Annotated in this window: 42 protein-coding genes and 1 tRNA gene (1 of these 43 running past the window's edge); 23 read left to right on the plus strand and 20 right to left on the minus strand. The window is 64.4% G+C overall.

Annotated elements, in window-relative coordinates:
- Positions 1–417: 417 nt before the first annotated feature.
- A complete protein-coding gene (locus tag IGW04_RS09200) occupies positions 418–1,815 on the minus strand; it encodes a sensor histidine kinase (protein WP_194712779.1) in 1,398 nt (465 codons plus the stop codon).
- Position 1,816: 1 nt separating this feature from the next.
- Entirely contained in the window at positions 1,817–2,482 is a 666-nt protein-coding gene (locus IGW04_RS09205; RefSeq protein WP_194712780.1) for a response regulator transcription factor, read from the minus strand.
- 333 nt (positions 2,483–2,815) lie between these two features.
- Here IGW04_RS09205 and IGW04_RS09210 point away from each other — a divergent pair, with 333 nt between their 5' ends.
- From IGW04_RS09210 to IGW04_RS09245, 8 genes are all read left to right on the plus strand, one after another.
- Positions 2,816–4,354, plus strand: a complete 1,539-nt coding sequence (locus IGW04_RS09210) for a glycosyltransferase family 39 protein (protein WP_228526964.1) — start codon at positions 2,816–2,818, stop codon at positions 4,352–4,354.
- Positions 4,355–4,616: 262 nt separating this feature from the next.
- Complete coding sequence (locus IGW04_RS09215) at positions 4,617–5,909, plus strand: TolC family protein (RefSeq protein WP_194712782.1); 1,293 nt, start codon at positions 4,617–4,619, stop codon at positions 5,907–5,909.
- The gene (locus IGW04_RS09220) at positions 5,906–7,078 is read left to right on the plus strand and encodes an efflux RND transporter periplasmic adaptor subunit (RefSeq protein ID WP_194712783.1); all 1,173 of its coding nucleotides are present in this window, start codon (positions 5,906–5,908) and stop codon (positions 7,076–7,078) included. Before IGW04_RS09215 ends, IGW04_RS09220 begins: the two co-directional genes overlap by 4 nt.
- Positions 7,068–10,151, plus strand: coding sequence for an efflux RND transporter permease subunit (locus tag IGW04_RS09225; RefSeq protein WP_194712784.1), 3,084 nt, complete (start codon positions 7,068–7,070; stop codon positions 10,149–10,151). The genes IGW04_RS09220 and IGW04_RS09225 overlap by 11 nt, the downstream gene beginning before the upstream one ends.
- 76 nt (positions 10,152–10,227) lie before the next feature.
- Positions 10,228–11,265 carry a VirK/YbjX family protein gene (locus tag IGW04_RS09230; RefSeq protein ID WP_194712785.1) on the plus strand — a complete coding sequence of 346 codons (1,038 nt, stop codon included), beginning with the start codon at positions 10,228–10,230 and terminating at the stop codon, positions 11,263–11,265.
- Between the two features lie 204 nt (positions 11,266–11,469).
- Positions 11,470–15,441 carry a Pls/PosA family non-ribosomal peptide synthetase gene (locus IGW04_RS09235; protein WP_228526965.1) on the plus strand — a complete coding sequence of 1,324 codons (3,972 nt, stop codon included), beginning with the start codon at positions 11,470–11,472 and terminating at the stop codon, positions 15,439–15,441.
- Between the two features lie 56 nt (positions 15,442–15,497).
- On the plus strand, positions 15,498–16,058 hold the full coding sequence (locus IGW04_RS09240; protein ID WP_194712787.1) for a 4'-phosphopantetheinyl transferase family protein: 561 nt from the start codon (positions 15,498–15,500) through the stop codon (positions 16,056–16,058).
- Positions 16,059–16,261: 203 nt separating this feature from the next.
- The gene (locus IGW04_RS09245) at positions 16,262–16,702 is read left to right on the plus strand and encodes a hypothetical protein (protein WP_194712788.1); all 441 of its coding nucleotides are present in this window, start codon (positions 16,262–16,264) and stop codon (positions 16,700–16,702) included.
- Positions 16,703–16,711: 9 nt separating this feature from the next.
- On the opposite strand, the gene IGW04_RS09250 is transcribed toward IGW04_RS09245, so the two are convergent.
- Together IGW04_RS09250 and IGW04_RS09255 are read right to left on the minus strand one after the other, a co-directional pair.
- A complete protein-coding gene (locus tag IGW04_RS09250; protein ID WP_194712789.1) occupies positions 16,712–17,584 on the minus strand; it encodes an S-methyl-5'-thioadenosine phosphorylase in 873 nt (290 codons plus the stop codon).
- A 23-nt stretch (positions 17,585–17,607) separates the two neighbouring features.
- Positions 17,608–18,594 (minus strand): serine/threonine protein kinase, encoded by a 987-nt coding sequence (locus tag IGW04_RS09255; protein WP_194712790.1) that lies wholly within the window; start codon positions 18,592–18,594, stop codon positions 17,608–17,610.
- 71 nt (positions 18,595–18,665) lie between these two features.
- On the opposite strand from IGW04_RS09255, the gene IGW04_RS09260 reads away from it, so the two are divergent.
- From IGW04_RS09260 to IGW04_RS09270, 3 genes are all read left to right on the plus strand, one after another.
- A complete protein-coding gene (locus IGW04_RS09260) occupies positions 18,666–19,388 on the plus strand; it encodes a UPF0149 family protein (protein WP_194712791.1) in 723 nt (240 codons plus the stop codon).
- 126 nt (positions 19,389–19,514) lie between these two features.
- Positions 19,515–21,008, plus strand: a complete 1,494-nt coding sequence (locus tag IGW04_RS09265) for a DUF4331 domain-containing protein (protein ID WP_194712792.1) — start codon at positions 19,515–19,517, stop codon at positions 21,006–21,008.
- 10 nt (positions 21,009–21,018) lie between these two features.
- Positions 21,019–21,255 (plus strand): hypothetical protein, encoded by a 237-nt coding sequence (locus IGW04_RS09270; RefSeq protein WP_194712793.1) that lies wholly within the window; start codon positions 21,019–21,021, stop codon positions 21,253–21,255.
- A 95-nt stretch (positions 21,256–21,350) separates the two neighbouring features.
- Here the strand turns inward: IGW04_RS09270 and pcaF are convergent, their stop codons facing one another.
- Positions 21,351–22,556, minus strand: coding sequence for a 3-oxoadipyl-CoA thiolase (pcaF, locus tag IGW04_RS09275; RefSeq protein WP_194712794.1), 1,206 nt, complete (start codon positions 22,554–22,556; stop codon positions 21,351–21,353).
- A 102-nt stretch (positions 22,557–22,658) separates the two neighbouring features.
- Positions 22,659–23,246, minus strand: a complete 588-nt coding sequence (orn, locus tag IGW04_RS09280; protein ID WP_194712795.1) for an oligoribonuclease — start codon at positions 23,244–23,246, stop codon at positions 22,659–22,661.
- 46 nt (positions 23,247–23,292) lie between these two features.
- On the opposite strand from orn, the gene IGW04_RS09285 reads away from it, so the two are divergent.
- From IGW04_RS09285 to ppnP, 5 genes are all read left to right on the plus strand, one after another.
- On the plus strand, positions 23,293–24,561 hold the full coding sequence (locus tag IGW04_RS09285; protein WP_194712796.1) for a M48 family metallopeptidase: 1,269 nt from the start codon (positions 23,293–23,295) through the stop codon (positions 24,559–24,561).
- Positions 24,558–25,451, plus strand: coding sequence for a ribosome small subunit-dependent GTPase A (gene rsgA, locus IGW04_RS09290; RefSeq protein WP_194712797.1), 894 nt, complete (start codon positions 24,558–24,560; stop codon positions 25,449–25,451). The genes IGW04_RS09285 and rsgA overlap by 4 nt, the downstream gene beginning before the upstream one ends.
- A 119-nt stretch (positions 25,452–25,570) precedes the next feature.
- The gene (argF, locus tag IGW04_RS09295) at positions 25,571–26,491 is read left to right on the plus strand and encodes an ornithine carbamoyltransferase (protein ID WP_194712798.1); all 921 of its coding nucleotides are present in this window, start codon (positions 25,571–25,573) and stop codon (positions 26,489–26,491) included.
- Between the two features lie 35 nt (positions 26,492–26,526).
- Positions 26,527–27,759 carry an argininosuccinate synthase gene (locus IGW04_RS09300; RefSeq protein WP_194712799.1) on the plus strand — a complete coding sequence of 411 codons (1,233 nt, stop codon included), beginning with the start codon at positions 26,527–26,529 and terminating at the stop codon, positions 27,757–27,759.
- A 63-nt stretch (positions 27,760–27,822) separates the two neighbouring features.
- Positions 27,823–28,137: a pyrimidine/purine nucleoside phosphorylase gene (gene ppnP, locus IGW04_RS09305; RefSeq protein ID WP_194712800.1), complete on the plus strand. Its 315-nt coding sequence runs from the start codon at positions 27,823–27,825 to the stop codon at positions 28,135–28,137.
- Positions 28,138–28,215: 78 nt separating this feature from the next.
- Here ppnP and murB read toward each other — a convergent pair whose 3' ends face one another.
- Complete coding sequence (murB, locus tag IGW04_RS09310) at positions 28,216–29,244, minus strand: UDP-N-acetylmuramate dehydrogenase (RefSeq protein ID WP_194712801.1); 1,029 nt, start codon at positions 29,242–29,244, stop codon at positions 28,216–28,218.
- A 122-nt stretch (positions 29,245–29,366) separates the two neighbouring features.
- Between murB and IGW04_RS09315 the strand changes: the two genes are divergently transcribed.
- Positions 29,367–29,852 carry a YajQ family cyclic di-GMP-binding protein gene (locus IGW04_RS09315; RefSeq protein WP_194712802.1) on the plus strand — a complete coding sequence of 162 codons (486 nt, stop codon included), beginning with the start codon at positions 29,367–29,369 and terminating at the stop codon, positions 29,850–29,852.
- On the plus strand, positions 29,845–30,495 hold the full coding sequence (locus tag IGW04_RS09320) for a TIGR02281 family clan AA aspartic protease (protein WP_323744838.1): 651 nt from the start codon (positions 29,845–29,847) through the stop codon (positions 30,493–30,495). Before IGW04_RS09315 ends, IGW04_RS09320 begins: the two co-directional genes overlap by 8 nt.
- Positions 30,496–30,742: 247 nt before the next feature.
- Here the strand turns inward: IGW04_RS09320 and aroG are convergent, their stop codons facing one another.
- The 4 genes from aroG to IGW04_RS09340 form a co-directional block, all read right to left on the minus strand.
- The gene (gene aroG / locus IGW04_RS09325; protein ID WP_194712803.1) at positions 30,743–31,807 is read right to left on the minus strand and encodes a 3-deoxy-7-phosphoheptulonate synthase AroG; all 1,065 of its coding nucleotides are present in this window, start codon (positions 31,805–31,807) and stop codon (positions 30,743–30,745) included.
- A gap of 252 nt (positions 31,808–32,059) precedes the next feature.
- Positions 32,060–33,520, minus strand: coding sequence for a metalloprotease TldD (tldD, locus tag IGW04_RS09330; RefSeq protein WP_194712804.1), 1,461 nt, complete (start codon positions 33,518–33,520; stop codon positions 32,060–32,062).
- A 123-nt stretch (positions 33,521–33,643) separates the two neighbouring features.
- Positions 33,644–34,441 (minus strand): carbon-nitrogen hydrolase family protein, encoded by a 798-nt coding sequence (locus IGW04_RS09335; protein WP_194712805.1) that lies wholly within the window; start codon positions 34,439–34,441, stop codon positions 33,644–33,646.
- Entirely contained in the window at positions 34,438–38,592 is a 4,155-nt protein-coding gene (locus IGW04_RS09340) for a YhdP family protein (RefSeq protein WP_194712806.1), read from the minus strand. The genes IGW04_RS09335 and IGW04_RS09340 overlap by 4 nt, the downstream gene beginning before the upstream one ends.
- A 128-nt stretch (positions 38,593–38,720) precedes the next feature.
- Here IGW04_RS09340 and glnE point away from each other — a divergent pair, with 128 nt between their 5' ends.
- The 3 genes from glnE (at position 38,721) to IGW04_RS09355 (ending at position 43,893) form a co-directional block, all read left to right on the plus strand.
- Positions 38,721–41,432 carry a bifunctional [glutamate--ammonia ligase]-adenylyl-L-tyrosine phosphorylase/[glutamate--ammonia-ligase] adenylyltransferase gene (gene glnE, locus IGW04_RS09345; protein ID WP_194712807.1) on the plus strand — a complete coding sequence of 904 codons (2,712 nt, stop codon included), beginning with the start codon at positions 38,721–38,723 and terminating at the stop codon, positions 41,430–41,432.
- Between the two features lie 133 nt (positions 41,433–41,565).
- A tRNA-Leu gene (locus IGW04_RS09350) sits at positions 41,566–41,652 on the plus strand.
- A gap of 348 nt (positions 41,653–42,000) precedes the next feature.
- Positions 42,001–43,893 (plus strand): hypothetical protein, encoded by a 1,893-nt coding sequence (locus tag IGW04_RS09355; protein ID WP_194712808.1) that lies wholly within the window; start codon positions 42,001–42,003, stop codon positions 43,891–43,893.
- Between the two features lie 68 nt (positions 43,894–43,961).
- Here the strand turns inward: IGW04_RS09355 and IGW04_RS09360 are convergent, their stop codons facing one another.
- From IGW04_RS09360 to IGW04_RS09370, 3 genes are all read right to left on the minus strand, one after another.
- Positions 43,962–45,932 carry a S8 family serine peptidase gene (locus tag IGW04_RS09360; protein WP_194712809.1) on the minus strand — a complete coding sequence of 657 codons (1,971 nt, stop codon included), beginning with the start codon at positions 45,930–45,932 and terminating at the stop codon, positions 43,962–43,964.
- A gap of 334 nt (positions 45,933–46,266) precedes the next feature.
- The gene (locus IGW04_RS09365) at positions 46,267–46,446 is read right to left on the minus strand and encodes a hypothetical protein (RefSeq protein ID WP_194712810.1); all 180 of its coding nucleotides are present in this window, start codon (positions 46,444–46,446) and stop codon (positions 46,267–46,269) included.
- An 85-nt stretch (positions 46,447–46,531) separates the two neighbouring features.
- Positions 46,532–47,080 carry a Dps family protein gene (locus IGW04_RS09370; RefSeq protein ID WP_194712811.1) on the minus strand — a complete coding sequence of 183 codons (549 nt, stop codon included), beginning with the start codon at positions 47,078–47,080 and terminating at the stop codon, positions 46,532–46,534.
- A 313-nt stretch (positions 47,081–47,393) separates the two neighbouring features.
- Between IGW04_RS09370 and IGW04_RS09375 the strand changes: the two genes are divergently transcribed.
- Both IGW04_RS09375 and IGW04_RS09380 read left to right on the plus strand, forming a co-directional pair.
- Positions 47,394–47,648, plus strand: a complete 255-nt coding sequence (locus IGW04_RS09375) for a hypothetical protein (RefSeq protein WP_194712812.1) — start codon at positions 47,394–47,396, stop codon at positions 47,646–47,648.
- Positions 47,649–47,803: 155 nt separating this feature from the next.
- The gene (locus IGW04_RS09380; RefSeq protein WP_194712813.1) at positions 47,804–50,950 is read left to right on the plus strand and encodes a bifunctional diguanylate cyclase/phosphodiesterase; all 3,147 of its coding nucleotides are present in this window, start codon (positions 47,804–47,806) and stop codon (positions 50,948–50,950) included.
- Between the two features lie 19 nt (positions 50,951–50,969).
- On the opposite strand, the gene IGW04_RS09385 is transcribed toward IGW04_RS09380, so the two are convergent.
- From IGW04_RS09385 to IGW04_RS09410, 6 genes are all read right to left on the minus strand, one after another.
- Positions 50,970–51,770 (minus strand): FRG domain-containing protein, encoded by an 801-nt coding sequence (locus IGW04_RS09385; RefSeq protein ID WP_194712814.1) that lies wholly within the window; start codon positions 51,768–51,770, stop codon positions 50,970–50,972.
- Positions 51,771–51,948: 178 nt separating this feature from the next.
- The gene (locus IGW04_RS09390; protein WP_194712815.1) at positions 51,949–53,667 is read right to left on the minus strand and encodes an ankyrin repeat domain-containing protein; all 1,719 of its coding nucleotides are present in this window, start codon (positions 53,665–53,667) and stop codon (positions 51,949–51,951) included.
- A gap of 377 nt (positions 53,668–54,044) precedes the next feature.
- A complete protein-coding gene (locus tag IGW04_RS09395) occupies positions 54,045–55,052 on the minus strand; it encodes a TRAP transporter substrate-binding protein (RefSeq protein WP_194712816.1) in 1,008 nt (335 codons plus the stop codon).
- 77 nt (positions 55,053–55,129) lie between these two features.
- On the minus strand, positions 55,130–55,933 hold the full coding sequence (locus IGW04_RS09400; protein ID WP_194712817.1) for an HpcH/HpaI aldolase/citrate lyase family protein: 804 nt from the start codon (positions 55,931–55,933) through the stop codon (positions 55,130–55,132).
- Positions 55,930–57,294, minus strand: coding sequence for an MmgE/PrpD family protein (locus IGW04_RS09405; RefSeq protein ID WP_194712818.1), 1,365 nt, complete (start codon positions 57,292–57,294; stop codon positions 55,930–55,932). Before IGW04_RS09405 ends, IGW04_RS09400 begins: the two co-directional genes overlap by 4 nt.
- A 294-nt stretch (positions 57,295–57,588) precedes the next feature.
- On the minus strand, positions 57,589–57,671 hold the end of the coding sequence (locus tag IGW04_RS09410; protein ID WP_194712819.1) for a CaiB/BaiF CoA transferase family protein. Its footprint extends 1,096 nt past the window's final position; 83 of the gene's 1,179 nt are visible here — the last part of the coding sequence; its start codon lies off the right edge, out of view; its stop codon occupies positions 57,589–57,591.

Consider the following 57,671-nt stretch of genomic DNA (forward strand, 5'->3'; position numbering starts at 1 on the left):
GCAACATGATTTGCTGTATGGCCCATTCCCGGACTGGCTCCGGATGTCGTTTCTTCATTGCTCACTCGCTATCGCCCTCCAGGTTGTTGGATATCAGTGGATGCGACAACTAGCCTGACATAGAGGGTGAAGCAAAAAAAGTGACCCGGCCGCCGGGACGGACTCCCGGCTTGTCCCCACGGCAGTGCAACCGCCTTGCGTCACCCGGCAAGACACGGGCAGCACCGGCGCTTTGGCTTTGGCTTTGGCTTTGGCTTCGGCTTCGGCTTTGGCTTTGGCTTTGGCTTCGGCTTTGGAAAAACAGGTAAATGCAGAGCCTTGGCTTGATCGACCAAAGGTGGAATGCCCCTTCGGGGTATTCCACCCTACGACAGACGCCGCACCTTATTCCCGCTTCGGGCAGCGCCGCCCCACCCATTACCCCACCGGATGCACATTCCCAACCTCCTGCTCCTCCTGCGCCAGCGCAAAGCTGACCGAGAACACGGTGCCACGACCGCCCCCGCCCGGCCACACCTTCAGTTCGGCATCATGGTCAGTGACAATGTCCCGCACGATGGCCAGTCCCAGGCCGCTGCCGGCGACGTCATTGTTGAGCCGATAAAAGCGGCTGAAGATCAGGTCAAGTTCATTCGCCGGTATGCCCGGCCCGTCGTCCTCCACCTGCAGCAGGCCGCGGCCGTCGGCCTCGTGGCAGCTTACCGTGACCCTGCCGCCCGGCTGGGTATAGCGGATGGCATTGTCGACCAGGTTGTCGATCAGGTCGCGCAGCAGGAAACGGTCGCCCGCGATGGTCAGTGGCGCCAGCTCGAAGCCGAGGTCGATCTGCTTCTTGTCGGCTTCCTCGACAAAATGCTGGATCGAGTCCTGCACCAGCTTGTCGAGCTGCACCGGGTACAGCCGGGTTTTCTGGAACTGGCTGGGCTCGGCCCGCGCCAGCGCCAGCAACTGGTTGGTCTGGCGGATCATGCGCTCGGTGGACGCCAGCATCATCGCCACCGATCGGGCGCTGTCGGGATCGCTGGCATGGCGCCGGTCCATCCACTCCAGCTGGGTCTTGAGCCCGGCCAGCGGCGTGCGCAGCTGGTGCGCGGCATTGGCCAGAAAATCCTGCTGGCTGCGGGCCGCCCGGCGCACCCTTTCCAGCAGGCCATTGAAGGCGGCGGCCACCGGCTTGAGTTCCAGCGCCATCGGGTCGTCGGGCAGGTTCGCCAGGTCGTCGTCGGCGCGGCCGTGCAGGTTGGACTGCATCGCCCGCAACGGCGCCAGGCCGCGCGTCACGGCAATCCAGACGATCGCAACAGACAGCAGCGTCAGCAGCAGTTCATGGACCAGCAGGCCGGCGAAGTTCGAGCCCGAGCGCACGCTGATGCGCTTCCACAAGGTTTCGGCAACGCAGATCGTCACGGGTTCGCTGCCGACCAGGGTGGACAAGGTGATCACGCGGATGGCCACGCCGCGCATGCGGCCGTCGCGCGCCTCGGGCTCGTTCATCGCCTTGGGCTCCGGCATTTCCGGAAAATCGGCATCGCCGGCGACGATCTCGCCCTTGTGGTTGCGCACCACGAAATACACGGCATCGACATGGTCCAGCCGCAGCACCTGCTCGGCTTGCCGCGACAGGTCGACCACGATGCCGCCATCGCGCTGCGTCACATAGGGCAGCAGCGCCCAGGCCACGTCGGCCAGGCTCTGGTCGAAGGCGATCTGGGTCGGACGCCAGGCCAGCAGGTAGGTGCCGGCCGCGCCGATCAGGTTAAGCAGGAGCAGCGGCAACAGCAGCCACTTGAGCAGGCTCAGCCGTATGCTGCGCATCCTAGCGCTCGGATTCCAGCATGTAGCCGAAGCCGCGTATCGTGCGCAGCGCCAGGCCGGCGTCGCCGAGCTTGATGCGGATGCGCGAGACATAGACTTCCACCGCGTTCAGCGTCAGTTCCTCGCCCCATGGCAGGATGGCATCGATGATCTGCTGCTTCGAGACGACCCGGCCGCTGTGCCGGATCAGGTATTCCAGGATGCCCCATTCGCGCACCGACAACTCGATCGGCCGGCCGCGCACCATGGCCCGGCGCGCGGCGGTGTCCAGCGTCAGTTCGCCCATCTTGACGCTGGTCTGGGCCGGGCTGGCCCGGCGCAGCAGCGCCCTGACCCTGGCCACCAGTTCCGGCGTGGCGAAGGGCTTGGCCAGATAGTCGTCGGCGCCCAGCTCCAGGCCGAATACCCGGTCTTCCACCGCATCGCGCGCGGTCAGGAGCAGCACCGGCGTGGTGCTGCCGCGGGCGCGCAGCCGGCGCACCACCTCGAAACCGTCGATGCCGGGCAGGCCGATATCGAGCACTACCACGGCAATGTCGCGCCGTTGAAGGGCCAGGTCGGCATCGCGGCCGTTGGACACGACATCCACCACCATGCCATGGTTGGTCAGGTTGCGGGCGATGCCATCGGACAGGACGGCATCGTCTTCGACTAAAAGCACATGCATTGCGTAGGGAGCGATAGGCAGGATTCAGGACGCCCATTGTAGGGGAAAAGCGCAACGGCCGGCCTGGGGCCTGCCTATGATCCGGACTGCTTCAGTTATTGATGCGCTATCGCTCCTACCATTTACCGATGGAAAATAATGTCTGAAAATACGGATTGCCGACAATCCTGCCCGGAGATGCGCTTGCTTCCTCCTGATTCTGCGAGGCTCGACAATGCATTCCCGGCCCGTTGGCTGGTATGGCTCGTTGCGCTCCTCTTCGTATTTGCCGGACTCGGCAGTCCCGGCATTTCCGATAACAACGAAGGCCTGTATGCCGAGATATCGCGCGAGATGCTGGTTTCGCATGACTGGCGGCATTGGGTCATCCCGCATCTGAACGGCCTGCCCTATCTGGAGAAGCCGCCGCTGCTTTACTGGCTTACTGCGCTGTCATTTTCCCTGTTTGGCTTGGCGGAATGGTCGGCCCGGCTCGTGCCGGCCATCTCCGCCCTGTCGTGCGTGGCCATGATGCTCCGGCTTGGCAATGCGATCCAGAGGCCGCGCGCCGGGCGGCTTGGCGCCTTCATGTTCATTACCGGCCTGGGCGTGTCCATCATGTCGCGCCTGCTCATGTTCGACATGCTGCTTGCCGCATGCCTGACCGGCGCATTGTTTTCCGGCTACCGCTATCTCACCGAGGGCAATCCTGCACAACTGCGGTGGTCGATGCTCTGGCTGGGACTGGGGATTCTGTCCAAAGGGCTGGTGGCATTGCTGCTTTACCTGCTGGTCGTCGGCGTCTTCCTGCTGAGCATTGCAGGGCTGGGCAGCGCCCTGTTCCGGGCAGCGGCCGGGATGCTGCGGCCGGACGCACTTGCGTTGCTGCTGGCGATCGTCCTGCCGTGGCATATTGCCGCTTCTCTTGCCGAGCCCCTGTTCCCCTGGCTTTATTTCGTCAATGAACATGTGCTGCGTTTCCTCGGCAAACGCGAGCCGCATGATTATTACAATGGGCCGTTCTGGTATTACCTGCCGCGCGTCATGCTCTACCTGTTCCCCTGGCCATTGTTCGTGCTGGGCCTGTTGGGTCGTCAGCAGCCCTTGCTGGCCGCAGGCACGGCGACGCTGCGCCGCTTTCTCTTTGTCGCATGGCTACTTCCCTTGCTGTTCTTTTCCCTGTCGCAGGCCAAGGCAAATTATTACCTCGTGGTCGTCATGCCGTTCGCAGCATTGCATCTGGCGATTGCGCTGGAAAACCGCGGCTTGCAGCGCCCTGCCGTGATCTCCTGGCCTGGATATGCAATCGCTGTTCTGGGGGCCGCGCTCTGCCTGGCCGGCTGGCTGCGACCGGCGCTCACGGACAAGCCGCTGCAAATCTCCGATGTCAGCCTGCACACGCTGCTGCTTGCCGTATTTGCCGCCATCGGGCTGCTTGGCTTCCTTTGTTCGCTCCTTGCGCGTCGCCTCACTGCCGGCATGGGCGCCTATCTGATGCTGCCGATGGTGCTTGGCGCCTTCACCTATTCGGTGGTGATGGCCATGCAGCCGCTGGAGACGGCAAAACCACTGGCGCAATGGCTGCAGCGCGAAGCGAGCGGGCACGAAGTCTATCTGTACCGGAACTTCGAGGACATATCGTCGCTGCCTTTTTATCTGGAACAGCCCTTGCACATCGTCGATTCCCGGAGCCGCGACCTGCTTTGGGGTAACCGGCTCAAGCCAAGCAGCCTGATGTGCAGCGACAATGAATTCAACGCCATCGTGCAGTCGCGGAAAAAGATTGCCATTATCGTGATGGATCGTCATCTGCAGGCGTTTCGCGCCCGTCCTTACGCGGCACGCTTGCAGGAACGCAAGCACATTGGACGCCTGACGGTTTTCATGGATTGACCCGGATTGACAGGCAAGCTGCGTTGCTGCGAGGTTCCGGCCAGCCAAACAGGGCAATGCGACCTGGCAACGTCAGCAACCTGCAAGAAACCCATCAGATGGAAAAGCGCTGCTGGCCGTCAGCGTTTTGTCAGCAATTCCTCAGTTGCCTGACAGGAAGCAACTCTAGGATGACTCCGCCGGCGAGGTCTTGCGCCTGTTTTCCAATGACCGTCCGGCCCCCGCGGGATGGGACGTTGTTTCACTGATCACGTAACAGTACATGAAGAAGTTTATTCTGCTGCTCGCCTGTGCATTGTCATTGCCGGGCGTCCACGCCGTCGCGGCCCAGGACACCGGCATGGCCCTGAGGCTGGAAGATGCGCAACGCATCGCCCTGGACAGCAACCACGACCTCAGGCTGGCGCTGACGGCATTGCGCAATGCGCAGGCCGGCGTGCGCTCGGCCGACGTCGGCCCCAATCCGCTGCTGACCCTGCAAACCATCAACATCAATCCATCCCAGGGCGTGGGCGGCGGGTCGCTGCGCAACAAGGCGGTCGACACCACGGTGCGCATCGACCAGCAGATCGAACGCGGCGGCAAGCGCGCGCTGCGGGTTGAAAACGCGCAATTGCTGGAGCAGGCCGCGCGCAACGACCTCGGCGACGTGCGGCGCCAGATGCGGCTGGCGGTGGCGCAGGCCTATTACGACCTGCTGGAAGCGCAGGAGCGGCGCGACATCGTGCGCGAGACCGCGAGCCTGTACGACCGGACCCGGGAAGCGGCCGTGCAGCGCCGCAAGGCCGGCGACATCGCCGGCGCCGACGTGGCCCGCGTCGAAGTCGATGCGCTGCGCGCCGCCAACGATGTGAACCAGGTCGAAGCCGAGGTGCGGCGGGCGCAGCAGACGCTGTCGCTGGCGCTGGGCGGCCTGGCCGGCACCACCGACCTGCGCGCCACCGACGCCTGGCCGGTGGCGGACCCCGACCTCGCCTACGAGGCAATGGCCGACGCGGCCATCGGCAACCGCGCCGACATCCGCGCCGCCGAAGCCCGGGTCCGTGCCGCCGATGCCGCGCTGCGTCTGGCCCTGTCGCTGCGCACCCGCGACGTGACGGTCGGCGTACAGGCCGAACACTGGCCGCAGAACGGCGCCAACAACCAGGGCAGCGGCAATAGCGTCGGCATCTCGATCCAGATTCCGCTGTTCCTGCAGAACCAGTTCACAGGCGAGATCCGCAGCGCCCAGGCGGCGGCCGACAATGCCTCGGTCGCGCTGGAAAAGGTCCGGGCCGCGGCCCGCGGCGAACTCATCGTCAGCGCCAGCGACGCGCGCCAGGCCGCCATCCGCCTGCGCCGCTACGACACCGAACTCCTTGCAGCGTCCGCCAAGTCGGCGGATGCTGCTGAATACGCATTCCGCAATGGCGCGGCCGGCGTGATGGATGTGCTCGATGCGCGCCGCACCCGCCGCGCCACGCTGCTCGAAGCGGCCGCCGCCCGCGCAGATCACGCAAAAGCACTGGCCGCCTGGGAAGCCGCCAAATCCAATGCCTCCGGAGACCAGCCATGAATTCCAAGAAACGCATCCAGACCGTCCTGACCGTCGCCGTGGCGGCCGCGCTGGCGCTGGGCGCCATCAGCCTCACCCGCCATCTGCAGGCAGCCAACCAGCCGGTCGTCGCCGAGCCGGAGCAGGTCGCCAGCCCCGTCAACCAGAACGGCGTGCTGCAGTATCCCGCCAATGCGCCGCAACTGTCGACGCTGCGCACCGAAACCGCCGCTGCCCTGCCGCTGCCGGTGTCGGAGCCGCTCAACGGCCGCCTGGCGCTGGATGAAAACCGCACTGCCCGCATCTCCAGCCCGATCGCGGGCCGGGTGCTGGCGGTGCGCGCCGAGGTGGGCGACCGCGTCGCGCGCGACGCCGTGCTGCTCCAGGCCGATGCGCCGGAACTGGCTGCCGCCGACGCCGACAACCAGAAGGCCGTGGCCGACGAGCGCCGCAAGAAACTGGCCTACGATCGCGCCCGCACCCTGCTGTCGCATGAAGTGGTGCCGCAGAAGGAAGTCGAGGCCGCCGAGGCGGATTACCGCCAGGCAGTGGCCGAGAGCCGGCGCAGCGCCTTGCGCCTGAAGAACCTGCATGCATCCGGCGCCGACAACGGCAGGTTCAACCTGCGTTCGCCGCTGGCGGGCGTGGTGGTGGAGCGCCAGGTCACGCCTGGCATGGAGCTGCGGCCCGACCAGGCCGCGCCGCTGTTCGTGGTCAGCGATCCGGCCCGCCTGTGGCTGCTGGTGGATGTGCCCGAGCGCAACCTCGGCCGGGTGCAGTCCGGCCAGAAGGTCGGCATCGAGACGGAGGCCTATCCGGGCGTGCAGTTCGCCGGCACTGTCGAGAAGGTCGGCTTCGGCCTGGACCCGGCCACCCGCCGGGTCCAGGTGCGCTGCACCGTTGACAATGCCGATGGCCGCCTGCGGCCGGAAATGTTTGCCCGCGTCTCCTTCCTGGCCGACAACAACCGGCGCGCGATTGCGCTGCCCAACGGCGGCCTGGTGACCGAGGGCATCCATACCTATGCCTTCGTCGAAAAGGCGCCCGGCGCCTTCGAGAAGCGCCAGGTCACCCTTGCGCTGCGCGGCCGCGATGTCAGCTTTGTTGAAAGCGGCCTGTCGGCCGGTGAAAAAGTGGTGGTGGAAGGCGCGCTGCTGCTGAATGCGGAAATGGCGTCCCATGCTCGATAAGCTGATTCGTTTCGTCCTCAACCAGCGGGTGTTCGTGCTGGTCCTGACCGCCGCCCTGGCGGTATTTGGCTACCGCTCCCTGACCAACCTGCCGATCGAGGCATTCCCGGACGTGCAGGACGTGCAGGTGCAGATCGTTACCCAGTATCCCGGCCAGGCGCCGGAAGAAATCGAGCGCACCGTCACGCTGCCGATCGAGCGCGAGATGAGCGGCGTGCCGCGCCAGACCCAGCTGCGCTCGGTCACCATCAGCGGCCTGTCCATCGTCACCCTGACCTTCGAGGATGGCACCAATGACTATTTCGCCCGCCAGCAGGTGCTGGAAAAACTGCAGGGCGTGAACCTGCCGCCCGGCATCCAGCCCACGCTGGCGCCGCTGACCACTGCCGTCGGCGAGGTGTACCGCTATATCGTCGAGGCGCCGTCCTCGATGCCGGAATCCGAAGTGCGGGCGCTGCAGGACTGGGTGATCCGCCCGGCGCTGCGCAGCGTGTCCGGCGTGGCCGACGTGGTCAGCTTCGGCGGCGCGGTGCGGGAATACCAGGTGCGCATCGACCCGCAGGCATTGAAGCGCTACGGCATCACGATGGACCAGGTCAGCCAGGCGCTGACCAACAACAGCGCCAACGTCGGCGGCGGCTATGTCAAGCGCGGCGACGAAGGCCTGATCGTGCGCGGCATCGGCCTGTTTTCCAGCCTGGACGACATCGGCCGCGTGATCGTCAGCGCCAAGGCCGGCAAGACCGTGCTGGTGTCCGACCTGGCCGAAGTGGCGATCGGCATCCGGCCCAAGTCCGGCATCGTCGCCTTCAACCGCAGCGACAGCGTGGTCCAGGGCGTGGTGCAGATGGTCCGCGGCGGCAATGCCGCCAAGGTCGTGGAAGACATCAAGGCCCGCATCGAGCAGGTGCATACCAGGCTGCCCAAGGGCGTCAAGCTGCACCCGATCTACGACCGCACCAAGCTGATCGACCACACGGTGCACACGGTGGCCGAGAACCTGCTGGTGGGCGCGGCGCTGGTGATCGCGATCCTGGTGATCTTCCTGCGCGACTGGCGCGCCGCGCTGGTGGTGGCGGCGGTGATCCCGCTGTCGCTGCTGTTCGCCTTCATCATGCTGGACCTGAAAGGCGTGCCGGCCAACCTGATCTCGCTCGGCGCGGTCGACTTCGGCATCATCATCGACAGCGCGGTGGTGCTGGTCGAGGCGCTGATGGTCAGGCTGGCGGCGCACCAGTTCGACCCGACCCATGCCGACGCCGACTACCTCTGGCGCAAGGACGTGCTGCGCGGCACCCTGGTCGAGCTGGGCCATCCCATCCTGTTCGCCAAGGCCATCATCATCGTCGCCTTCATTCCGATCTTCACGTTCCAGCGGGTCGAGGGCAAGATCTTCACGCCGGTGGCGCTGACGCTGAGCTTCGCCATGCTGGGCGCGATCCTGCTGACCATGACGCTGGTGCCGACCCTGCTGGCGCTGCTGATGAAGCGCCACACCATGGCCGAGCGCCATAGCCCGTGGATGCATGCGCTGCAGGAACGCTATCGCCGCTTCCTGCACAAGGCCCATGCGCGCCGCTTCATGGTCTTCGGCGTCTCCGCCGCCGCGCTGGCCGTCACGCTGGCGCTGGCGCCGCGCCTGGGCAGCGAGTTCCTGCCCAAGCTCGACGAAGGCAACATCTGGCTCACCATCACGCTGGCGCCGTCGAGCTCGCTGGAGCAGACCAAGCGCATCGAGGGCCAGGTGCGTGCCATCCTGCTGACCTATCCGGAAGTGGGCAACATCATCACCCAGGTCGGCCGGCCGGACGACGGCACCGATCCCAAGGGACCCAACAACCTCGAAGTGCTGGCCGACCTCAAGCCGCGCGACGCCTGGCGCTTTGGAACCAAGGAAAGCATGATCGCCGACATGTCGGCCCGCATCCGGCGCCTGCCGGGCGTGCCGACCAATTTCTCGCAGGTGATCCAGGACAACGTCGAGGAATCGCTGTCCGGCGTCAAGGGCGAGATCGCGGTCAAGATCTTCGGGCCCGACCTGGAAGTGCTGACCCAGAAGAGCGAGCAGGTGGCTTCCATCCTGAACGGCATCCGGGGCTCGGCCGACGTCGCCGCCATCCGCATCGGCGGCCAGAGCGAGCTCGACATCGTGATCGACCGCGACCGCATCGCCCGCCTGGGCATGAACGTATCCGACGTCAACGCCGCGATCCAGACCGCGCTGGCCGGCAACGCGGTCAACCAGTTCTACGAGGGCGACCGCCGCTTCGACATCACGGTGCGCCTGCGCGCCGAGGCGCGCGAGTCGGTCGACGACATCGCGGCGATTCCGGTGCCGCTGCCGGGCGGCGGCACGATCAACCTGGGCGAAGTGGCCAAGGTGCAGACGCGCCAGGGCGCGGCGCGCATCAGCCGCGAGGCGGGCGGCCGCAATGCCTCGATCAAGGCCAACCTGATCGGACGCGACCAGGGCAGCTTCGTCGCCGAGGCGCAGCGCAAGGTCAGGGAACAGGTGGTGCTGCCTGCCGGCTACACCATGACCTGGGGCGGCCAGTTCGAAAACCAGCAGCGCGCGGTGCGCCGGCTGACGGTGATCGTGCCGGTGACGGCGCTCTTGATCTTCTCGCTGCTGTTCTGGGCCTTCCGCTCGGTGGGCAAGGCCAGCCTGGTGCTGTCCATCGTGCCGTTCGCGCTGATCGGCGGCATTGCCGGCCTGGCTGCAGCCGGCCTGCACTTCTCGGTGTCGGCGGCGGTCGGCTTCATCGCCGTGGCTGGCATCTCGGTGCAGAACGGCGTGATCATGGTCGAGCAGATCATGGAGCTGGCGGGCAATGGCGCGGCTTCGCTGGAAAGCGCGGTCGAAGGCGCGGTGGCGCGCCTGCGTCCGATCCTGATGACGGCGCTGATGGCCGGCCTGGGACTGCTGCCGGCAGCGCTGTCCCATGGCGTCGGTTCGGAAACGCAGCGGCCGTTCGCGGTGGTGATCGTCGGCGGCATCGTGTCGGCCACCTTCTTCACCCTGCTGCTGCTGCCGCTGGCCTACGGCTATTTCGCGCGCACGCCGCAGGAATAAGCCGTCGGAATAAGCCGCTGGAGCATTCACAGTCCCGGCAACACTAATAAAAATATCAAACCATGAGAGACGAGACATGTACGCCCTTCTTGACACGATGCTGCTGTGGACCGTGCGCGCGCTGGCGGGCGGCGCGGCCGCGCAGCGGATAGGCACTGCCGCGGAATGGCTCTACCCCGCGGCTGACCCCAGCACCGCGCGCCACCGGCGCAGCAAGATGCTGCTGCGTTCGCTCATCCATCTTGGCCCAACCATGCAGATGCTGGATTGCCTCTGGAGCAGCAAGCCACTGCTGGCATTGCTGCGGCAGCATCCCTACCTTGCCGAGAAAATCCATCGTCCCTATAGCTACAGGAGCCTCGACGCCACCGGCCGTGCCGGCCTATTGATATCGCATTACCAGTTCCTGCTGCGCCAGTCCGGCGCCCGGCTGCTGCTCGCGGCCATGCAGGCCGATGCCGTCCTGGCCGAATTCGCCGGCAAGAGCGGCGCCAGTTACCGGCTGCTACTGTGCTCGGCGCGCGACCTGCCCAAGGAGGGCGAGTTGATGCTGCGCCTGGAGTGCGATGGCTTCATCCTGCTCAAGACCGCGTTTTCCTGCGGCGACAGGAATGGCGTGCCCGGCCTGATCATCGGCTGCTGGCAAGGCAACAATTGCCCGACCAGCCGCGACAGGATGCGGGATGCCACCCGCGACCTGTGGGGCCTGCGCCCGCGCGACCTGCTCTTCGCCGGCATGCAGGCCATGGCCGCAGCATGTGATCTGCCGGGCATGGCCGGCGTCGGCGACACGCAGCACATCTACCGCCATTGGCGCAAGCGCCGCTGCATCGTGCAGTCCTATGACGCGGTCTGGACCGACACGGGCGGCATCGAGGCGCCGGACGGCCTGTTCAGCCTGCCGCTTTCGCATCAGCGTCGGCCACTCAATGCCTATCCCTCGAACAAGCGCGGCGCGGCAGCACGCCGCCACGCGCTGGAAGACCAGGTGAAGGCGCAACTGCTGGCCTCTTTCGCAGCATCGCAACTGGACAAACAGCCATCCAGGCAAAGCCCTCCGGTCGGAAACCATGACGCCATCGCCCGCCGTGGCTGGAAGACAGTGACGCATTAGAGGCTGTTATTGACCTGGCAATGCCAGTCAGGCAAGCACAAAATATTTTCGTGACGGAGGTCAACCGCCGCCTCTTTCGTCCGCTAATGAAAGATCCTTCTGACGGAAGAAATAATGCCCCTGGATCTGCCCTCCGATATCGAATCTGCAAGCCTGGAATTCTCCTTCGATGCGTTACAAAACCAGCAGCGGCCTTCCCTGCTGATGGGGCCGCATCGGCCGGACTTCATTCGCGACGAAATCCTCGCCGACCTGCTGGAAGCCACTGCCCGGCAAATGCCGGACAAGACTGCGCTGGTCGACGGCACGCAGTCGCTGACCTATGCCGAACTCGATGACGCCGCCAGCCTGGCCGCATCGCGCCTGATCGAGGCCGGCGTCGGCCCTGGCCAGATCGTGGGCCTGTGGCTGCCGCGCGGCGTGAACCTGCTGGTGATGCAGGCGGCCATCGCCAAGACCGGCGCTGCCTGGCTGCCGTTCGATGCCGACACGCCGGTGGCCCGCATCCAAACTTGCCTGGAAGACGCGCAGTCGCCCGGCCTGGTCAGCTGCAGCGACGCGGCCGGCCAGCTGGCAGCGTTGCCATTGCCCGCATGGCTGGCCGAGGATCTGCTGCGGCCGGCAACGGCGCCGCTGCGCCGGCGCGGCCAGGTGCTTCCCACCGATCCGGCCTATGTGATCTATACCTCCGGCTCCACCGGCAAGCCCAAGGGCATCGAGATCAGCCAGGGCGCGATCTGCCATTTCCTGCGCAGCGAAAACAGCGTGCTCGGCGTGCGCGGGAGCGACCGCGTCTACCAGGGCTTTTCCGTGGCCTTCGACATGTCGTTCGAGGAAATCTGGATCAGCTACCTGGTCGGCGCCACGCTGTGGATCGCGCCGCGCACGGTGGCAACCGATCCCGAGGCGCTGCCGCGCGCGCTGGCCGCCAACGACGTCACCGTGCTGCATGCGGTGCCCACCCTGCTGGCCCTGTTCGAGCAGGACGTGCCGGGCCTGCGCATCATCAACCTGGGCGGCGAAATGTGCCCGCAGGCCCTGGTGGCGCGCTGGGCGCGGGATGGCCGGCAGGTCTTCAACAGCTACGGCCCGACCGAAGCGACGGTCTCGGCCAGCATGACGGTGCTGCGCCCGGACGAGCCGGTCACCATCGGTGCGCCCCTGCCCAACTATGGCCTCCTGGTGCTGGAGGCGGGCAGCGGCGACGCGCTCCGGCTGGCGCCGCGCGGCGAGGCCGGCGAACTCTGCATCACCGGCCCCGGCGTGGCCCGCGGCTATCTCGGCCGCGCCGGACTCACCGCCGAAAAATTCATCGCCAATCCCTGGGCCGGCAGCGCCGCCCACGCCCGCATGTACCGCACCGGCGACCTGGCGCGCATCGACGAGAATGGCCAGGTGCAATGCCTGGGCCGCACCGATGACCAGGTGAAGATCCGCGGCTTCCGGGTGGAACTGGGCGAAATCGAGGCCGTGCTGATGCGTGAGCCTGGCATCGGCACCGCCGCGGTGGTGCTGCGCAGCCAGGAAGGCATCGAGCAGCTGGTGGCCTTCCATGTCGCCGAGAGCGGCCAGGCGACCGACCATGCCGCGCTGCGCGCCGCCCTGGCCGCCAGCCTGCCGCCCTACATGGTGCCGGGCCATTTCGAGGCGCTGGCGCAGATGCCGCGCCTGATTTCCGGCAAGATCGACCGCAACGCGCTGCGCGCCCTGCCGCTCGCGATTGCCGCGCCCACCGGCGGCGACCTGCCCGGCACGCCGGCAGAGGCTGCGCTGTTCGACGCTCTGCGCGTGCTGTTTCCCGGCCAGACGATACGGCGCGACGCCGATTTCTTTTCCGACCTGGGCGGCCATTCCCTGTTCGCGGCGCGCCTGGCTTCGGCGCTGCGCGCCATGCCGGGCTACGCGCATGTCACCGTGCGCGACATCTACCAGCATCGCAGCGTGTCAGGCATTGCCGCGGCCATCGCCGCCAGCCAGCCGCACGCCGCGGCCGCGCCAGCCATGCAGCAGCCGGCGCCGCGCATCGCGGCCTGGCGCCGCTGGCGCTGCGGCGCGGCGCAGGCCATTGCCGCGCCGTCGCTGATGACGCTGCGCATGGCGCAATGGCTGGCGCCCTTCTTCACCTACCACTTCTACACCGGCGATCCGGGCGACTCGATCGCGCTGGCGGTGGCGGCCTCGGCCGGCGTCTTCCTGCTGACGACCCTGCTGGCCTTCGCCATCTCCGCGGCCGGCGTGCGCCTGGTGGCAGGCAATCTGAAGCCCGGCAGTTACCCGCTCTGGGGCCTGACCTACTTCCGCTGGTGGCTGGGCGACCGCCTGGCCGAAGCGGCGCCCACCTATCTGCTGGCCGGCTCCTCGCTCTACGTCCACTGGCTGCGCTCGCTCGGCGCACGGGTCGGCCACGACGCGCTGATCGGCTCGATCACGCTGCGCGTGCCATCGCTGCTGGCCATCGGCGACGGCGCCAGCATAGGCAATGCGGTCAACCTGGAAAACGCCCATGTGCAGGGCGGCCGGCTGCACCTCGGGCGCATCGACATCGGCGCGGGCGCCTTCGTCGGTTCCTATGCGGTGCTGGAAGGCGATACCGGGCTCGGGGCCGACGGCCACCTCGACGGCCAGTCCGCGCTGACGGCCGGCATGCGGGTGCCCGCCGGCCGCTGCTGGACCGGCTCCCCGGCGCGCGACGCCGGCGCCTTCGACCGCGCGTCGCAAGCGCCGCGGCCCGCCGTGTCGCAGCGCCGCCTGGCCCTGGAAACCGCGTTCTTCGGCGGCGGCGCGCTGCTGGTCGCGCTGCTGTTCTTCCTGCCGGTGTTCCCCGCCTTCATGCTGATCGACTGGCTGGGCGAGCCCGGCCGCTTTGGCTGGCTGCAGTCGGAAAACGTGCCGACCCAGCTGGCGCGCTACTTCCTGCTGGCGCTGCCGGCCTCGGCGCTGCTGATCGTCTGCACCGTGCTGCTGTCGGTCGGCATCCGCTGGACCGTGCTGCCGCGCCTGAAGCCGGGTTCCTGGCCGGTGCACAGCATCGTCTATTGCCGCAAGTGGCTGGTGAACCAGATCCAGGAAGCCAGCCTGCACGTGCTGCATGGCGTCTATGCCACCGTGTATTCAGGACTGTGGTACCGCCTGCTCGGCGCCAGGGTGGGGCGCGATGCGGAGATCTCGTCCGCATTGGGCGTGGTGCCCGACATGCTGACCCTGGGCGACGAGACTTTCATCGCCGATGCGGTGATGCTGGGCGACGAGCATATCGACGGCGGCTGGATGACCATGCAGCCCACCGTCATTTCGCGCCGCAGCTTCGTCGGCAATGGCGCCTATGTGCCGGACGGCACGGTGCTGCCGGAAAACACGCTGATCGGCGTGCACAGCCGCGCGCCGGCTAACAGCCAGATGCAGCCGGGCGACACCTGGCTGGGCACGCCGCCGATCAATCTGCCGGCACGCGAAGGCACCACCGGCTTTCCGGAGTCGCTGACCTTCCGGCCGTCCCGGCTGCGCCGCCTGTGCCGCGGCAGCGTCGAGGCATTCCGCATCGCCGCGCCGCACGCGATCATGACCGCAGTGGGCTACGTCGTCGTGCTCGACCTGATGCCCGCGGCGGAAGCCGGCCGCTGGGGCGACGTGACGCGCGGCCTGGCGCTGGCCGGCCTGTCCTATGGCATCGGCACCCTGCTCTTCGTCGCCGCGCTGAAGTGGCTGTTCATGGGCCGCTACCGTGCCCGCACCGTGCCGATGTGGACGCCGTTCGTCTGGCTGTCCGAGGCGGTGACCAGCATGTATGAAGGCATTACGGTGCCCAACTTCCTGCGCTACCTGCGCGGCACACCCTGGCTGCCGCTGGCGCTGCGCCTCCTGGGCAGCCGGATCGGCGCCGGCGTCTACATGGATACCACCGACATCACCGAATTCGACTGCGTGACGATAGGCGCGCACAGCGAGATCAATGCGCTGGCCTGTCCGCAAACCCACCTCTTCGAAGACCGGGTGATGAAGATCGACCATGTGCAGATCGGCGCGGGCGTCTGCATGGGTCCGCGCAGCGCGGTGCTGTATGGCGCCCGGATCGGGGATGGCGCGCGGTTGAATGCGCTGACCCTGGTGATGAAGGGTGAAGTCATCCCCGCCGGCAGCGCCTGGCGCGGCTGTCCGGCGGCGCCGGTCCAGGCATGAGAGGCGACGGCGCATCCGGCGCCGCGTTGGCGCCGCACTGGTGGGCTGGCCCGGGCATGCCTCTGCCAGCGCACGACGGCAGCCCTTACCTCATTGCGGTGCCGACGCCGCACACCCGCCTGCGCGGCCAGGCGCGTGAACTGGTGCGCACAGCCTTGCGCGAAGCGCTGGGAAACCTGCTGGGCTGCGCGCCTGAGGCGGTGCCGCTGGATACCAGGCCGGGCCAGGCGCCGGCGCTGACGCCATCGGCCCCGCCGATTCATCTCTCCATCAGCCACCAAGCTGGACTGTCGCTGGCAGCCATCCACGCTGGCGGCCCGGTCGGCATCGACCTGATGGCCCTTGCCGACGCCGCCCTGCCCGACCTGGAAACCGTGGCGCGGGACTACCTGGGCCCGCGCACGGCGGCGGCTCTCCAGGCGATGGATGATGCGCGGCGGCAAGCTGCATTCGCCCGCGCATGGACTGCGCATGAAGCCTGCCTGAAATGCCTGGGCCTGGCGCTGCAGGAATGGTCGCCTGCCCTGGCCGGGCGTATCGGCCGCTGCCGCCTCGTCGAACTGAACCTGCCGGCGCAATACATCGGCGCCGCGGCGCTGCTTTACGAAAGCGCCTGACCACACTTCCGCCGCATCGCGCCGGGCCCAGGCCACCCTGAGCCGATTTCTCCAGTCAGCCTTTCGATGAACCTTTGATGGGTCGCATGCCACGCATCAGGGATGCGGTTCACGACGGCGATCCTTCCAGGCAGGCAAACCTCATGGATCGCCAGAAACCGGCCCTGTGCTTCAACCACATCCATGCGTGAGGAGAAATGAACATGACTATCAAGACCAGGCTGATCGAACTACTGCGACTGGCACGGCATGATGCGACGCTGGCGGACAAGCTCGGCAAGGCCACGACTGTGGAGAACAAGATTGACGTACTGCAGGAGTCTTCAGCGCAAAATGCCATCCCGCTGGATTGCACCGACCTCGCTGCCGGCGGCAAGGCGCCGATCGACGACAGCATGCTCGTCCTTTCGGACGAAGACATCCATGGCATCGTCGGCGGTTCGATCGAATTGGCAAACGCAAGCGACATGACGTCTGCGCTTTATGAGCAAGAGGCGCGTACACAAGCGATTGACCGCATGCGAAGCCAGGGTCGCAGCGAAGAACTTATCAGCTCGATCATCAATGCCCCCGACATTCCACTCAAGGGAATGGTGCTCACCTCCAACAACATCGATGCCAGCCTGATCAACAAGCGCCGTTGATTTCCTGATTCACCGATATCTGCGCAGCAGAGGCAGCAGCTTCTCCCTGGTCGCCTCCGGCATCGCGGCCGGCGGCGTCACCAGCGCCTGCTTCAGCGCATCATGCGCCTTCGATGCCGGCGCATCGGCCGCCAGCCGGCGCACGCAGGCGCGCAGCACATTCTGTGCGTTGGCGGCGTTATGCATCAGGTTGGCGATCGCGATCTCGGCCGTCACCGCATCGTGTCCTTCATGCCAGCAGTCGTAGTCCGTCACCAGCGCCAGCGTGGCATAGGCAATCTCGGCTTCGCGCGCCAGCCGCGCCTCGGGCATGTTGGTCATGCCGATCACCGAGGCATCCCACGAGCGGTACAGCCGCGACTCGGCCAGCGTCGAGAACTGCGGCCCCTCGATGCAGACATAGGTGCCGCCGCGATGCAAGCCCGCCGCGGGCAGCGCGCAGTCCGCATGGGCCTGTGCCAGCACCTCCGACAGCGCGGCGCATACCGGATGGGCCATGCTGACATGGGCCACCGCGCCATCGCCGAAGAAGGTGCCGGCGCGGTGCCGCGTCAGGTCGATGAACTGGTCCGGCAGCACCATGTGGCGCGGCGCCAGCGCTTCCTTCAGCGAGCCGACCGCCGATACCGAGATCAGGTAATCCACGCCCAGCGACTTCATCGCCCAGATATTGGCCCGGTACGGCAGATCGCCCGGCAGCGTCGAGTGGCCGCGGCCGTGGCGCGCGAGGAACGCGACCGGCACGCCGTCGAGCAGGCCGGTGACGATGGCATCGGACGGCTTGCCGAACGGCGTCTCCATGACGATTTCACGCGTTTCGGACAGGCCCTCCATCTTGTACAGCCCGCTGCCGCCGATGATGCCAAAACGTATCGCTTCCATAGTGCTCCGTGTCAAGGTTGCAGTCATGCCGGCCATAGTGGCGGCTCGGCCATCAGCGCCACCTGCTCCCGCAGTTCAAGAATACGGTCCTGCCAGTAGCGCTGGGTATTAAACCAGGGAAAGGCCGCCGGGAAGGCCGGGTCGTCCCAGCGCCTTGCCAGCCAGCCCGAATAGTGAATCAGACGCAGCGTGCGCAGCGCCTCGATCAGATGCAGTTCGCGCGGGTCGAATTCGCAGAAGTCCTCATAGCCGGCCAGCAGGTCCGACAATTGCCGCACCATGTCGGCCCGTTCGCCGGAGAGCAGCATCCACAGGTCCTGCACCGCCGGGCCGTTGCGGCTGTCGTCGAAGTCGACGAAGTGCGGACCATCCGGCGTCCACAGCACATTGCCGACATGGCAGTCGCCATGCAGCCGCAGCAGGCGCACCTCGCCTGCCCGTTCATAGCAGCCGCGCACGCCGTCCAGCGCCTGGTCGACCACGCTGCGCCAGGCCGACAGCAGTTCGGGCGGGATGAAGTCGTGGGCCAGCAGGAAGTCGCGCGGCTCGATGCCAAAGGTGTCGAGGTCCAGCGCCGGCCGCGTTCCGTAAGGTTCAAGCATGCCAACGGCGTGGATGCGGCCCAAGAAGCGTCCCATCCATTCCAGCGTGTCGCGGTCATCGAGTTCCGGCGCGCGGCCGCCGTGGCGCGGAAACACCGCGAACGCAAAGCCGCCATGGTGATGCAGCGTGGCGCCGCCAATGCGCGACGCCGGCACCACCGGAATTTCCCGAGCGGCCAGTTCATCGACGAAGGCATGCTCTTCCAGGATCTGCGCATCGCTCCAGCGATGCGGCCGGTAGAACTTGGCCACCACCGGCGGACCGTCCTCCATGCCGATCTGGTAGACCCGGTTTTCATAGCTGTTCAGGGCCAGCAGGCGGCCATCGCTGTACAAGCCCAGCGTATCGAGCGCATCGAGCACGAGGTCGGGCGACAGCGTGGCGTAGGAGGTGGCGGAGGGAGTCATCCGCGCATTCTACGTCGGTAACGCGCGAACGGTTAAACTAGGCGCCCCGCTTCTCTCTCATTTCAAACGCCATGCATCTGGATGAACCGCTTTCCGACAAGGAATTCAACGAACTCGACACCTTCCTGCTCTCGGACCGCTGCGGCGACGACTGCATGACCATGGATGCGCTGCACGGCTACCTGACCGCGCTCGCCATCGGCCCGCAGGAAGTGCCGTTTGCCGAATGGCTGCCGCGGATCTGGGGCGCCACGCCCGAGGATGCGCCCGACTTCAAGAACGACAAGGAAGCGCAGCGCATCACCACGCTGATCGCGCGCTTCATGAACGAAGTGGCGATGACCTTCGAGGTGGCGCCCAAGGAATTCGAGCCGCTGTTCTGCGAGCACCAGTGGAATGGCCGCACGGTGCTGGATGGCGAAGCCTGGGCCTGGGGCTTCTGGGAAGGCATGCAGCTGCGCGCCGATGCCTGGCAGCCGATCCATGAATCGCCGCTGGCGCCGCTGCTGCGGCCGATCTACCTGCTGGGCGCGGAGGAGATCGAGGAGGAGGAACTGGCGCTGGTCGACGATCCGGGCAAATGCCACAAGCTCACCATCGAGATCGAGGCGGCGATACCGCATATCCACAAATTCTGGGCGCCGCTGCGCAAGTCGGCTGTGACCACGGTCAGGCACGAGACCGCCGCGCCGGGCCGCAATGACATCTGTTCCTGCGGCAGCGGCAAGAAATACAAGAAGTGCTGCGGCGCTGCTTCCGCGCCGGACAAGGCCGACCAGCCCGACAAGGATTGATTGAAAACAAACGCCGGGCAGGTCGCGAAAAATAGTTGAATCCGTTTGGCGTGCTCCTGCATACAAGTCATCACAGCGTTCCGTTGTGCCGAACCCGTTCGGCTCCATCCAACCGAGGAGATGACCATGCGACTTGCCCTGCCCTTGCTGAAAACCACCTTATTGGCCACTGCCGTGGCCGGCGCGTTTGCGCTGCCCGCCGTCGCGTCCAGCCACCGCGAAGGCCCTTACATTACCGGCGCGCCCAAGGTGGACGGCACCGACTTCTACATGTTTCGCAGCTACGAGAGCGGGCGGCAGGATTACGTGACGCTGCTGGCGAACTACATTCCGTTCCAGGATCCGCAGGGCGGCCCGAACTTCAACCAGTTCGACCCCAACGCGCTGTATGAAATCCACATCGACAACAATGGCGACGCGAAGGAAGACATCACCTTCCAGTTCCGCTTCAAGAGCACCTCCAAGCGCACCGCGCTGCCGGTCGGCGACAAGCAGGTGCTGATACCGCTGATCAATTCCGGCCCGGTCGACGGCATCAACCCGGCCAGCCTGAACGTGCGGGAAACCTACACGGTGGACATGGTGCGCGGCGACCGTCGCAGCGGCCAGCGCACCAGCCTGACCAACCTGTCCGCCGGCGGCATGGAATTCGACAAGCCGGTCGACAACATCGGCGAGAAGTCCTTCCCGGGCGGCTATGCAGCCTATGCCAACCAGCACATCTACAACGTCACCATCCCCGGCTGCGGCAATGGCCGGGTGTTCGTCGGCCAGCGCAAGGAGCCGTTCTATATCGCGGTCGGCAAGATCTTCGACCTGGTCAACCTGAACCCGCTCGGACCGGAAGTCGGCGGCAACCGGAACGACCTCGAACAGAAGAACGTCAGCACCATCGCAATGGAAGTGCCGGCAGCCTGCCTGGCCGCCGCCGGCGATCCCGTGATTGGCGGCTACACCACCGCCAGCGTGCGCCAGGGCCGGCTCGCCAATCCGACGCCGGCCTCCGGCCTGGCCAATGCCAGCAAGGAAGGCGGCGCCTGGACCCAGGTATCGCGCCTGGGCATGCCGCTGGTCAATGAAGTCGTGATTGGCCTGGAAGACAAGGACCGCTTCAATGCCTCCAAGCCGCAGAACGACGCGCAGTTCGCCAACTACGTGACCAACCCGACGCTGCCCACGCTGATCCAGTCCCTGTTCCCATCGGCCAAGGCGCCTACCAACTTCCCGCGCACCGACCTGGTGACCGTCTTCCTCAAGGGCATCAAGGGCGTGAACCAGCCGGCCAACGTGACCGCCTCGGAAATGCTGCGCCTGAACACCTCGATCGCCGCCACGCCGGCAGCCTCTCAAAGCCCGCTGGGCGTGGCGGCAGGCGACAATGCCGGCTTCCCGAACGGCCGCCGCCCGGCCGACGACGTGACCGATTTGTCGTTGCGGGTGGCCATGGGCGCGCTGTGCGTCCTGACCGGCGCGAATGATGCGCTCCAGGTAGGCTGCAAGCCTGCGGATGCCCCCGCTGGCGGCCTGGCGCTGACCGATGGCGTGCGCAAGACCGCGGCCGACTACCAGGCCACCTTCCCTTACCTGACGACGCCGCTGTCGGGCTCGTCCAACAACTAAGGAGCAGGCGATGATGAACAAGCGATCCTATGCCGCGCTGGCGCTGCTGCTGGCGCTGGCCGCCTGCGGCGGCTCCGGCAACGACCATGGCAATGACAACGGCCAGGCCGCCAATCCCGGCCCGACCGATGCCTTCCTTGCCAAGGTGCAGGCGCTGATAGGCACCAGCCCGGACAACACCGAGCCGGAGTCGATCGACGCCGTTGCCGTTACCACGCCGGAAACGACCGAGCCGGCGCCGCTGTAGCCGGCGGCGGTCCACAGCCGGCCCCGGCAAAAAAATGGCGCACTGCCTTATGCAGTGCGCCATTGCATGTCCGCCCGTTTATCCGGGCAATCGAATTACACCCGCTCCAGCACGATCGCAATGCCCTGCCCCACGCCGATGCACATCGTGCACAACGCGAACCGGCCCCTGGTGCGATGCAGTTGCCGCGCCGCCGTCATCACCAGCCGCGCGCCCGACGCGCCCAGCGGATGGCCCAGCGCGATGGCGCCGCCATTCTGGTTCACCCGCGGATCGTCGTCCTGCAGTCCCCAGTCGCGCAGCACCGCCAGCGCCTGTGCGGCAAAGGCTTCGTTGAGTTCGATCACATCCATCTGGTCCATCGTCAGGCCCACCTGCACCAGCACCCGGCGCGCCGCTGGCGCCGGCCCCATGCCCATCACCCGCGGCGGCACGCCGGCGGTGGCCATGCCGAGCACGCGGGCGCGCGGCATCAGGGTGTACTTGTAGGCAGCCTTCTCGCAGGCCAGCAGCAGCGCGCAGGCGCCGTCGTTGACGCCCGACGCATTGCCTGCAGTGACGGTTCCTTCCGGCCCCAGGAGCGGCGGCAGCGCTGCCAGCGCTTCCAGCGTGGTGGCGCGCGGATGCTCGTCTTCCGTCGCGATCAGCGGGTCGCTCTTTTTCTGCGCCAGCGTCACCGGCGTGATTTCCTCGCTGAAGAAGCCTTCGCGCCGCGCGCGCACCACTTTCTGCTGGGAAGCCAGCGCAAAGCGGTCCTGCGCCTCGCGCTCGATGTTGAATTCGCGGGCGACGTTTTCCGCCGTCTGCGGCATCGATTCGGTGCCGTATTCCGCCTGCAGCAGGCGGTTGACGAAGCGCCAGCCGAGCGTGGTGTCATGGATCTCGGCATGCCGGGAAAAGGCCGACTCGCCCTTGGGGATCACGAACGGCGCGCGGCTCATGGCCTCGACGCCGCCGGCAATCATCATCGTGGCTTCGCCGGCCCGAATCGCGCGCGCGGCGGCGCCCACCGCATCCATGCCCGAGCCGCACAGCCGGTTGATGGTGGCGCCGGGCACGCCGACCGGCAGGCCGGCCAGCAGCGCGGCCATGCGGGCGACATTGCGGTTATCCTCGCCGGCCTGGTTGGCGCATCCCAGCAGCACATCGTTGAGCTGCTCCCAGTCGACGCCGGGGTTGCGCACCATCAGCGCCGCCAGCGGAATGGCGGCCAGGTCGTCGGCGCGCAGCGTGGAAAGAATGCCGCCGTAGCGGCCGAAAGGCGTGCGGATCGCATCGCAGATGAAGGCAGGGGTAATCATGGCGCTCCAAAAAAATAGTGACTGTCGATAAGTTCCTATTCCCGGGCATGACGCATGTGCTGCTTCGGATGGACTGGTGGGCGGGCCGCGGCCCGCCGGGGCTCATGCCTTGATGAAATGCTCGCGGTAGTAACGCAGTTCCTCGATGGACTCGATGATGTCGGCCAGCGCCGTGTGCTTCTGGTGCTTCTTGAAGCCGGCAATCAGTTCGGGCTTCCAGCGCCGGCAAAGTTCCTTCAATGTCGACACATCGAGATTGCGATAGTGAAAGAAGTTTTCCAGCCTGGGCATGCCGCGCGCCATGAAGCGGCGGTCCTGGCAGATGGTGTTGCCGCACATCGGCGATTTGCCGGCCGGCACGAAGTGCTTCAGGAAATCGATCAGCGCGGTCTCGGCATCGCCTTCGCTGACGGTGGAAGCCTTGACGCGGTCGATCAGGCCGGAGCGGCCATGCGTGCCCTTGTTCCAGGCATCCATGCCGTCGAGGATTTCGTCGCTCTGGTGGATGGCAAACACCGGGCCTTCGGCCAGGATGTTGAGAAGGGGATCGGTGACGACAACGGCGACTTCGATGATGCGGTCGGTGTCGGGATTGAGTCCGGTCATTTCCATATCGACCCAGACCAGGTTGAATTCATTGGGCCGTGCCGGAACGGCGGCCCGCCCGTCGACTTGGGTGGCTTGTGACATAATTTGTTTTTCCTCCGGTTTGTCCGCATTTTCTCACAGGCATAGCATGTCCACACACGGCTTTTCCATTTTGTTCATTGCGTTTCTGCTGGCCACGCTGGTAGTGCGCTGCTGGCTGCTGTGGCGCCATGTCCGCCATGTGCAAGGCCATCGCGGCGCGGTGCCGCCGCAGTTTGCCGAAAAGATACCGCTGGCCGCGCATCAGAAAGCAGCCGACTATACGGTGGCGCGCAGCCGCTTCGGCCTGATCACCCTGTTCGTCAACACCGCGGTGCTGCTTGGCTTCACGCTGCTGGGCGGGCTGCAATGGCTGTCGGTGGCCATCCTCAACCTCACCGGCCCCGGCATGACTTACCAGATCGCGCTGCTGGCCGCCTTCGCCGCCATCTCCGGCATCATCGACCTGCCCTTCGAGTACTACCGCAAGTTCGTGCTGGAAGCGAAGTTCGGCTTCAACCGCATGACGCCGGCGCTGTTCTTCTCGGATATGCTCAAGAGCGCGGCGCTGGGCGTGCTGATCGGCCTGCCGCTGGTCTGGGTGATCCTGATGCTGATGGACAAGGCGGGCGACCTGTGGTGGCTGTATGCCTGGTTCGTCTGGAGCGGCTTCCAGCTGCTGATGCTGGTGCTCTACCCGACCGTGATCGCGCCGATGTTCAACAAGTTCACGCCGCTGTCCGACGACAGCCTGCGCTCGCGCATCGAAAACCTGATGCAGCGCGTCGGCTTCGCTTCCAAGGGCCTGTTCGTGATGGATGGCAGCAAGCGCAGCGCCCACGGCAATGCCTATTTCTCCGGCTTCGGCGCGGCCAAGCGCATCGTGTTCTTCGACACCCTGCTGGCGCGCCTGGCGCCGCAGGAGATCGAGGCGGTGCTGGCGCACGAGCTGGGCCATTTCAAGTTGAAGCACATCGTCAAGCGCATCGTCGTGATGTTTGCGCTGTCGCTGGCGCTGCTGGCCCTCTTGGGTTACCTGAAGACGCAGGTATGGTTCTATTCCGGCCTGGGCGTGGACCCGATCCCCGGCGTGCCCAACGATGCGATGGCGCTGCTCCTGTTCATGCTGGCGCTGCCGGTATTTACCTTCCTGTTCTCGCCGCTGACCTCGATCAGCTCGCGCAAGCATGAATTCGAGGCCGACGCCTTCGCCGCCAGGCACAGCAATGCGCAGGACCTGGTGTCGGCGCTGGTCAAGCTGTACGAGGACAATGCTTCCACGCTCACGCCCGACCCGCTGCATTCGGCGTTCTACGATTCCCATCCGCCGGCCACCGTGCGCATCAACCGGCTGCTGGCCAACGCAAGGACCGCATGAGCGCCGCCAGCGGAGTGATCATCGCGGCGCATGGCCGCCATTACGTGGCGCAAGCGGGTTCGCAGCGGCTGCATTGCGTTACCCGCGGCAAGAAAAGCGATGTGGCCGTGGGCGACACCGTCACGCTGAAAATGACCTCGTCGGACCAGGCGGTGATCGAAGGCATAGAGGAGCGCCGCACCCTGCTCTACCGCTCCGACCAGTACAAGTCCAAGCTGCTTGCGGCCAACGTGACGCGGCTGCTGATCGTGGTGGCGACCGAGCCGGCGTTTTCCGACGACCTGATCTCGCGCGCGCTGGTGGCTGCCGAGTCGGCGGGAGTCCAGGCCCACATCATCCTGAACAAGATCGACGTCACCGCCTCGCTGGAAAAGACCCGCGGGCGCCTGGCGCTGTATGCCGGCCTGGGCTACCCGGTGCATGAGGTCTCGGCCCGCACCGCGCCGGAGGAGGCAGTGGCGAAGCTCATGCCTGTCCTGCAGGGGCAGTCAAGCATCTTCATCGGCCAGTCCGGCATGGGCAAGTCCTCGCTGATCAACCTGCTGGTGCCGGACGCCGACATCGCGGTGCGCGAGATCTCCGCCGCGCTCGACACCGGCAAGCACACCACCACCTTCACCCGGCTGTATGCGATCGACGACGCCACCTCGGTGATCGATTCCCCCGGCTTCCAGGAATTCGGCCTGCACCAGCTGACCGAAGGCATGCTGGAGCGCGCCTTCCCGGAATTCGCGCCCTGCCTGGGCCATTGCCGGTTCTATAACTGCCATCACATCAGCGAGCCCGACTGCGCAGTGCTGGCCGGCGTAAAGGAAGGCCGTATCGCGCCGATGCGGCATGCGCTCTATGCGCAGCTGCGGCACGAGTCAATGCAGACAATCGGTTACTGACCTGCCAAAACACGGGAGTGCTGGCGCGCAGACAAGTGTCTTTTCGCAAAAAACTCACCTATAATCGGCAAATTGACGAACTCCGGCGGCAGGCGCCACCCTCGCCGCCGTTTTCATTTATGGCAATCAAACACTTTCTGCAATTCTCCGACTTCACGCTGGACGAGTTCGAGTACGTCCTTGAACGCGCTCGGCTAATCAAGCACAAGTTCAAGAATTACGAGCCCTACCATCCGCTTGAAGACCGCACGCTGGTCATGGTGTTCGAGAAGAGCTCCACCCGCACCCGGCTGTCCTTCGAAGCCGGCATGCATCAGCTGGGCGGCGCGGCCATCTACCTCAACACCCGCGACAGCCAGCTCGGCCGCGGCGAGCCGGTGGAAGACGCGGCGCAGGTGATGTCCCGCATGTGCGACATCATCATGATCCGCACCTTCGGCCAGGACATCATCGAGCGTTTCGCCGCCAATTCGCGCGTGCCGGTGATCAATGGCCTGACCAACGAGCACCATCCCTGCCAGGTGCTGGCCGACATACTCACCTACGTCGAGCACCGCGGCAGCATCGCCGGCAGGACGGTGGCCTGGATCGGCGACGCCAACAACATGCTGTATTCCTGGCTGCAGGCGGCGCAGGTGTTCGGCTTCCACCTGAACGTGTCCACGCCAGCCGGCTACGACATCGACCAGGCCCTGGTGGCGCAGGACAACCAACGCTATACGGTGTTTGCCAATCCGTCCGACGCCTGCCAGGATGCCGACCTGGTCACCACCGACGTCTGGACCAGCATGGGCTTCGAGGAAGAAAACGCCGAGCGCCTGAAGGCGTTCGACGGCTGGATCGTCGACAGCGCCAAGATGCAGCGCGCCCGTCCGGATGCGCTGTTCATGCATTGCCTGCCGGCCCACCGTGGCGAGGAAGTGTCGGCCGAAGTCATCGACGGTCCGCAGTCGGTGGTCTGGGATGAAGCGGAAAACCGGCTGCACGTGCAGAAAGCCCTGCTCGAATACCTGGTACTGGGCCGCGTGTCTGCGCAGTAATTTATTGATACTCCTGTTTTAAAGAAAGCACTCCAATGAGCGACATCAACAAAGTCGTGCTGGCCTACTCCGGCGGCCTCGACACCTCGGTCATCCTGAAATGGCTGCAGGACAACTACCACTGCGAAATCGTCACCTTCACCGCCGACCTGGGCCAGGGCGAAGAGCTTGAGCCCGCACGCCAGAAGGCGCTGAAGTTCGGCATCAAGCCGGAAAACATCTACATCGACGATGTGCGCGAAGAGTTCGTGCGCGACTTCGTGTTCCCGATGTTCCGCGCCAACACCGTCTACGAAGGCGAATACCTGCTGGGCACCTCCATCGCCCGCCCGCTGATCGCCAAGCGCCTGATCGAGATCGCCAAGGAAACCGGCGCCGACGCCATTTCCCACGGCGCCACCGGCAAGGGCAATGACCAGGTCCGCTTCGAGCTGGGCGCCTATGCGCTGATGCCGAACGTGAAGATCATCGCGCCGTGGCGCGAATGGGACCTGCTGTCGCGCGAGAAGCTGCTGAAGTACGCGGAAGACGCCGGCATCGAAGTCGACATGAAGCACAAGAACGGCGGCGCGCCCTACTCGATGGACGCCAACCTGCTGCACATCAGCTTCGAAGGCCGCCACCTGGAAAACCCGGCGGCGGAAGCCGAGGAATCGATGTGGCGCTGGACGGTCAGCCCGGAAGCGGCGCCCGACCAGGCCGAATATCTCGACATCGAATTTGAAAAAGGCGACATCGTCGCGCTGAACGGCAAGCGCCTGTCGCCGGCCGCAGTGCTGACCGAGCTCAACCGCCTCGGCGGCAAGCACGGCATCGGCCGCCTGGACCTGGTGGAAAACCGCTACGTCGGCATGAAGTCGCGCGGCTGCTATGAAACTCCGGGCGGCACCATCATGCTGCGTGCGCACCGCGCCATCGAATCGATCACCCTGGACCGCGAAGTCGCGCACCTGAAGGACGACCTGATGCCGCGCTATGCGCAGATGATCTACAGCGGCTACTGGTGGTCGCCGGAGCGCGTTGCGCTGCAGACCCTGATCGACCATACCCAGCAAAGCGTCAACGGCTGGGTGCGCGTCAAGCTGTACAAGGGCAACGTGATCGTGGTGTCGCGCGACTCCAAGACCGATTCGCTGTTCGACATGAACATCGCCACCTTCGACGAAGACGGCGGCGCCTACAACCAGGCCGATGCTGGCGGCTTCATCAAGTTGAATGCGCTGCGCATGCGCATCGCGGCAATGGCGCGGGCCAAGCGCGGCCAGTAATCCTCAAGCAGGCACAGCAAGGGACCCATGCCGGGTCCCTTTCATTTTATGGAAGGAAGCACCATGAGCGAGCAATTCGACAACGTGTCGGTCACCAAGAAGGCCAACATCTACTTCGACGGCAAGTGCGTCTCGCACACCGTCGTGATGGCCGACGGCAGCAAGAAATCGGTCGGCGTGATTTTCCCGTCCAACCTGGTGTTCAACACCGGCGCGCCGGAAATCATGGAACTCAATGCCGGCAAGTGCCGCATCCGCCTGCAGGGCGAGGATGAGTGGAAGGAATACGAAGGCGGCCAGCAGTTTAGCGTGCCGGGCAATTCCAGCTTCGACATCGTGACTCTGGAGACGCTGGACTACGTCTGCCATTTCGGCTGAACGGCGCGGCTGAACGGCAGCAACCATTGAAAAGGCGAGGCGCGCCGCGCCCTGCCTTTCATGCATCAGGCAAACGCATCAGACAAACACCGGCTCCGGTTCCAGCATCACGCCGAACCGGCGCTCGACATCCTGCCGGATCGCCGTCGCCAGCGCGACCACATCCGCCCCACGCGCCTGTCCACGGTTCACCAGCACCAGCGCCTGCTTCTCATATACGCCGGCCGCGCCCATGGTCCTGCCCTTCCAGCCGCACTGATCGATCAGCCATCCCGCCGCCAGCTTGTAGCTGCCGTCGCCCTGCGCATAGCTCACCAGTTGCGGATGTGCTGCCAGCAGGGCATCGCGCCGGGCGGATGACACTACCGGGTTCTTGAAGAAGCTGCCGGCATTGCCGATGACGGCCGGGTCGGGCAGCTTGCGCTGCCGGATTGCGATCACCGCCTTGCCGATGTCTGCCGGCCGCAGCGCAAGCAGACCGCGCGCCGCGACTTCCTGGGCCAGTTCGGCATAGCGCAGATTGGGCTGCCAGGCCTTGGGCAAAGCAAAGGTCACGTCGAGGATCACGGCACGGTGGCGCAGTCGGTGCTTGAAGACGCTGTCGCGGTAGCCGAATTCGCATGCGGCGCGATCCAGGGTCAACAGCTCGCCGGTCTCGAAATCGAATGCGGTCAGGGAATGGAAGCAGTCCTTCAGTTCGCTGCCGTAGGCGCCGATGTTCTGTATCGGTGAGGCGCCGACGCTGCCCGGTATCAGCGACAGGTTTTCCATGCCGCCCAGGCCATGGGCCAATGTCCATTGCACCAGGCCATGCCAGTTCTCGCCGGCGGCGGCGCGCACCAGCGTGGCCCCGGCATTTTCGCCGACGATGGCGATGCCCTGCCCGCGCATGTGCAGCACCAGGCCGGGAAAATCGCCGGTCAGCAGAAGATTGCTGCCGCCGCCCAGCACCAGCCGCGGCAGGCCGCGCAGCGCCGGGTCGTCGCGCACGGCGCGCAGGTCGTCGGCGCCATGCACCGGCAGCAGCAGCCGGGCGCTGGCATCGATGCCAAAAGTGTTGAAGGGGCGCAGCGATACGCCGGATTGCAGGTCGGGAACGGAAGCCATAGGCGGGGGATTATAGCCGGGCCGATTCTAGCCACCCGGTTTTTTGTCCGCTAGAATGACCGCCCGCATATCAATCCAGCAACCCATACGGCGCCGCCAGCCGCGCCAGCAAAGGACATTCCATGCCATCGTTCGACGTAGTATCCGAAGCCAACCTGGTGGAAGTGCGCAATGCGCTCGACCAGGCCAACAAGGAAATCTCGACCCGCTTCGACTTCAAGGGCAGCGACGCCCGCATCGAGCAGAAGGAACATGAACTGACCGCCTATGCCGACAGCGACTTCCAGCTGGGCCAGGTGCGCGACGTGCTCACCGCCAAGCTGACCAAGCGCAGCGTGGACGTGCGCTTCCTTGACATCGGCAAGGTCGAGAAGATCGGCGGCGACAAGGTCAAGCAGATCATCAAGATCCGCAAGGGCATCGAGTCCGACGCCGCCAAGAAGATCGTGCGCCTCATCAAGGACAGCAAGATGAAGGTGCAGGCCAGCATCCAGGGCGAAGCGGTGCGCGTGACCGGCGCCAAGCGCGACGACCTGCAAGCCAGCATGGCGCTGCTGCGCAAGGAAGTGGCCGACCTGCCGCTCGAATTCAACAACTTCCGTGACTGAAGGCGCAACCAGGCCGTTGCGCGCGGCTGTGCTGGCGCTGCTGTGCGCGCTGCCGGCGGCGCGGGCAGCCGACGTCAGCGTGGTCGGCCTGTTTCGGGGCAAGGCGGTGCTGGTGGTCGACGGCGCCGGCCCGCGTACCTATGCGGTGGGCAGCAGCGTGGCAAGCGGCGTACGCCTGGTGGCGGCTGACCAGAATGGCGCGACGCTGGAGACCAATGGCCGGCGCGAGACGATCGCGCTGGGCAGCCACGTCAATCGCCAGCCTGCCGCCACGCAGGCCAGCGCGGTGCTGCAGGCCGACGGCCGCGGCCATTTCTTCGCCGAAACCGTGGTCAATGGCAAGCCGGTGCGCATGCTGGTCGACACCGGCGCATCGCTGATTGCGCTGCCCGCGTCGGACGCGCAGCGCATGGGCATCGATTACCGGCGTGGACAGCCGGCCATGGTCAGCACCGCCAACGGCATGGCGCCGGCCTACCGCGTCCGGCTCGATACGGTGCGCGTTGGCGACCTGGAACTGAACCAGGTCGATGCGCTGGTGCAGGAACAGGGCCTGCCGCTGGCATTGCTGGGCATGTCCTTCCTGAACCGGACGGAAATGCGGCGCAGCGGCGAGCAGATGACGCTGCAGAAGCGCTACTGAGGGCGTCCCTGAAATGCCTACGTAGGGTGCAATACCCGAAGGGCATTGCACCATGGGCCATGAAATAACGACGGCCTGCGCAGAGCCTTCCCTTGGTCGACCATCCGGTGGAATGCCCCTTCGGGGTATTCCACCCTACGACTGCTGCAGGCATCGCTGTCACGGCGCGATCGACGGCGCATTGAAAAAAGCCGCGCCAAGCGAAAAGCCGCTTGCCCGGCCCTGTTCAACGCAGCGCATCGCTCCCTTATTCCTCTTCCACATGCAGCCGCCGCTGGCGTACCGCCTCGGCCAGGCCTTCCAGCACCCGCACGCTGCTGTCCCAGTCGATGCAGCCGTCCGTGATCGACTGGCCATAGGTGAGTTCCTTGCCCGGCACCAGGTCCTGGCGACCGGCCACCAGATGGGATTCCACCATCACGCCGACGATGCGGGTATCGCCGCGCGCTACCTGGGAAGCAATGTCGGCGCACACCGGCACCTGGTTTTCCGGCTTCTTCGAGCTGTTGGCATGGGAGGCGTCGATCATCACCCGCGCCGCCAGGCCATTGGCGGCGATCGCCTTGCAGGCTTCCTCCACGCTGGCCGCGTCGTAGTTGGGCGCCTTGCCGCCGCGCAGGATGATGTGGCAATCCTCATTGCCGCCAGTGGAAACGATGGCCGAGTGGCCGCCCTTGGTCACCGACAGGAAATGATGCGGCTGCGACGCGGCCTTGATCGCGTCGACGGCGATCTTGATGTTGCCATCGGTGCCGTTCTTGAAGCCCACCGGGCAGGACAGGCCGGACGCCAGTTCACGATGCACCTGGGACTCGGTGGTGCGGGCGCCGATCGCGCCCCAGCTGATCAGGTCGGCCACATACTGCGGACTGATCATGTCGAGGAATTCGGTGCCGGCCGGCAGGCCCAGTTCGTTGATGTTCAGCAGCAGTTCGCGGGCCATGCGCAGGCCGTCGTTGATGCGGAAGCTGTTGTCCATGTAGGGGTCGTTGATCAGGCCTTTCCAGCCCACCGTTGTGCGCGGCTTTTCGAAATACACCCGCATCACGATTTCCAGGTCGCCCTTGAAGCGCTCGCGCTCGGCGGCCAGGCGATGCGCATATTCCATGGCGGCATCGGTGTCATGGATCGAGCATGGCCCGATCACGACCATCATGCGGTCGTCCTGGCCGTGCAGGATGCGATGCAGCGCGTTGCGCGACTCGGCAACCACGGTCGCGGCCTTGTCCGAACACGCGAATTCGCGGATCAGATGAGAGGGGGGAAGCAGTTCTTTCAATTCTCGTATGCGTAAGTCATCGGTGCGCGGCATGTTTTCTCCAGTCCAGGTTCTTCAGTCTGTAAAACGAAAAAACCGCCATCGCTGGCGGTTTTGTCAGAATCTCGGTTTGTTTCGTTCGTCTTGCTTTTACGTGAACTTACCGCTTTTCCACCGCCTTGGGGCTGGAATAGCTAAAGTAAAAATAAAAGTGAAAACGGGCGAAGGTCATGAGTCAAGCGCTTGCTGTGAAAAATTCCGGGTCAATAGTGCAGCAAATCTTCCGGTTTGGCAAGCGCCTATCGATCAGGCGGTGCCGCCGACGGTAACGCCGTCGATGCGCAGCGTCGGTTGCCCAACGCCCACCGGCACGCTCTGCCCTTCCTTGCCGCAGACGCCGATGCCGGAATCGAGCCGCATGTCGTTGCCGATCATCGAAACCCGGTTCAACACATCCGGCCCGTTGCCGATCAGCGTCGCGCCCTTGACCGGATAGGTCACCTTGCCATCCTCGATCATGTAGGCCTCGCTGGCCGAGAACACGAACTTGCCGTTGGTGATGTCAACCTGGCCGCCGCCAAAGTTGACCGCATACAGGCCATTCTTTACCGATGCGATGATTTCCTGCGGATCGCGGTCGCCGCCCAGCATGTAGGTGTTGGTCATGCGCGGCATCGGCAGATGGGCGAAGGATTCGCGCCGGGCATTGCCGGTGACCGGCATTTTCATCAGGCGGGCGTTCATGGTGTCCTGGATATAGCCTTTCAGGATGCCGTCCTCGATCAGCGTGGTGCACTGGGTCGGGTTGCCTTCGTCGTCGATATTGAGCGAGCCGCGGCGGTCGGCCAGGGTGCCGTCGTCGACCACGGTCACCCCCTTTGCGGCGACCCGGTCGCCGATGCGGCCGGAAAACGCGCTGGAGCCCTTGCGGTTGAAATCGCCCTCCAGCCCGTGGCCGATGGCTTCATGCAGCAGCACGCCGGGCCAGCCGGGGCCAAGCACGACCGTCATCGGGCCGGCCGGCGCCGGACGGGAATCGAGGTTGACCAGGGCAGACGCCACCGCTTCGGAGGCATAGGTTTCCAGCATCTGGTCGGTGAAATAGGCATAGCTGTAGCGACCGCCGCCGCCGGAACTGCCCATCTCGCGCCGGCCGTTCTGCTCGGCGATCACGGTGACGGACAGGCGCACCAGGGGCCGGATGTCGGCGGCCAGCACGCCGTCGCTGCGCACCACCAGCACCACGTCGTATTCACCGGCCAGGCCAGCCATCACCTGCACCACCCGCGGATCCTTGGAACGGGCAATCCGCTCGACGCGCTCCAGCAGCCTGACCTTTTCGGTCGCATCCAGCGAACTCAGCGGATCATGCGGCAGGTACAGCGAACGGCCGCCCGACGGCTGAACCCTGGCGGCGACCTTGACCCGGCCGGCGCCCTGGCGGGCAATGGTGCGGGTGGCGGCTGCCGCTTCCAGCAGCGCCGGTTCGGAGATGTCATCTGAATAGGAAAACGCGGTGCGCTCGCCGGAAATGGCGCGTACGCCCACGCCCTGGTCGATGGAAAAGCTGCCGGTCTTGACGATGCCCTCCTCCAGGCTCCAGCCCTCGCTCTTGGTGAACTGGAAATACAGGTCGGCATAATCCACCTTGTGGGTGAACATGGTGCCCAGCACATGGATCAGCCGCGATTCATCGAGGCCGAACGGCGTCAGCAGCACGTCGCGGGCGAGAGACAGGGTCTGGATGTTGGGTTCGAATGGTTTCATGGTGTGAAAAGTGATCTGGGCTGAACTGGGCCGGACTGGCTGAACCGGACGGGAAACGTCGTCGAAATTTCCCACACAGATTAACCGATTGCCGCGCTTTATGTGGACAGGAGGATCAGTGGATCAAAGCACCCGATGGTTCAGCGCCGGCAGGTTGGCGCGCACGGTGTCGAGCGCGCCGGCATCGAAGTCGCCGCAGACCACACCCTCGCCTTCCGGCAGCACCGCTTTAATATCGCCCCATGGATCGATCAGCATGCTGTGGCCCCAGGTACGGCGGCCGTTCGGATGGCGGCCGCCCTGGGCAGCGGCCAGCACGTAGCACTGGTTTTCGATCGCGCGGGCGCGCAACAGGATTTCCCAGTGCGCCTGGCCGGTGGTCCAGGTGAAGGCAGATGGCACCACGATCAGATTGCATCGCCCCATGGCCCGGTAGAGTTCCGGGAAGCGCAGGTCGTAGCAGACCGACAGCCCGACCCGGCCCAGCGGCGTCTCCAGGGTCTGTATTTCCCGCCCCGGTGCGATGGTGCGGGATTCGTTATAGCTTTCCTCGCCGCGGGTGAAGCCGAACAGGTGGATCTTGTCGTAGCGGCCGGCGCAGCCGCCGTCCGGTCCGTAGGCCAGCAGCGTGTTGAGCACCTTGCCCGGCTCGGCGGCGACCAGCGGCATGGTGCCGCCGATCAGCCAGATGCCGAATTCGCGCGCCATCGACGCCATCGCATCCTGGATCGGGCCGGCGCCTGGCTGTTCGGCCACCGCCAGCTTGTCGTTTTCATGCATGCCGAAAATCGGCCAGTATTCCGGCAGAAGCACCAGGCTCGCGCCCTCCTGCGCGGCGCGGCCGACCAGGCGGCGCGCTGTCGCCGTATTCTCAGCCACGTCGGGCGTGGAAATCATCTGTATCGCAGCGATCTTTTTCATCTTGCCTGCTTCCCCTGCTTGTCTGCGGCGGCCCCGGCCATCGCATTCGGTTTGCGGTTGTGACGGTCGACCTTGCTGATCGCCGGGTCTTTCCAGGAACCGGCGATCTGGTACTCCATTGTAAAGGCGGCGGTCAGCGGGTCGCGCAGCACCAGTTGCGCAAGAAAGGTGCCGAGACCGATCACGGGGTTGACCATCAGGCCATAAGCGACGGAGGCAGCGCCCACGTTGATCTCGGGCAACACCACCACGTTCAGGTTCTGGGTTTCCTTGACGATGTCGACCGAGCCGTCGATCAGCACCGCCGCCGTGACGCTGCGCATCTTGAAGTTGTCGGTGTACATCACGCCATGGCTGATGCTGGCATTGGCCACCACGCCGTCGAAGGCGAAGCCCTCGGAAAACAGGTCGCGGAAGTCCAGGGTCAGGCGACGCGGCAGGGATTGCAGGCTCAAGACGCCAAGCAGCTTGGCTGCGCCCGGGTCCACCTTCAGGAACTGCCCGGCCGCCATGTCGAGCTGCATCTGGCCGGACAGGCTGGCCATGTCGATCGAGAACGGCAGGCCGACCCAGTTCAGGTCGCCCTGCATGGTGCCGCGGCCGCCACGCAGCACATTGGCGAAGCCGAAGCGTTCCAGCAGCCGGCCGGCATCCGCGACATCGAGCTTGTAGTTCAGGCTGGACGCGTTCTGGCCATTGCGGATGATCCATTTGCCGGTGGCGTTGAGCGCACCGTCGGGATTGGCGATCGACAGCCTGCTGATCTGCCATTCCCGCTGTCCATTGACCCGGGCATTGTTGGCGGCCAGTTCCAGCCTGCCCATTTTCTTGCCGCCGAGCTCGAACCGGTCGGCGATGATGTCCAGCGCCGGAATCTGCGTGGTGACGCTTTTTTCTTCGGTCAGATCGGACACGTCCGATGATGAAGCCTGCGGAATGATCAGCGAGGCCAGCCGGGCGCTCACCTTGCCCAGGCCACGGCCCGAACGCGACTCGCTCCAGGACACATGGCCGCTGGCCTGGGCCGAGTCGATGTTGGCCTGCCAGGCATTGTCGTCATGGGAGGCGCCGACCACCACGTTTTCCAGCTTCCTGCCCATGATGATCAGTTCGGTCGCGCGCGCAGCCAGGATGTCGGGGTCGACATACTGGCCCATGTCGCTGTCGCCCGCGCGCTTGCCGCCGTCTCCGCTATCGCCGCTCTTGTCGCCGACGATGGACGATGCGGTGGCGCGCCAGGCGTCGGCATCCAGCCGGTCTACCGCCAGGTTGGCGACCAGTCCGCTGTCCGGCTGCGGCGCGGGCGCATTCACGCCGATGCCGCCGCGCACCACCTGCCATGCCGCCTGCCTGTCGTCCTGCTTGCGGCGGCTGTAGCGGGCTTCCATCATCCGGCCCAGCGTCAGCCTGAGTTCATCGCGCAGTTCGGCGCCCTGGCTGGAGGGCGCCGCTGACATGTCGAACCGGAAGGGCAAGGCATCGGCGCCGGCTTTCTTCAGCGGCGCCGGAAAGTCCAGGCCCAGGCCCTGCAGGCTGGACTCCACCACGATTTCCGGACGCTTGTTCTTCACGTTGATCTGGGCGCTGTAGCGGCTGCCGCCGCTGACATGCCCCAGCAGCCGCTGCATGGTCGGCGCCGGATAGGTGGCGCGCAGGCCGTCCGCCGTCATCGCACCCTCTGCGCGGATGGCGATCGTGCCGTCGCGCTGGCTGCCGCCGGTCACGCCGGCCTGGCCGCCCAGGAAAGCGGTGCGTATGCCGTTGAGCGAGAAGCCCTTTTCATGAAACTTCAGTTCGCCGGCGGTTTGCAGCAGCGGTGGAATCGCTGGCTGCAGCACGATGTCATTGTTCTGGAACTGCAGCGTGCCCTGCACCTTGGTCTCCTTCATCTGCGCCAGCGGCAGTTGCAGCCTGAGCGCCAGCCTGGCGTCACCGCTGCCCTGGCTTTCCTCGGTGAAGTGGCCTATCCATTCCGCCACCGGGCTGTTCCTGGTGAACTGCAGGAAGTCCTGCAGCGCGCCGCTGGCCGCGCCCCGTATGTCCAGCACATGCGCATGATCGGCGAGGTCGGCGATCACCGCATCCACATTGCTCAGCCTGACCTTGCTGGTCTGGGCGCTGTCCGCGTGGATTTCCATGCGGCTGCGCTCGAACGTGAATTTGCCGTTGATCCTTTCCAGCAGCGGCCACAGCGGCCGGGAGGCATCGTCGGCGAGGTCGCCGGGCGTGTAGTTGAGACGGCCCTCCTCGATATTTCCGGTGACCAGGAACTGGCCCTTCTGGCGCTGAGCGGCTGAGAAGGGAAAATGTGCCAGGTCGCCTTTCAGCACCAGCGCAACATCCCGGGCATGGCCTGCCTCCAGCGCGCCGGTCAGCCAGCCCCGCAGCTTGGGCGGGGTGGCAAGCGGCAGGAAACGACCAATCTCCGCCACGTTGAAGCCGTCGAGCTTGCCGGTCAGGTCCGCGGTGCCCGGCCCCGCGATATGGCCATCGACCAGGCTGGCCTGGTACTTGCCTCCCAACTGGCCCGTCATGCCCTGCCGGCTGAACTGCAGATGGCCGACATCGACCTGCAACTGCTGCTGGCGTCTTGCCCAGTTCGCCTGCAGCGCCAGGGTGTCGAACGGGAGCGCCGCTTCCGACAGCAGGCCCGGCAGATGCAGGGTGGCGTCGGTCGATGCCAGCGTGATTCCGCCGCCGTGTTCGCTGGCGTCGATGCTGCCGGTGAGATTGGCAAAGCCCGGGGTGGCGCGCTGCTCGTCTTTCGCGGGCCGCGGCGCGATTGACAGGCCGCTGAACCGGCCCTTGACCTGGTAGGCGGAAATTTCCGGGAACTCGCCCTGCCAACTGGCCGTGAAATCCTGCAGCCTGCCGCGTGGCGCGATGTCGGCCAGCAGATGGCGCCGGGTTTCGTCCAGCGGCAGGCGTCCGACGAAACTGGCAATGGTCTCCAGATCAAGGAGCGTGGCGCGCACTTCGGTGCGCGCTGGTGTCTGTTCGGTCGCGGCGACATGGGTTTCGCTGATGGTCGTGGGCGGCAGCCTCAGGCCATCGTCGGTTTCCATCGAAAAATCGGTGAGCGCAATGGCGTGGCCGAAAACCCCCAGCGTCGGCACGCCGTCTTCACCGCCGCCCAGCACTTCGCTGGCGGAAATGCGGCCCTGCGCCTGTTTCAGGCTGAGCGGTTCGAGTTCGGGCGCAAGCCGGGCCCACAGGCTGGTCAGCGCCAGGTCGGCAGTGAAACCGGCCACCCTGGCCTGATCGAAATCCAGCCAGGCACGGACCGCGCCCTTGCCTTCGCGCAGCTCGACCGGGTAATCGATGTAAGGACGCCAGCGTGCCAGCTCGGTGTCGCGCCAGTCGGCATAGAGGGTGCCGGTCCAGCGCCGCACATCCGAGATGCGGCGCGCAAACGACGGATGGCTGAAGTCGGCGCGCACGTCCATCGGCGCGCCCAGTTCGGCCGGCGGCGTTGCCTTGAACGCGAAACGATGATGCCGCCACTGGTTGCGCAACAGGAAATCCACCTTTTCCAGCCGCAACTCGGGTGCGCCGCGCTGCGCGTCGCGCCACCGGATCCAGCCATTGCGCACCACGATCTCGCGCTGCGACAGCAACCATTCCAGTCCCCTGCCATCTTCCGCGCCGCCCTTGTCGATGTCGACGCCGCCAACGGACAGGACGCCCTCCGCGCTGCGCTCCACTTCCACATCCGGACGGTCGACCTGCAGGAAGTTCAGGCGCAGGTCGGCCACCATCAGCGACGTCCAGGACAGCGTGGCAGACACTTGCGGCAGGCTGAGCGCCGCCTGGCCATTGCGGTTGTGCACCACGACATCATTGAGCACCAGATGCGGATTCAGGCCATGCCAGGAGGCGTGAATGGTGGATATGCTGACCGGCCGTGATAGCGCCTTGCTGGCCATCTGTTCAACATTCGGCTTGTAGCGGTCGATATTGGGCAAAACAACGTAGCGCAGCACCAGCACCGTGCTGCAAAACAGGAAATACAGCACCAGCAATCCGGTGAATGCCAGGCTCAATGCGTGATGCGTCATCCGGTTCAATACCCGGTATCCAAAGCGGATGCGCCGCCAGGCATGGGATGCCCAGTTGGCGATGCGATGGAAGAAGGCGCGTTGAGTAGACATCGGAACCGGGGAAAAACGAACGGACATGCAAAAAAGACAGCGCATGTTCTCATGGATGGCAGCGATTCGCCGCCGGAAACCGCAAACCGCCCTAAAATAGCGAGTCCATTTTCCCAGCGAGATTTCCCTTGGTCAACACCACCGCCTCCCGTTTCCTTGCCCGCTGGCGTCAGGCCGACGACAGCCGGCCGGCGCAACTTGCGCAAGCCGCGGCCGCACCGCTGACAGCCGACCGGTTCGCGCAACTGCTGCAAGAGGAAACCGATGCCGGCATGCCATTGCCGCGCGCGATGCGCCGGGTGCGCAACCTGGTGATTGCCACCCTGATTACCCGTGACCTCGGCGGCCAGGCGGATCTTGCTGAAGTCGTGGAGACCATGTCCCGCTTCGCCGACTTCGCCGTGAATACCCATCTGCAGGCCTTGACCTGCGATATGCGGGCGCTGTACGGCACGCCGGTTGGCGATGAGTCCGGCAAGGTGCAGGAAATGATCGTGCTGGGCATGGGCAAGCTGGGCGGTGACGAACTCAATGTGTCGTCCGATATCGACCTGATCTTCGTTTACCCGGAAGACGGCGAAACGGTGACCGACCAACCCGGCCAGCGGCAGCTATCGAATCATGAATTCTTCATCCGCCTGGGCAAGAAGCTGATCGGCGACCTGTCCGAAATCACCGAGGATGGCTTTACCTTCCGGGTCGACATGGCGCTGCGGCCGAACGGCGCTTCCGGCCCGCTGGTGGCCAGTTTCAACATGGTGGAGGAATATCTGATCGTGCAGGGCCGGGAATGGGAACGCTATGCCTGGGTCAAGGCCCGTGCGCTCACCGGCAATGAGGAAGATATTTCGACCTTGGACAATATCGTGCAGCCCTTTGTCTACAGGCGGTATTTGGACTTCAGTTCGATTGACGCAATGCGCAACATGCATGCCCAGATCCGCGCGGAAGTACGGCGCCAGGAAGCACGCCATCCGGAACGCAGTCACAATGTGAAGCTGGGCCGCGGCGGCATAAGGGAAATCGAATTCCTGGCCCAGGTTTTCCAGCTGATACGCGGCGGACGCGAACTGGAATTGCGCGATCGTTCCACCCGCAGGACGCTGGATGTGCTGGCCCAGAAGCGCCTGCTGGGCGAACATGAAGTCGAGCAGTTGCAGCATGCCTATGTCTTCCTGCGCAACCTGGAACACCGGCTGCAATACCTGGACGATGCCCAGACCCATACCCTGCCGGCCAATGAAGAAGACCGGCTGACGATTGCAAATATGGCGGGCTTTGAGGACATCCCCGCGCTGATGGCCGAATTGCAAATCCATCGTTCGATCGTCGCCAAGCAATTCGATGACATGTTCAGCGAAAAGAAGCCGGCGCAAGCGGAGGAAGACAGCGCCGTCTCCGGACCCGACCTGTCCGCAGTACTGACTGATGGCGATACCGAAGAAACGATCACCGCCCACCTGACGGCACTTCAATATGACAACCCGCTGATTGCGGCACGCCGCCTGAATAATCTCTGGACCTCGCCGCGCTTGCAGGCCATGCCCGAGAGCAGCCGCAACCTGATGGTTTCGCTGGTCAACAGTGCGCTGCCGGCGATTGCCGCGATTGCCGACGACAGATCGGCCACGTTGGGCCGGCTGCTCGATTTCTTCGATACGATTGCCCGCCGCGCATCCTACCTCGCCTTGCTGACCGAATATCCGCAGGCCCTGCAACGGGTGATCCGGATGATGGCTGCCAGCGAATGGGCGGCCGGTTACCTGACCCGGCATCCCCTGCTGCTGGATGAACTGCTGGATGATCAGACCTTGCGCTCACCGCCGGACTGGGCGGCATTCGCTGCCGAATGCCAGCGGCAACTGGATGCGGTGCCGGGTGACACCGAGCGCCAGATGGATGTGCTGCGTGAATTGCATCATGCGCAGCTGCTGCGCCTGCTGGCGCAGGACCTGGAAGGCGACCTGACCGTCGAACGGCTGGCCGACCATCTTTCCAGCCTGGCCGATGTGCTGGTCAACGCCACCGTCACGGCAGCCTGGCAGACGGTGCGCACCCGCCATCGGGAAGTGCCGCGGTTTGCGGTGATCGCCTATGGCAAGCTGGGCGGCAAGGAACTGGGTTATGCATCCGACCTGGACGTGGTGTTCCTGTACGACGATGACGACCCCGAAGCGCCGGGCAATTACGCCCGCCTGGCCCAGCGTTTCATCACCTGGATGACCAGCCACACGCCGGCCGGCATCCTGTTCGATGTCGATATCGCGTTGCGCCCGGATGGCGCCAGCGGCCTGATCTGTTCCTCCATCACCTCGTTCGAGAAATACCAGCTGTCTTCCGCCTGGGTCTGGGAACACCAGGCCCTGACCCGCGCCCGGTTCTGCGCCGGCGATGAAGAGATAGGCCAGCGCTTCGAGCAGCTGCGCGAGCGGGTGTTGCGGCTGCCGCGCGACCCGGACAAGCTCAAGCAGGAAATCCTGTCCATGCGCAGGAAAATGCATGACGCCCATCCCAACCGCTCGCCCATGTTCGACCTGAAGCATGATGAAGGCGGCATGATCGACATCGAATTCATGGTGCAGTTCCTGGTGCTGCGCCATGCCGCGCAACATCCCGAACTGACGGCGGACATCGGCAACATCGCCCTGTTGAAACTATGCGGCCAGCTAGGCCTGATCGATCACGCGCTGGCGCAGCCAGTGGCGGACGCATACAGGAAGTTCCGGCGCCTGCAGCATCAGATCCGGCTGCAGGGCGAAGAACGGGCCAGGGTCGCGCCGGAGCGTATCGCCCAGGAGCGTGGTGACGTAGAGGCCTTGTATCAGCAGGTGTTTGCTTGAGTGGGGCCAGGTTTGCGGCGTGATAGCCGCCCAATAGCATTCCATGAGCCATCCGGAAAGCACCTCGCGGCCGGCCAATACAGTGCCTCGTGTTGCCGGAACGCTTCAAATAGAGGATAATGCCGGCTGCGTTGCCGAGATGGCGGAATAGGTAGACGCACGGGACTCAAAATCCCGCGCTGGAAACAGCGTGCCGGTTCGATTCCGGCTCTCGGCACCACTGATTGAACGGCCTCTAGCGATACGGGCCGTTTTTTTATGGCTTGCCCGGTCGTGCAATCGCGCTGATGTCCTGCAGTGAACGGCTTGGCCACCGCATGATCTGCCGCGCCGAAAAAGCAGGCCCAGGCTGCATGCCGTTTCCGAGTTCCTTTCATCCTCTCCTGTGACTTGCCGGCAGCGGGATCGGAGCGCCGCTGCGCTGGCACTGCCCGCGATGACGGAAGCGGAACCATAAGCGCCTGTGAAGATACTCAATGCCGATCTCGGGTCTAAAGCAGAATAGCAAACACGAAAGACGGCGTTATAGCGCTGCTCTCTTTTCAACGTTGTATCTCACACAAGAACAGTGAACACCACTCCCCTACCCGCCGAAGCTGCCAGCGCTCTGCCATTGAAGAAAAACACATCCTTCCAACGGTTCTGGCTATATCTGAATGGTGCGCGAGCCCAGATGCATGCAGCGGTGCTGGTGCCCGTCGCTTTCGGTATCTGGTCGCTTCTGCTGGGCGCTGACAGCAATTGGGACTTGCGGAACTATCATCTCTACAATCCGTTCGCGTTCCTGCATGACAAGCTTGGCACCGACTTTGCGCCGGCCGGCTTTCAAAGCTATTTCAATCCGCTTCTCGACATACCGTACTACCTTGCAATAAACCATCTGCCACCGCGCCTGCTTGGCTTCATGATGGGCGTGATCCATGGTCTTAATTTCGTGCTGGTCCTGGCGATCTGCCGCAAGCTGCTGCTCTGGCTGCCGGATACGAACAGGCAGCGCACGACTATCCTGCTCGCGCTTGCGGGATGCCTGACGGCCAATTTCCTGTCAGAGCTAGGGAGCACAATGGGAGACAACACCACCGCCCTGTTCTGCCTCGCATCGATACTGGTCACGCTGCATGCCATTCCCGCGCTCTCGGCCCGATCTGTCCACGCCATCTGGACGCTGGCGGCGGCGGGTGTGCTTGCCGGCATGGCTGCTGGCCTGAAATTGACGAATGCGCCCTATGCCGTGGCAATCTGCCTGGGCTTGTTGACACTGCCTGTTTCGATAGCGATGCGTGTTCAAGGTGCCTTCGCATTCGGGGTCGGCGTGCTGGCCGGGCTGGCAGGCACCGCCGGCTTCTGGTTCTACACAATGTGGCAGACCTTTGGCAATCCATTCTTCCCGCAATTCAGCAATCTCTTTCCCAATCCGCTTGCGGGCGCGGGCGGCGTCACGGATACCTCATGGCTGCCCAAAACCCTGCTGCAACAACTGCTCTGGCCTTTCATCATTTCCGCAGATGCGAAAAAAGTGGGCCAGATTCCGCTTCGCTATGTGCTCTGGGCTATTGCCTATCTGCTCCTCATTCTGCTGGCAATACGAGGGCTTGCCGCAAAGATCCGGAAATCGGCGACGCAGCGTCTGGCGCCCGATGCCCGGTTCATCGTCATTGTGTTGGTGCTCGGGTTCATCCTGTGGATGAGGATCTTCAGCATCTATCGCTATCTGGTGCCAATGGACCTGCTGGCGCCGCTGGCCATTTACCTGCTTTTCACGCGGCTGCTTCCGTATTCGCGGGCCCACACCGCAGCATCGTGGGTTATTGCAATTTCCACGCTTCTGGTACTTCTGGGTGGATTCAAGACTTGGGGACATGAGGGATGGAGCGACAAGCCCTTTCATGTCGATGTGCCGGCGCTTGCGGATCCGGCGCGCACCACCGTGCTGACTACCGAGGACGATCCGCCCTTCGGCTGGCTCGTCATGGCATTTCCACCGGAAGTCGCCTTTGCCCAGGTCAATGGCAATTTCCCGAAAGGTCCGGCCTTTTCAGCGAAGATCGAAAGCATGATCGCCGGCCGCAATGGCCCTGTCCATGCGCTGATCAAGGGTGAAGAAGATGTTTATCCCGAACGTGCGGCACGCATGAGGTCGCTGGCCGATCAGCTCGGCCTGACGAGTACGCCTTCCAGATGCGCCGCGCTGCAATGGGTGATCGGCAGGTTCAAGCTCCGTGCGAGTGTTTCAGCGGCAGACCCGACCGCGAAGGACGCGGCTTGCCAACTGCAGAAGCAGGCTCCTGATCCCTACCCGAATATCGATGCAGAGAACAAGGCGCATCAGGACAAGGCGCAACGGGTCCTGAGCACCTATGGCTATTTACTGGACCCTCAAAGCTGCTCCCTGCACAGTGCGGGCATAGGGGATGACAGGCAAATGTTCCAGTGGTGCAGTGTCAAGCGGAGGACACGCTGAACAGGCGGTCCTGACATCCACCCGAATCAGCCGGGGCGCGACATGGCATCGCGCCCCTTCTTTCATGCCTACTGCGTAATGCTGGAGTAAGAGCAGTACTTCGTCACGCCATACACCGGGTCGCCAAAGACCCAGTTCGCGCAAGCCGTCGAGCCGTTGACGACCTTGGTGGCATAAACGCCGTTGGCGCCATAGCGCACGGTGCGGGTGCCGGTGAAGGTGCAGTTGGCGCCTTCGACTGCGCAATTGGTCCAGGTCTCGACGACCGGCGCCGGAGCCGGTGCCGGCGCTGCGGTGGTGGTGATGGCGTCGCCGTAGTCGCAGGTCTTCACAACGCCATATACCGGGTCGCCGAATACGCCGTTGGAGCAGGCCACCGTGCTGGTTGCGGTGACGAACGCGTATGTATTGTTGGCGCCGTAACGCACCTGACGGGTGCCGCTGAAGTTGCAGGCATTGCCTTCGGACGCGCACCGGGTCCAGTTGCTTGCGACCTTGACGGCATTGGCCACGTTCACCGCTACCGACGGCGATGCGCCGGCATTGCCTGCAGCGTCATAGGCCACTACCGTCAGCGTTGCCGTGCCATTGGCCACGCCGGCGCTGTCCCAGCTAAAGCCGAAAGGCGCGGACGTATCGGTTGCCACCACGGTGCCGTTTACCTTGAGGTCGGCCCGTATCACGCCGACGTTGTCGCTGGCGGCCATATTGACGGCCACCAGGCCCGATACGGTGTCGCCGGCCAGCGGCGCGGTCAGCGCGGCGGAAGGCGCCTGGGTGTCGATCTTGACCAGGCGGCTTACGGCGGCCTGCACGCCGGCAGCGGCATTGACCCGGCCGTAACCATAGTAGGGATCGCGTCCGGCAGCGCCGCGGTCGACCGCCGTGGAATACAGCAGGCTTTCGACGGTGAGATTATCCAGCGATGAATTGGCCGACATCATCAGTGCGGCAACGCCGGCAACCAGCGGGCTGGCAAACGATGTGCCGTTCCACTGGCCATAGCGGCCACCGGTGCTGGTGGTCCAGATATTGGTCCCCGGCGCGGACAGGGTCACGAAGCTGCCGTAGCTGGACCAGCCTGCCAGGTTGTCGTTTTCATCCGTGGCCGACACCACCGTCATGGCGGCCGTGGGCGTCACGCCTTCATCGCGGCCATTGTTGCCGGCCGAAGCAAACAGCAGACCGCCCTTGCTCCTCAGGTACTGCGCCGCGTTGAGCACTGCCTGGCTGGCGGCCACGCCGCTGTAGCTGACATTGACGATGCGCGCGCCATTGTCCGCCGCGAAGTTGATGCCGCTGACCACGGTGCTGTAATAGGCGTAGCAGCCGCTGGTGCTAGTGTTGTAGAAGGCCACCTTGACCGGCATGATTTTGGCCTTGCCGGCGATGCCGGCCACGCCCGCGCTGTTATTGCTGACCGCGGCTGCCGTGCCGGCGACCGCGGTGCCATGCCCGCAGGTGTCATTGGTGTCGGCATTGCCGTCAACGAAGTTGTAGCCCGGGACCAGGTTGCCCACGAGATCAGGATGGCTGGCGTCGACCCCGGAATCCAGGATCGCGATCTTGACGCCCTCCCCCATGCCGGCGGCACTGTCCCAGGCCGTTGGCGCACCCACCTTGCCGACATGCCACTGGCTGCCCAGGTACGGGTCATTCGGCAATGCCGAGCTGACGACCACACGGTCCAGCTCCACCATTTTCAGGTGCGGATGGTGTTCCAGGATTTTTGCCACGGCGTTGGCCGTGCCGTTGGGCAGGTCCACCACGAACACGTCGCCCCTGCCGATGCGGCGCGCCAGGCCACGATGCACTTTCAGCAGCTTGGCCAGCTCTTGGCTGGAGAGGCCGGCACGCGGCTGGATCAGAAGGCGGTTGGGCGCATAGAGCGGCATGCCAGCCGCGACTGCAGCGCGCACATCGTTGGGCGCCGCTGCATGAGCGGAAACAGCCGGAAGGGATAACGCCGCGAGAAGCGCCAGCGCGAGCAGCGTGGGGGCCGGGGCAGCGGGGAAGGAAGCAACACGGGTATGGGTCATCACGGTTCCAGAGAATGAAAGTCATGCCGCTTGGGACATGGCTTGCATTCTACTGGACAATTTCCCTCAGGAAATAATTTGATGTCTATGCAGCAACACAATGTGCTGCATTTAAGCAACCAGAGTTCATTGGCCGATCAAGCGCGCACGGCCAAATATTTTTTCAAGTGGTTTCAATTGGCGTTTTTAGAAGTGCCGGAAGATCGCGGCGACAGGCTGCCGGTTGGCCTCGCCGTCCCGCAGACATCTACGCCTGCGATGAACTGCACCGGATCGCGGGGAAAAGGATGGAGCTTGCCGTGGCGCCGGAAGCCCTGCTGTTCAAGGCGATCAATCACCTATCTGGGAAGAAGGAGGAGATCACTGCCGCAGGCATGAACTCGGCGAGGCTATGGGCGACGCTCAGATCGATTTCGGCTTCACCGGCAGTGCGGCCAGCCTGGAAGAGACGCCGGCGGTGCGGCGGCTGCAAAGCATCTTCGATAAAGCGGCACAGGTAGCGCAGCAGCTGCACGCACGGCCCCGAACTGGCGGCCTTCGTCGAAGCCCGCCTGGGCCGGTTGCAGCATCCCTGAAGCGCAAAAAGCGAAAAAAGCGTTTCAGTGGCCGGTACGGTCCGGGTTGCGGTCCGCTTCGAACAGGAACCAGGTACGCTCCTCGGTCTCGTCGATCCAGTTCTCGATCAGGCTGGCGGTGGCAATGTCGCGGTTGTCATCGCAGACTTCATGGGCTTCGCGCAGGCTGGCTACCAGCGCGCGGTTGTTGTCGCATAGCTCGGAGAGCATTTTCGATGGCTCGACAAAATCCTCGTCATTGTCCGGAATGCGCTGCAGCCGGGACACATGGCCGATCGAACGCAGCGTCTTGCCACCCAGCTTGCGGATGCGTTCGGCCAGCGGGTCGGTCATGGCGAACAATTCGGTTGCCTGGTCATCCAGCATCAGGTGATAGTCGCGGAAATGCGGTCCGCTCATGTGCCAGTGGAAGTTCTTGGTCTTCATGTAGAGCGCGAACACGTCGGCCAGCACCGCATTGAGCGCCTCGGCGACCTCGGTGGTGGCCTGCGGCCTGAGGTCGGTTGGCGTCTTGAGTGCCGGCGCGGCGTTGCCGTCGTCGCCTTGCTGCTTGTTTGCTTTTGGAGCGTCCATTGTGGTTTCCTGAAAGGGAGTGGAAGGGAGTGACTCCCACCCTTGCTATCTATGGCGGGAGCGGAGGGATCCGTTTCTCGGATTCCCGTTTGGCCGCCATGTTCAAAAAAATCCCGGCTAAACGCAGCAGTATTGCGAATAATCAGGGCCGGCGTCCCTGGCTGGTCCAGGCCGATCGAGGCCTGTGGGGCCATGCGGCCCGGCTGCGCTCGCAACCTTTGACGATTGACAAGGCCAGCCATGTATGCATGCGCTGGCCTTCTTCTTGCATTGCTCCTGGCAGACAGCCGTACAGACCAGCACAGGATCTTCCATGAAAAAAGCGTACAAGGAACCCGGCCTCACCAACGAGGGCGTGGTGTTCTCCGTTGAAGTCGATTCGGTCGAGCGTGAATTCCTGATCCTCAAGAGCGCCCTGACCTACCTCTGCAAGTTGCAGGGATTCACCATGGACTTCATGAACACCTATCGCGCCTGCGAAGCCCGCATACACAGCGTGGCGCGGCGCCTGGCCGCGGGCGCGCCCAAGGGCGGGCCACTGGTTCTCAACACTGCTTGCTTCGTTTGAGTGCAGGGCGTTGCGGCGCGCCTGCACTGTTCTGCACCGGTCCGCCCCAGTGCCGGCCGGCATGATGCATGCGACCCCAGCAATGCATTGCACGATGGAAATACATGGCACGCGCATTGCTTGGATAAAGGATCTTTTCCAAGCAAGGCCAGGGCATGCAGAACTACCTTTCGCGCCTGATCGGCGGACTGAGCGTCGGCCGCAAGCTGGCGCTGATCTATTTCCTCGACCTGACGGCGGTAATCTTCGTCTCCGGCATCCTGATCAATGAGAAGTACATCGCCATCGATTTCACCGACAAGGAAATCGCCGGCGCCCACTACATCGCCGCGGTGAGCCGCAGCCTGGTGCCGCTGGCGCACGACCTTCAGGCCGCATCATCCACCGCCACGGCCGCGACGATGTCCAGCCTGGACGACGCGCAGTCCCGCTACGGCACATTGCTGGGCGCCGAGGGCCTGGCTGCGGCATACAGCGAAGCGCTCGCTGCCAGCGCCGGCGACCATGCATTCGACGCCGGCCGCGCCCTGCTCACCCGCATCGGCAACCAGTCCAACCTGATACTCGACCCCGATCTCGACAGCTATTACACGATGTCGCTGGTGATGCTGCGCTTCCCGGAACTGCTGGGCCTGCTGCGCGAGGCCGGGCAACTGGCTCAAGGTCTTGCGGTCCGGCCGGATGCGGACGGCCACACCCGGCTGCTCCTGCTGGAAGGCAGGCTGGACGCCACGATGCACGGCATCGCCAGCGATTATGAGGAAGCATTCGCCGCCAGCAAGCCGATGCTGCGCGAGCGGCTCACGGCGAGCCGCGCCGCGCTGCTCGACGCCTTGGCAGAATTCCGCGCGGCCAGCCACAGCCTGGATCGTCGGGACGGCACCATCCTGGAGCAGCATCGCATTGCGGCGGTGCAGGCGCTGGCCAACGCATGGCAAGCCGCCCAGGACGACCTGCAGCGCCTGCTGGCCTTGCGCAATGCCGAGGCCTATTCCCGGATGTGGACCCATCTGGGTACGGCTGCGCTGCTGCTGGTCGTGATCCTGAATGTGGTGTTCTTCGTGGCCAGCCAGATCGTGCGGCCGATCTCCCGGCTGGCGCAGGTAGCGGCCAGGGTCAGCGGCTCGGGCGACTATACGCTGCGCGCCGAATGGCGCAGCGGCGACGAGATCGGCCGCCTCGTGAGCGGCTTCAACGGCATGCTGGAACAGTTGGACCATCAGCGCATGAGCCAGCAGGAACTGGTGGCACGCCACCGCGCCGCCGATGCCCAGCGCGAACTGGTGGAAGCCATTCCCATTCCGATGATGGTCACGTCGATTCCGACCCACGAGGTGCTGCACGCCAACGAAGCGGCGCAGTCCTGGCTGGATGGCTGCCGCAGCGATCCATGGAAGGCCGGCATGCCGGGGCCGACCCGGGCCCGCTTCTTCCAGGCCCTGACCGACATGGAAGCGGTGGATCAGTTCGAAGTCTGCTGGCGCGGCGGCCAGTCGCCTTCCTGGGCACTGGTGTCGGCCCGCTGCATCGTCTATCAGCGCCAGCGCGCCGTGCTGACGACCTTCACGCCGATCAACCAGATGAAGCTGATGGAGCAGCGGCTGGAACTGTGGGCCAAGGTATTCGAGGCGTCGTCTGAAGGCATCGTCATCGTCGACCCGCATGGCCGCATCCTCGACGTGAATCGCGCCTTCTGCCGCAGCGCCAATCTCGATCTTGCCGACCTCCTGGGCGCCGACCCGCGAACACTGCTGGACCAGCGCAATCCACCGCACTTCTTCGCCGACATCACCGCCGCCGCGCAGAGTCTTGGCAGCTGGCAGGGCGAAGCCTGGGTCAGGCGCAAGGGACGCGACCCCTACCCCGCATGGCTGGTGCTCAACGCGGTGCGCGACGCCCACGGCGAAATCAGCCATTACATCGCGATCTCGCTAGACATCAGCGAGCGCAAGAAGAATGAAGAACGTATCGCCTACATGGCGCAGCATGATGCGCTGACCGGCTTGCCCAACCGCGGACTGTGCCAGGAGCGGCTGCGGCTGTCGCTGGCGCAGGCGCGCCGCACCGGGCAGAAGGTGGCGCTGCTGTTCATCGACCTGGACCGCTTCAAGAACATCAACGATTCGCTCGGCCACCATGTCGGCGACGGCCTGCTGCGCTCCATCGCCAGCCGCCTCACCGCGGCTGTGCGCGAGGGCGACACGGTGTGCCGGCTGGGCGGCGACGAGTTCGTAGTGATCCTGAATGGCATCGGCGATGTCGCAGAGATCGGCCGCATCGTCGACCAGCGCCTGATCGCGCTGGTGCGCCAGCCGCATCAGGTGAATGGCGCCGAACTGCATATTTCGTGCAGCGTCGGCGTGGCGGTGTTTCCCGACGACGGCCATGACATCGACCAGCTGATGCGGCATGCCGACGTGGCGATGTACCAGGCCAAGAGCAGCGGCCGCGACAACCTGCAGTTCTTCACGGAAGAGCTGAACCACAAGGTCGTGCGCCGCCTGCAGCTGGAAAACGACCTGCGCCACGCGGTCGAACGCGGCGAGCTGCTGCTGCATTACCAGCCCAGGGTCGATGCGCAGAGCGGCGCGCTGGCGGGGGTGGAAAGCCTGGTGCGCTGGATGCATCCGTCCCGCGGCATGATACCGCCGGCCGACTTCATCCCGATCGCGGAAGAGACCGGGCTGATCGTCGGCATCGGCGCCTGGATCATCGGCGAGGCATGCCGCCAGCATCAAGCCTGGCATCGGCAGGGCCTGGGCGCGGTGCCGATTTCCATCAACCTGTCAGCGCTGCAACTGCGCGAACCCGGCCTGTGCGCAACGCTCGCCGAAGCGCTGCGGCGCCACGCGGTGGACCCCGCGCAGATCGAACTGGAGCTCACCGAATCCCTGCTGATGGACAACGTGGCGGCCACGATCGCCGTGCTGCGCGACATCAAGGCCCTGGGCTGCGCCATCTCCATCGACGACTTCGGCTCGGGCTATTCCAGCCTGAACTACCTCTACCGCTTCCCGATCGACAGGCTGAAGATAGACCGCTCCTTCATCCAGAGCATGCACAGCGCGCCGAAGAACCTGGCGGTGATCAATGCCATCATCGGGCTGGGCCATACGCTGGGCCTGAAGGTGGTGGCCGAAGGCGTGGAGCACCAGCCGGAAGCCGAGCAGCTGCGCGCGTGCGGCTGCGATGAACTGCAGGGCTTTCATTACAGCCGGCCGCTCCCTGCGCAACAGGCACAGCAATGGATCAGGGCGCATGGCAGCGCGCTGGAAGCGGGCCGCGTGCTGCGGCTGGCATGAACGCCAGGCCGCTGCGGCCTCAGCTCAGGCCGCCCTGCTCCGGATCGACGCCCGCCCCGCTCCATACCATTTCCAGTTCGAACGCCAGGGAGCGCGCCAGGCCGTCGAGGTCGGGGAACAGCGAGGCATGGGTGATGTTCATGCGGTACAGCGTGTGCATTGCCTCGTCGCGGATCGACGGCGGCAGCAGCAGCTTTTGCATCAGCGGCGCATCGGTGGCGTAGCCGTCCAGGATCTGGTCGAGCGGACGGTCCAGCAGGCCCGGCACCGCGAACATGCCCGACTGCGCCACCAGTCGCCGGTCCATCTGCATCGGCTCGCCGACCCAGACCACCTCGTGGATGTTCTGCATGAAGTAATACTCGAACTTGCCCGGCAGCCGCGGGTCGATCACTTCCCGGGTCAGTTCCGGCCGCTCGCGCGGCACCGCATGCCAGAGCGCCGGCGTGTTCAGCGCATACACGGCCGAGGTGCCGCTGGCGCGCTCCAGCGCGAAGAAGGCGGCCACGAACGGCGACTTGGTGAAATCGAGCAACCGGGTCGGCGCGCCATGGTGCTGCATTAGCGCCACCGTGCGCAGTTCTTCCTGCAGCGCGGCCTCGTTGCTGAGGTAGTTATGCGCCTTGCGCCGGAAGATGCGCAGGGCACGCTTCTCGCGTTCGGTCCAGGAAGCGGCATCCGGCACGAATTCCTTGAAGTAACGCGACAGCGACGATGAAAGCTGCGACCGCGCATGCCGCTCGCCGCGGAATGCCCAGCCGTCGAGCGCGGCCGTGCGGTCGATGAATTCCTGCCAGGTGTGGATGGGGATTTCTTCCATGGTGGATGGGGATGCGATGCGGATGACGCTTATGGTCGCACCGCATGCCGGGCGATGGCAGGGAATTGATCAAACGATCTCAGCGCGCCCGTGCCCAAATGCGCACGGGCGCAGCAGCACGGCTGGAGCTTATCACGCCATCCAGTCCGGTCGAAACCAGCGGACGTTACCTGATGTACTAAAAGAAGTCGGTTGTCTGCCAATTAGGCGTTGCGTGTGCGTTATGGACTTTCTCACAGTAGCCCTGAAGCAATATAACCTGGCGGTTTAGTAGTTGGTTGTAAAGCGCCTGATTGCTTTCTTCCCCCTTTACGCGAGAACGCTTTTTACTCAGGCCACGCAGTTGCTTGCTCAAGCAAGCTGTCAAGATTTCTTCCCTCCGCTCATCCGTTTCTGACAGCCAATCCTTGTTTGTGCGTCCCAAGCCAACTGCCTGCTGCACGCAGACTATGAGCAAGTTGCACAGACCAGCGTTTTGGAGACGACGCTCAATATCTCGGGGGGCAATCCCCAGATCGGTGAATTCGGTGCTGGTCAGACTGCCCAGCACGCGGTATATGTCATCAGCCTTGGAGGCTTCCAGCGTCAAGCCAACTTCCCTGAACTTATCGCGGTTAGCATGAAGCTGGGCGGCCACATTGCTCGTTTGAGGCAGTGAGACCTTGGGGCTCTCTCCCCGATCAACAGTTTGAGGCGGTTCAATTGCCGCCAGGTAGCTTGCCGTGAACAAGCCAGCCTGTGCTGTGCTCATGGGTTTTTCGCCGTTCAACTCTCTTGCCAGATCCTCAGACCTCGATAGGACGGATGCGACATCTGGCAGGAGAGTTTTGAAGGATGCCACGATGTCTTCATACACAGGCTTGTCCGTCATGCCCTGCTGATGTGGAGCCGTTTCCTCCGCAATCTTGCGCCAGCCGCTTGCGGCCTGTGTAATCGCCGCTATGCCATCTGAATCGCGCATGCGATCCGGGGCATGGCGTTCCATGAGCATGGTTACGATCTCAGTGCTCTGCTGTCCCGCTGCGTTTGCCTTTGCCTTTGACAGTGCGGTATCGCCGTGTCTATCCTGAGCCGCCAAGTCGGCTCCTCTTTCAATCAGAAGCCGGACGGTTTCCGTATTTCCCGAAGCCACTGCGGCGTGCAATAGCGGCACATTTCCCATAGGCCGATTGACCAGCCGTTTGGCGGCGCCAGCGGCAAAGAGTTCAGCTATCCAGCGGTGCAACGCATTGAAGAACCAGTCGACGCCGGAAAGGCGATTATCAAGAGGAGGAATGCCGAGCCTTGCATCCAGCTCCTTGAGAAGCTCGGCAGGATCGCCGGCAGCAGCAGCGTCATAGATGGGAAGCTCATCCTGTTGCCTGGTTCTTATAAAGTCGTTTTTGTACTCGGACAGCGCCGTGATGAGTGGATGTTTTCCCTGTTTACGGGCTTCCGCAACCAGTTGCTCGAATTGTTGCACTGGAAAGTCGGCATCTGGAAGCAAGGCGTTAAGCAGTTCGGACATTTTCGATTGGTCGTTGTGCTTTAAGCGTGCCTTCTCAACCAGTTCGAGTTGCATTGCTATTGGAATAGCGGCCGCTTTTCCAGGAACACTTTTCTTGATCAACTCGGCAACCATGCTTGAACGCCTTTTGTCAACTGCTTGTAGCAGCAGTTTGCCCAATTCCTCAGCGGTGATTGCTGACCAATTCCCAGGTTGTTGTTGAATCAGGTCCTGAAGGTGCTCGGTCTGGTTATTAACGATGCATATGTCCAGCTGAGATGGAAAATCATTCTTTTCGCCTGACTTGCCATAGCCTGGAAAAGGATCATCGGAAAAACTGGTTTCATTTGTGAATATGGACGAATTTCCCTGGGGTGTAAGAGAACTGCCTTTGTAGGTTAGCCGGTTCATGCTATTCAGTAGAAGTTGGAAAAGTAGCCCAGTTGCTCGCTCATCGTTAGGCAAACGTGATAAACCGCACTGAGCAAAAGGTTCCAGAAGACTGACGCAATGACGTCTCTACACCTGTCAACAAGTAATCCGGCGTGGTTGGATAAACGTGCAATACCCGAAGGGCATTGCACCGCCGCTGGCGCAACGAACTCCCGACGCAAGGTCTTGAATCACGATCCGTTGCGATGCGAATGGGAATTGCACCTTGCGATAGCCGAATCAATTGCAGGCGGGTGTGATGCCGAGGGAGGCTCAACATCAACTTGACCAACGGCCTGGTGCAATGCCCCTTCGGGGTATTGCACCCTACGAACCTGCTACTGCGCCACGCCCCCTTACTTGACCCCCAACGCCGCCGTTTCCTTGTCCACCGCGACCAGCACTTCCTTCCCTACCCGGCCTTCCACTTCCTTCCTGACCGGCAGCAAGGCCTTGCGCCATTGCGCCTTCTCGGCATCGTTCAGGGTATAGACCTCGGTCTTTCCCGCCTTCTTGATCGCTTCCAGCGCATCGCGGTTCTCCTGCTCGGCGATGGCGTTGGTGTACTTGGTGGCATCCTTCATCGCGCCCTCCAGCTGGGTGCGCACGTCCGCCGGCAGGCCGTCCCAGAACTTCTTGTTGACGATGACCGCGTAGCCGATGTAGCCATGGTTGGAAATCGTCAGGTGCTTCTGCACTTCATGCATCTTCTGGGTGTAGATATTGGACGGCGTATTCTCGGTGCCGTCCACCACGCCGGTCTGCAGCGCCTGATAGACCTCGGAGAAAGCCATCACCTGCGGATTGGCGCCGAGCGCGCGGAACTGGGCGTCCAGCACCTTGGAAGACTGGATGCGCATCTTCATGCCCTTGAAGTCGGCCGGCTGGCGCAGCGGCTTGTTGGCGGTCATGACCTTGAAGCCGTTGTCCCAGTAGGCCAGTCCGGTGATGCCCTTGGGTTCGAGCTTCTTGAAGAGATCCTTGCCGACCGGGCCTTCGGTGACGCGGTACAGCACGTCCTTGGTCGGGAAGATGTAGGGAATGTCGAAGGCTTCGAATTCCTTCACGCCCAGCGGCCCGAACTTGGCCAGCGACGGCGCCAGCATCTGCACCGCGCCCAGCTGCAGCGCCTCCATTTCCTCCTTGTCCTTGTACAGCGTGCTGTTGGGATAGACCTCGACCTTGACGCGGCCGTTGGTGGCCTTCTCGGCCAGTTCCTTGAAGCGCTCCGCGCCCTTGCCCTTGGGCGTGTCGTTCGCCACCACATGGCTGAACTTGATGACGATCGGCGCCTGCTGCGCATGGGCGCCGGCGGACATCAACATGGCCGCGGCCATGGCGAAAGCGAGGGGTTTGAATTTCATGATGGTCTCCTTGTCGTTTTGGGGCCGCCGTCGGCGACGGCGGCGTGAACCAGGCGCCACTGCGCCCTGGCGTGGACTCATGCCGCTATGCTGCGGCTTGCTTCATTCCTGATGGCCTGTGCCTTCAATATGACCGGGCGATCGATCATCTTGCCGTCCAATGCCACCGCGGCGCCATTGGTAGTTTCCACAGCCTGCAATACCCGTTCGGCCCAGGCCACTTCCTCGGCCGTGGGCGCAAAGGCCGCATGCACATGGGCCAGCTGCTTTGGGTGGATGCAGAGCTTGCCGCCGAAGCCGTTGCGCCGCGCACGGCGGGCGTCGTCGAGGATCTGCGCGCCATCATCCAGCGCGGTGGTGACGCCGTCCACCGGCGGCAGGATGCCTGCCAGCCGCGATGCCAGCACCAGGTGGGAGCGAAAGTACTGCAGCTCTTCCACGCCTTCATGCAGGCCCAGGTCCAGGCTGAAATCGATGCTGCCGAACAGCAGCCGCTCCACGCCCGGCTGCTGCGCCAGCGCCAGCGCCTGATGCAGGCCGAGCGCGGTCTCGATCAGCGGCAGCACCGCAGGCGCGCCCCTTTCCCGCAACAGCGCAATGTCGGCCTCCTGCTCGGCCTTGGGCAGCACGATGCCCGCCACGCCGGGCAGGCTGGCCAGTTCGATATCGTCGGCAAACCAGGCCGTGTCGGCGCTGTTGATGCGCACCAGCAGCGGATGCTGCGGCGCCAGCCAGGCGCGCACCGCATCACGGGCGGCAGGCTTCTCGGCGGGCGCCACCGCATCCTCCAGGTCGATGATCACGGCGTCAGCCCCCGCCGCCAGCGCCTTCGCGAAACGCTCGGGCCGGTTGCCAGGCACGAACAGATAGGAACGGTTCATGGCAGCAGTCTGCCCACCCGCTCGGCGCGGGCAATATTCCACAGCCGCTCGAAGGCGGCGCGCATTTCGCCTTCGCTGGCGGACTGGCTGAACTCGGCCAGGCGCAGCGCTTTCTGCTCCAGCTCCTCGCGCGACAGCGTGTTGCCGGGGTCGCCCTTCGGTTCGTCGACCCGGCCTTCATAGCGCTGGCCATCCACGGTTTCCACCGTCACCTTGCCGATCCAGCGTGCCGGGTAGGCCTGGTCGACTTCCTGGTCCAGCACCATCTTCACCTTGTCGCGGAAGGCGCGGATGCCGATGTCGTTGAAGGACTGGTCGAACTCCTTCATGCCGGCGCTGTGGAACTGGCCTATCAGGCCCAGCACCGTGCCCATCGAGAACTTGGCCTGATGCACGGTCTGCGGATCGACCACAGGCCCCAGCACATCGATCGCGCCCTGATGCACATGGGCAGTGACGCGGCCGATCTGTTCCGGGCGCAGGTGATGCTCGCTGATCACCTGCAGCAGCGCATCGGCGGCCGGATGGGTATGCCGGCAGGACGCATGGAACTTGAACGAGGTCTCGGCCAGGGCCCAGCGCTGGCCGAGGCGATCGGTCAGGCGGCTCGGGTCGGCATCGGTCGACATGCCGGCCGCCATGCCCTGCGCGCCTTCCAGGATGCGCTGCGCGCCGGTGAAGCCTTCCTGCGCCAGGTAGGCCGACATCAGGCCATCGGCGGCCGCCTTGGCGGTATGCAGCTGCTTGGAGTCGGCGGCGTCACGCAGGAATTCCCACAGCCCGGCGGCCTGGGTGCCGGCCGAACCGAAGGCATGCAGCATCTGCTGCGGCGACAGCTTCAGCAGCCGGCCGACCGCTGCCGCGGCGGCGATGGTGCCAGCGGTGCCGGTGGTGTGGAAGATGCGGTAATGCGATCGGCCCAAAAATTCGCCGACGCGAATGCCAACCTCGTAGCCTGCGACCGACGCCGTCAGCAGTTCGCGGCCGGAGGCGCCAATGGCCTGGGCCACTGCCAGCGCGGCCGGGAACACCACGGCGGCCGGATGGAAGACCGAGCCGTTGTGTACGTCGTCCTGCTCGGCGAAATGCGAAGACGCGGCATTGACCATGGCGGCGAACAAGGGCGTGCTGCTGGTGCGGGAAATCAGGATTTCACAGGGGCCGTCGGCCGGCCCCATCCGGCGGGCAAAGCTGGCGATGGTCTGCACGGGGCGGCCGATCTTGCCGGCCAGTGCGGAGCCGAACCAGTCCAGCAGCAGGTCTTCGGCGCGCCGCACCACGTCTTGCGGAATGCTGTCGAATTGCAGCTGGGCGGCGAAGGTGGCCAGGGTCTTGCTGGGGTGGATGGTTGTCTCTTCCATGTTGCGTTTCCTTTGCAATCACTTGTTTTACCGCTGATGGTGCAATGCCCTTTGGGGTATTGCACCTTGCAAGCTTGTTTTACGGCCGTGGTGCAATGCCCTTCGGGTATTGCACCCTACGACGCTCGCAGAATCCGACATTTAAAGGGGCATTGCGCGAGCACACCCAACACCGTCACGCCCAAAACCCACAGAGCGCCGTAGGGCGCAATACCCCGAAGGGGCATTGCGCGAGCACACCTGGCGCCGTAATCCCCAATACATTGCCCGAGCACCGAAAGCGGCGGACGAGTCCTACACCGCCTTTTCCACATGCAGCCTCGCAATCCGTTGCGCATCGAATCCCAACTCCGCCAGGATCGCATCGGTATGCTGCC

It is taken from the genome of Noviherbaspirillum soli (assembly GCF_015352955.1).
Lineage (GTDB): Bacteria > Pseudomonadota > Gammaproteobacteria > Burkholderiales > Burkholderiaceae_D > Noviherbaspirillum_A > Noviherbaspirillum_A soli.

Coding starts and splice junctions, on each gene's coding strand:
- IGW04_RS09200 (WP_194712779.1), bottom strand. CDS start 1,815: ATGCGCAGCATACGGCTGAGCCTGCTCAAGTGGCTGCTGTTGCCGCTG.
- IGW04_RS09205 (WP_194712780.1), bottom strand. CDS start 2,482: ATGCATGTGCTTTTAGTCGAAGACGATGCCGTCCTGTCCGATGGCATC.
- IGW04_RS09210 (WP_228526964.1), top strand. CDS start 2,816: ATGCTGGTTTCGCATGACTGGCGGCATTGGGTCATCCCGCATCTGAAC.
- IGW04_RS09215 (WP_194712782.1), top strand. CDS start 4,617: ATGAAGAAGTTTATTCTGCTGCTCGCCTGTGCATTGTCATTGCCGGGC.
- IGW04_RS09220 (WP_194712783.1), top strand. CDS start 5,906: ATGAATTCCAAGAAACGCATCCAGACCGTCCTGACCGTCGCCGTGGCG.
- IGW04_RS09225 (WP_194712784.1), top strand. CDS start 7,068: ATGCTCGATAAGCTGATTCGTTTCGTCCTCAACCAGCGGGTGTTCGTG.
- IGW04_RS09230 (WP_194712785.1), top strand. CDS start 10,228: ATGTACGCCCTTCTTGACACGATGCTGCTGTGGACCGTGCGCGCGCTG.
- IGW04_RS09235 (WP_228526965.1), top strand. CDS start 11,470: ATGGGGCCGCATCGGCCGGACTTCATTCGCGACGAAATCCTCGCCGAC.
- IGW04_RS09240 (WP_194712787.1), top strand. CDS start 15,498: ATGCCTCTGCCAGCGCACGACGGCAGCCCTTACCTCATTGCGGTGCCG.
- IGW04_RS09245 (WP_194712788.1), top strand. CDS start 16,262: ATGACTATCAAGACCAGGCTGATCGAACTACTGCGACTGGCACGGCAT.
- IGW04_RS09250 (WP_194712789.1), bottom strand. CDS start 17,584: ATGGAAGCGATACGTTTTGGCATCATCGGCGGCAGCGGGCTGTACAAG.
- IGW04_RS09255 (WP_194712790.1), bottom strand. CDS start 18,594: ATGACTCCCTCCGCCACCTCCTACGCCACGCTGTCGCCCGACCTCGTG.
- IGW04_RS09260 (WP_194712791.1), top strand. CDS start 18,666: ATGCATCTGGATGAACCGCTTTCCGACAAGGAATTCAACGAACTCGAC.
- IGW04_RS09265 (WP_194712792.1), top strand. CDS start 19,515: ATGCGACTTGCCCTGCCCTTGCTGAAAACCACCTTATTGGCCACTGCC.
- IGW04_RS09270 (WP_194712793.1), top strand. CDS start 21,019: ATGATGAACAAGCGATCCTATGCCGCGCTGGCGCTGCTGCTGGCGCTG.
- pcaF (WP_194712794.1), bottom strand. CDS start 22,556: ATGATTACCCCTGCCTTCATCTGCGATGCGATCCGCACGCCTTTCGGC.
- orn (WP_194712795.1), bottom strand. CDS start 23,246: ATGTCACAAGCCACCCAAGTCGACGGGCGGGCCGCCGTTCCGGCACGG.
- IGW04_RS09285 (WP_194712796.1), top strand. CDS start 23,293: ATGTCCACACACGGCTTTTCCATTTTGTTCATTGCGTTTCTGCTGGCC.
- rsgA (WP_194712797.1), top strand. CDS start 24,558: ATGAGCGCCGCCAGCGGAGTGATCATCGCGGCGCATGGCCGCCATTAC.
- argF (WP_194712798.1), top strand. CDS start 25,571: ATGGCAATCAAACACTTTCTGCAATTCTCCGACTTCACGCTGGACGAG.
- IGW04_RS09300 (WP_194712799.1), top strand. CDS start 26,527: ATGAGCGACATCAACAAAGTCGTGCTGGCCTACTCCGGCGGCCTCGAC.
- ppnP (WP_194712800.1), top strand. CDS start 27,823: ATGAGCGAGCAATTCGACAACGTGTCGGTCACCAAGAAGGCCAACATC.
- murB (WP_194712801.1), bottom strand. CDS start 29,244: ATGGCTTCCGTTCCCGACCTGCAATCCGGCGTATCGCTGCGCCCCTTC.
- IGW04_RS09315 (WP_194712802.1), top strand. CDS start 29,367: ATGCCATCGTTCGACGTAGTATCCGAAGCCAACCTGGTGGAAGTGCGC.
- aroG (WP_194712803.1), bottom strand. CDS start 31,807: ATGCCGCGCACCGATGACTTACGCATACGAGAATTGAAAGAACTGCTT.
- tldD (WP_194712804.1), bottom strand. CDS start 33,520: ATGAAACCATTCGAACCCAACATCCAGACCCTGTCTCTCGCCCGCGAC.
- IGW04_RS09335 (WP_194712805.1), bottom strand. CDS start 34,441: ATGAAAAAGATCGCTGCGATACAGATGATTTCCACGCCCGACGTGGCT.
- IGW04_RS09340 (WP_194712806.1), bottom strand. CDS start 38,592: ATGTCTACTCAACGCGCCTTCTTCCATCGCATCGCCAACTGGGCATCC.
- IGW04_RS09360 (WP_194712809.1), bottom strand. CDS start 45,932: ATGACCCATACCCGTGTTGCTTCCTTCCCCGCTGCCCCGGCCCCCACG.
- IGW04_RS09370 (WP_194712811.1), bottom strand. CDS start 47,080: ATGGACGCTCCAAAAGCAAACAAGCAGCAAGGCGACGACGGCAACGCC.
- IGW04_RS09375 (WP_194712812.1), top strand. CDS start 47,394: ATGAAAAAAGCGTACAAGGAACCCGGCCTCACCAACGAGGGCGTGGTG.
- IGW04_RS09380 (WP_194712813.1), top strand. CDS start 47,804: ATGCAGAACTACCTTTCGCGCCTGATCGGCGGACTGAGCGTCGGCCGC.
- IGW04_RS09385 (WP_194712814.1), bottom strand. CDS start 51,770: ATGGAAGAAATCCCCATCCACACCTGGCAGGAATTCATCGACCGCACG.
- IGW04_RS09390 (WP_194712815.1), bottom strand. CDS start 53,667: ATGAACCGGCTAACCTACAAAGGCAGTTCTCTTACACCCCAGGGAAAT.
- IGW04_RS09395 (WP_194712816.1), bottom strand. CDS start 55,052: ATGAAATTCAAACCCCTCGCTTTCGCCATGGCCGCGGCCATGTTGATG.
- IGW04_RS09400 (WP_194712817.1), bottom strand. CDS start 55,933: ATGAACCGTTCCTATCTGTTCGTGCCTGGCAACCGGCCCGAGCGTTTC.
- IGW04_RS09405 (WP_194712818.1), bottom strand. CDS start 57,294: ATGGAAGAGACAACCATCCACCCCAGCAAGACCCTGGCCACCTTCGCC.